Source organism: Caulobacter sp. CCNWLW153 (genome assembly GCF_036889365.1).
Taxonomy (GTDB): domain Bacteria; phylum Pseudomonadota; class Alphaproteobacteria; order Caulobacterales; family Caulobacteraceae; genus Caulobacter; species Caulobacter radicis.
The window spans coordinates 512,744-565,381 of the sequence record NZ_JBAKFV010000001.1 but is presented as its reverse complement, the minus strand read 5'-3'; the positions used below and the strand labels follow the sequence as shown (position 1 = coordinate 565,381).

General features: G+C 69.1%; 68 protein-coding genes (2 of these 68 only partly in view). 21 read left to right on the top strand and 47 right to left on the bottom strand.

Annotated features, from left to right (window positions below):
* Positions 1 to 243 carry the end of a hypothetical protein gene (locus V6S85_RS02540; RefSeq protein ID WP_334347935.1) on the top strand. Its footprint begins 603 nt before the window's first position, so 243 of the gene's 846 nt are visible here — the last part of the coding sequence; its start codon lies beyond the left edge, outside the window; its stop codon occupies positions 241 to 243.
* Between the two features lies 1 nt (position 244).
* On the top strand, positions 245 to 454 hold the full coding sequence (locus V6S85_RS02535; protein ID WP_334347934.1) for a YozE family protein: 210 nt from the start codon (positions 245 to 247) through the stop codon (positions 452 to 454).
* 521 nt (positions 455 to 975) lie between these two features.
* Here V6S85_RS02535 and V6S85_RS02530 read toward each other — a convergent pair.
* The 46 genes from V6S85_RS02530 to V6S85_RS02305 form a co-directional block, all read right to left on the bottom strand.
* Positions 976 to 1,287 carry a hypothetical protein gene (locus tag V6S85_RS02530; RefSeq protein ID WP_334347933.1) on the bottom strand — a complete coding sequence of 104 codons (312 nt, stop codon included), beginning with the start codon at positions 1,285 to 1,287 and terminating at the stop codon, positions 976 to 978.
* Positions 1,247 to 1,633: a hypothetical protein gene (locus tag V6S85_RS02525; RefSeq protein WP_334347932.1), complete on the bottom strand. Its 387-nt coding sequence runs from the start codon at positions 1,631 to 1,633 to the stop codon at positions 1,247 to 1,249. The genes V6S85_RS02530 and V6S85_RS02525 overlap by 41 nt, the downstream gene beginning before the upstream one ends.
* Positions 1,630 to 2,025, bottom strand: a complete 396-nt coding sequence (locus V6S85_RS02520) for a hypothetical protein (protein ID WP_334347930.1) — start codon at positions 2,023 to 2,025, stop codon at positions 1,630 to 1,632. Before V6S85_RS02520 ends, V6S85_RS02525 begins: the two co-directional genes overlap by 4 nt.
* Positions 2,022 to 2,714 carry an N-acetylmuramidase domain-containing protein gene (locus V6S85_RS02515; protein WP_334347929.1) on the bottom strand — a complete coding sequence of 231 codons (693 nt, stop codon included), beginning with the start codon at positions 2,712 to 2,714 and terminating at the stop codon, positions 2,022 to 2,024. Before V6S85_RS02515 ends, V6S85_RS02520 begins: the two co-directional genes overlap by 4 nt.
* 40 nt (positions 2,715 to 2,754) lie before the next feature.
* The gene (locus V6S85_RS02510) at positions 2,755 to 3,045 is read right to left on the bottom strand and encodes a hypothetical protein (protein ID WP_334347928.1); all 291 of its coding nucleotides are present in this window, start codon (positions 3,043 to 3,045) and stop codon (positions 2,755 to 2,757) included.
* The gene (locus tag V6S85_RS02505) at positions 3,042 to 3,401 is read right to left on the bottom strand and encodes a hypothetical protein (RefSeq protein WP_334347927.1); all 360 of its coding nucleotides are present in this window, start codon (positions 3,399 to 3,401) and stop codon (positions 3,042 to 3,044) included. Before V6S85_RS02505 ends, V6S85_RS02510 begins: the two co-directional genes overlap by 4 nt.
* Positions 3,402 to 3,497: 96 nt before the next feature.
* Entirely contained in the window at positions 3,498 to 6,068 is a 2,571-nt protein-coding gene (locus V6S85_RS02500) for a hypothetical protein (RefSeq protein WP_334347926.1), read from the bottom strand.
* A gap of 38 nt (positions 6,069 to 6,106) precedes the next feature.
* Positions 6,107 to 8,404, bottom strand: a complete 2,298-nt coding sequence (locus V6S85_RS02495; RefSeq protein ID WP_334347925.1) for a hypothetical protein — start codon at positions 8,402 to 8,404, stop codon at positions 6,107 to 6,109.
* On the bottom strand, positions 8,404 to 8,973 hold the full coding sequence (locus tag V6S85_RS02490) for a hypothetical protein (protein ID WP_334347924.1): 570 nt from the start codon (positions 8,971 to 8,973) through the stop codon (positions 8,404 to 8,406). The genes V6S85_RS02495 and V6S85_RS02490 overlap by 1 nt, the downstream gene beginning before the upstream one ends.
* Positions 8,973 to 9,380 carry a hypothetical protein gene (locus V6S85_RS02485; protein ID WP_334347923.1) on the bottom strand — a complete coding sequence of 136 codons (408 nt, stop codon included), beginning with the start codon at positions 9,378 to 9,380 and terminating at the stop codon, positions 8,973 to 8,975. Before V6S85_RS02485 ends, V6S85_RS02490 begins: the two co-directional genes overlap by 1 nt.
* Positions 9,377 to 13,261, bottom strand: a complete 3,885-nt coding sequence (gpJ, locus tag V6S85_RS02480) for a TipJ family phage tail tip protein (protein WP_334347922.1) — start codon at positions 13,259 to 13,261, stop codon at positions 9,377 to 9,379. The genes V6S85_RS02485 and gpJ overlap by 4 nt, the downstream gene beginning before the upstream one ends.
* Positions 13,251 to 13,652, bottom strand: coding sequence for a hypothetical protein (locus V6S85_RS02475; RefSeq protein WP_334347921.1), 402 nt, complete (start codon positions 13,650 to 13,652; stop codon positions 13,251 to 13,253). Before V6S85_RS02475 ends, gpJ begins: the two co-directional genes overlap by 11 nt.
* Complete coding sequence (locus V6S85_RS02470) at positions 13,649 to 14,125, bottom strand: hypothetical protein (RefSeq protein WP_334347920.1); 477 nt, start codon at positions 14,123 to 14,125, stop codon at positions 13,649 to 13,651. The genes V6S85_RS02475 and V6S85_RS02470 overlap by 4 nt, the downstream gene beginning before the upstream one ends.
* 1 nt (position 14,126) lies before the next feature.
* Positions 14,127 to 15,008 carry a hypothetical protein gene (locus tag V6S85_RS02465; protein WP_334347919.1) on the bottom strand — a complete coding sequence of 294 codons (882 nt, stop codon included), beginning with the start codon at positions 15,006 to 15,008 and terminating at the stop codon, positions 14,127 to 14,129.
* Positions 15,009 to 15,010: 2 nt separating this feature from the next.
* Positions 15,011 to 19,555 carry a tape measure protein gene (locus tag V6S85_RS02460; protein ID WP_334347918.1) on the bottom strand — a complete coding sequence of 1,515 codons (4,545 nt, stop codon included), beginning with the start codon at positions 19,553 to 19,555 and terminating at the stop codon, positions 15,011 to 15,013.
* Positions 19,556 to 19,630: 75 nt separating this feature from the next.
* Complete coding sequence (locus V6S85_RS02455) at positions 19,631 to 20,269, bottom strand: hypothetical protein (protein WP_334347917.1); 639 nt, start codon at positions 20,267 to 20,269, stop codon at positions 19,631 to 19,633.
* Positions 20,266 to 20,409, bottom strand: a complete 144-nt coding sequence (locus V6S85_RS02450) for a hypothetical protein (RefSeq protein ID WP_334347916.1) — start codon at positions 20,407 to 20,409, stop codon at positions 20,266 to 20,268. Before V6S85_RS02450 ends, V6S85_RS02455 begins: the two co-directional genes overlap by 4 nt.
* Positions 20,410 to 20,519: 110 nt before the next feature.
* Positions 20,520 to 21,098: a hypothetical protein gene (locus V6S85_RS02445; protein ID WP_334347915.1), complete on the bottom strand. Its 579-nt coding sequence runs from the start codon at positions 21,096 to 21,098 to the stop codon at positions 20,520 to 20,522.
* Complete coding sequence (locus V6S85_RS02440; RefSeq protein WP_334347914.1) at positions 21,098 to 22,054, bottom strand: phage tail tube protein; 957 nt, start codon at positions 22,052 to 22,054, stop codon at positions 21,098 to 21,100. Before V6S85_RS02440 ends, V6S85_RS02445 begins: the two co-directional genes overlap by 1 nt.
* 54 nt (positions 22,055 to 22,108) lie before the next feature.
* The gene (locus V6S85_RS02435; protein ID WP_334347913.1) at positions 22,109 to 22,321 is read right to left on the bottom strand and encodes a hypothetical protein; all 213 of its coding nucleotides are present in this window, start codon (positions 22,319 to 22,321) and stop codon (positions 22,109 to 22,111) included.
* Between the two features lie 17 nt (positions 22,322 to 22,338).
* Entirely contained in the window at positions 22,339 to 22,809 is a 471-nt protein-coding gene (locus V6S85_RS02430; protein WP_334347911.1) for a hypothetical protein, read from the bottom strand.
* 3 nt (positions 22,810 to 22,812) lie between these two features.
* Positions 22,813 to 23,142, bottom strand: coding sequence for a head-tail joining protein (locus V6S85_RS02425; protein WP_334347910.1), 330 nt, complete (start codon positions 23,140 to 23,142; stop codon positions 22,813 to 22,815).
* A 23-nt stretch (positions 23,143 to 23,165) separates the two neighbouring features.
* Positions 23,166 to 23,660 carry a DUF2190 family protein gene (locus V6S85_RS02420; RefSeq protein WP_334347909.1) on the bottom strand — a complete coding sequence of 165 codons (495 nt, stop codon included), beginning with the start codon at positions 23,658 to 23,660 and terminating at the stop codon, positions 23,166 to 23,168.
* A gap of 106 nt (positions 23,661 to 23,766) precedes the next feature.
* A complete protein-coding gene (locus V6S85_RS02415; RefSeq protein WP_334347908.1) occupies positions 23,767 to 26,007 on the bottom strand; it encodes a phage major capsid protein in 2,241 nt (746 codons plus the stop codon).
* Between the two features lie 10 nt (positions 26,008 to 26,017).
* Entirely contained in the window at positions 26,018 to 27,715 is a 1,698-nt protein-coding gene (locus V6S85_RS02410; protein ID WP_334347907.1) for a phage portal protein, read from the bottom strand.
* Positions 27,716 to 27,717: 2 nt separating this feature from the next.
* Positions 27,718 to 27,930, bottom strand: coding sequence for a phage head-tail joining protein (locus tag V6S85_RS02405; RefSeq protein ID WP_334347906.1), 213 nt, complete (start codon positions 27,928 to 27,930; stop codon positions 27,718 to 27,720).
* Positions 27,927 to 29,906 (bottom strand): terminase gpA endonuclease subunit, encoded by a 1,980-nt coding sequence (locus V6S85_RS02400; RefSeq protein WP_334347905.1) that lies wholly within the window; start codon positions 29,904 to 29,906, stop codon positions 27,927 to 27,929. Before V6S85_RS02400 ends, V6S85_RS02405 begins: the two co-directional genes overlap by 4 nt.
* The gene (locus V6S85_RS02395) at positions 29,854 to 30,597 is read right to left on the bottom strand and encodes a hypothetical protein (protein WP_334347904.1); all 744 of its coding nucleotides are present in this window, start codon (positions 30,595 to 30,597) and stop codon (positions 29,854 to 29,856) included. The genes V6S85_RS02400 and V6S85_RS02395 overlap by 53 nt, the downstream gene beginning before the upstream one ends.
* Before the next feature lie 159 nt (positions 30,598 to 30,756).
* Entirely contained in the window at positions 30,757 to 30,978 is a 222-nt protein-coding gene (locus tag V6S85_RS02390) for a hypothetical protein (RefSeq protein ID WP_334347903.1), read from the bottom strand.
* Entirely contained in the window at positions 30,975 to 31,883 is a 909-nt protein-coding gene (locus V6S85_RS02385) for a hypothetical protein (protein WP_334347902.1), read from the bottom strand. The genes V6S85_RS02390 and V6S85_RS02385 overlap by 4 nt, the downstream gene beginning before the upstream one ends.
* A complete protein-coding gene (locus V6S85_RS02380) occupies positions 31,880 to 32,173 on the bottom strand; it encodes a hypothetical protein (RefSeq protein ID WP_334347901.1) in 294 nt (97 codons plus the stop codon). The genes V6S85_RS02385 and V6S85_RS02380 overlap by 4 nt, the downstream gene beginning before the upstream one ends.
* Positions 32,170 to 33,399 carry a phosphoadenosine phosphosulfate reductase domain-containing protein gene (locus tag V6S85_RS02375; RefSeq protein ID WP_334347899.1) on the bottom strand — a complete coding sequence of 410 codons (1,230 nt, stop codon included), beginning with the start codon at positions 33,397 to 33,399 and terminating at the stop codon, positions 32,170 to 32,172. Before V6S85_RS02375 ends, V6S85_RS02380 begins: the two co-directional genes overlap by 4 nt.
* Positions 33,396 to 34,601, bottom strand: coding sequence for a hypothetical protein (locus V6S85_RS02370; protein ID WP_334347898.1), 1,206 nt, complete (start codon positions 34,599 to 34,601; stop codon positions 33,396 to 33,398). The genes V6S85_RS02375 and V6S85_RS02370 overlap by 4 nt, the downstream gene beginning before the upstream one ends.
* A 14-nt stretch (positions 34,602 to 34,615) precedes the next feature.
* Entirely contained in the window at positions 34,616 to 36,061 is a 1,446-nt protein-coding gene (locus V6S85_RS02365) for a replicative DNA helicase (protein WP_334348110.1), read from the bottom strand.
* An 89-nt stretch (positions 36,062 to 36,150) separates the two neighbouring features.
* Positions 36,151 to 36,627 carry a hypothetical protein gene (locus V6S85_RS02360; protein WP_334347897.1) on the bottom strand — a complete coding sequence of 159 codons (477 nt, stop codon included), beginning with the start codon at positions 36,625 to 36,627 and terminating at the stop codon, positions 36,151 to 36,153.
* Complete coding sequence (locus V6S85_RS02355) at positions 36,624 to 36,965, bottom strand: hypothetical protein (RefSeq protein WP_334347896.1); 342 nt, start codon at positions 36,963 to 36,965, stop codon at positions 36,624 to 36,626. The genes V6S85_RS02360 and V6S85_RS02355 overlap by 4 nt, the downstream gene beginning before the upstream one ends.
* On the bottom strand, positions 36,965 to 37,192 hold the full coding sequence (locus tag V6S85_RS02350; RefSeq protein ID WP_334347895.1) for a hypothetical protein: 228 nt from the start codon (positions 37,190 to 37,192) through the stop codon (positions 36,965 to 36,967). Before V6S85_RS02350 ends, V6S85_RS02355 begins: the two co-directional genes overlap by 1 nt.
* A complete protein-coding gene (locus V6S85_RS02345) occupies positions 37,183 to 37,425 on the bottom strand; it encodes a hypothetical protein (RefSeq protein WP_334347894.1) in 243 nt (80 codons plus the stop codon). The genes V6S85_RS02350 and V6S85_RS02345 overlap by 10 nt, the downstream gene beginning before the upstream one ends.
* Positions 37,425 to 38,198 (bottom strand): GcrA family cell cycle regulator, encoded by a 774-nt coding sequence (locus V6S85_RS02340; RefSeq protein WP_334347893.1) that lies wholly within the window; start codon positions 38,196 to 38,198, stop codon positions 37,425 to 37,427. Before V6S85_RS02340 ends, V6S85_RS02345 begins: the two co-directional genes overlap by 1 nt.
* 2 nt (positions 38,199 to 38,200) lie before the next feature.
* Positions 38,201 to 38,515, bottom strand: a complete 315-nt coding sequence (locus tag V6S85_RS02335; RefSeq protein ID WP_334347892.1) for a hypothetical protein — start codon at positions 38,513 to 38,515, stop codon at positions 38,201 to 38,203.
* Positions 38,516 to 38,517: 2 nt separating this feature from the next.
* Complete coding sequence (locus tag V6S85_RS02330) at positions 38,518 to 38,985, bottom strand: DUF1064 domain-containing protein (protein ID WP_334347891.1); 468 nt, start codon at positions 38,983 to 38,985, stop codon at positions 38,518 to 38,520.
* Positions 38,982 to 39,311: a hypothetical protein gene (locus V6S85_RS02325; RefSeq protein WP_334347889.1), complete on the bottom strand. Its 330-nt coding sequence runs from the start codon at positions 39,309 to 39,311 to the stop codon at positions 38,982 to 38,984. Before V6S85_RS02325 ends, V6S85_RS02330 begins: the two co-directional genes overlap by 4 nt.
* A 3-nt stretch (positions 39,312 to 39,314) precedes the next feature.
* Positions 39,315 to 40,253: an ATP-binding protein gene (locus V6S85_RS02320; protein WP_334347888.1), complete on the bottom strand. Its 939-nt coding sequence runs from the start codon at positions 40,251 to 40,253 to the stop codon at positions 39,315 to 39,317.
* Positions 40,250 to 40,846, bottom strand: a complete 597-nt coding sequence (locus tag V6S85_RS02315; RefSeq protein ID WP_334347887.1) for a DUF2312 domain-containing protein — start codon at positions 40,844 to 40,846, stop codon at positions 40,250 to 40,252. The genes V6S85_RS02320 and V6S85_RS02315 overlap by 4 nt, the downstream gene beginning before the upstream one ends.
* Positions 40,847 to 40,913: 67 nt before the next feature.
* Positions 40,914 to 41,078 carry a hypothetical protein gene (locus V6S85_RS02310; RefSeq protein ID WP_334347886.1) on the bottom strand — a complete coding sequence of 55 codons (165 nt, stop codon included), beginning with the start codon at positions 41,076 to 41,078 and terminating at the stop codon, positions 40,914 to 40,916.
* Positions 41,065 to 41,454 (bottom strand): hypothetical protein, encoded by a 390-nt coding sequence (locus V6S85_RS02305; RefSeq protein ID WP_334347885.1) that lies wholly within the window; start codon positions 41,452 to 41,454, stop codon positions 41,065 to 41,067. Before V6S85_RS02305 ends, V6S85_RS02310 begins: the two co-directional genes overlap by 14 nt.
* Before the next feature lie 44 nt (positions 41,455 to 41,498).
* Here V6S85_RS02305 and V6S85_RS02300 point away from each other — a divergent pair, with 44 nt between their 5' ends.
* The 3 genes from V6S85_RS02300 to V6S85_RS02290 all read left to right on the top strand — a co-directional run bounded on the left by V6S85_RS02300 (position 41,499) and on the right by V6S85_RS02290 (position 42,411).
* Complete coding sequence (locus V6S85_RS02300) at positions 41,499 to 41,705, top strand: hypothetical protein (protein WP_334347884.1); 207 nt, start codon at positions 41,499 to 41,501, stop codon at positions 41,703 to 41,705.
* Positions 41,706 to 41,835: 130 nt separating this feature from the next.
* Entirely contained in the window at positions 41,836 to 42,117 is a 282-nt protein-coding gene (locus tag V6S85_RS02295) for a hypothetical protein (protein ID WP_334347883.1), read from the top strand.
* A 159-nt stretch (positions 42,118 to 42,276) separates the two neighbouring features.
* Positions 42,277 to 42,411, top strand: coding sequence for a hypothetical protein (locus V6S85_RS02290; RefSeq protein ID WP_334347882.1), 135 nt, complete (start codon positions 42,277 to 42,279; stop codon positions 42,409 to 42,411).
* Between the two features lies 1 nt (position 42,412).
* Here the strand turns inward: V6S85_RS02290 and V6S85_RS02285 are convergent, their stop codons facing one another.
* A complete protein-coding gene (locus V6S85_RS02285; protein WP_334347881.1) occupies positions 42,413 to 42,667 on the bottom strand; it encodes a hypothetical protein in 255 nt (84 codons plus the stop codon).
* An 85-nt stretch (positions 42,668 to 42,752) separates the two neighbouring features.
* Between V6S85_RS02285 and V6S85_RS02280 the strand changes: the two genes are divergently transcribed.
* The 16 genes from V6S85_RS02280 to V6S85_RS02205 form a co-directional block, all read left to right on the top strand.
* Positions 42,753 to 43,421 (top strand): peptidase S24, encoded by a 669-nt coding sequence (locus tag V6S85_RS02280; protein ID WP_334347880.1) that lies wholly within the window; start codon positions 42,753 to 42,755, stop codon positions 43,419 to 43,421.
* 140 nt (positions 43,422 to 43,561) lie between these two features.
* The gene (locus V6S85_RS02275) at positions 43,562 to 43,804 is read left to right on the top strand and encodes a hypothetical protein (RefSeq protein ID WP_334347879.1); all 243 of its coding nucleotides are present in this window, start codon (positions 43,562 to 43,564) and stop codon (positions 43,802 to 43,804) included.
* Positions 43,805 to 44,288: 484 nt separating this feature from the next.
* On the top strand, positions 44,289 to 45,197 hold the full coding sequence (locus tag V6S85_RS02270; RefSeq protein WP_334347878.1) for a hypothetical protein: 909 nt from the start codon (positions 44,289 to 44,291) through the stop codon (positions 45,195 to 45,197).
* Positions 45,198 to 45,297: 100 nt separating this feature from the next.
* Positions 45,298 to 45,543: a hypothetical protein gene (locus V6S85_RS02265; protein WP_334347876.1), complete on the top strand. Its 246-nt coding sequence runs from the start codon at positions 45,298 to 45,300 to the stop codon at positions 45,541 to 45,543.
* A complete protein-coding gene (locus V6S85_RS02260; protein ID WP_334347875.1) occupies positions 45,543 to 47,867 on the top strand; it encodes a DNA cytosine methyltransferase in 2,325 nt (774 codons plus the stop codon). The genes V6S85_RS02265 and V6S85_RS02260 overlap by 1 nt, the downstream gene beginning before the upstream one ends.
* The gene (locus tag V6S85_RS02255) at positions 47,860 to 48,060 is read left to right on the top strand and encodes a hypothetical protein (protein ID WP_334347874.1); all 201 of its coding nucleotides are present in this window, start codon (positions 47,860 to 47,862) and stop codon (positions 48,058 to 48,060) included. Before V6S85_RS02260 ends, V6S85_RS02255 begins: the two co-directional genes overlap by 8 nt.
* A gap of 10 nt (positions 48,061 to 48,070) precedes the next feature.
* Complete coding sequence (locus V6S85_RS02250) at positions 48,071 to 48,787, top strand: exonuclease domain-containing protein (protein WP_334347872.1); 717 nt, start codon at positions 48,071 to 48,073, stop codon at positions 48,785 to 48,787.
* A 35-nt stretch (positions 48,788 to 48,822) separates the two neighbouring features.
* The gene (locus V6S85_RS02245; protein WP_334347871.1) at positions 48,823 to 49,263 is read left to right on the top strand and encodes a helix-turn-helix domain-containing protein; all 441 of its coding nucleotides are present in this window, start codon (positions 48,823 to 48,825) and stop codon (positions 49,261 to 49,263) included.
* A 2-nt stretch (positions 49,264 to 49,265) separates the two neighbouring features.
* The gene (locus V6S85_RS02240) at positions 49,266 to 49,508 is read left to right on the top strand and encodes a hypothetical protein (RefSeq protein WP_334347870.1); all 243 of its coding nucleotides are present in this window, start codon (positions 49,266 to 49,268) and stop codon (positions 49,506 to 49,508) included.
* A gap of 2 nt (positions 49,509 to 49,510) precedes the next feature.
* A complete protein-coding gene (locus V6S85_RS02235; RefSeq protein ID WP_334347869.1) occupies positions 49,511 to 49,756 on the top strand; it encodes a DUF1153 domain-containing protein in 246 nt (81 codons plus the stop codon).
* Positions 49,753 to 50,019 (top strand): hypothetical protein, encoded by a 267-nt coding sequence (locus V6S85_RS02230; protein ID WP_334347868.1) that lies wholly within the window; start codon positions 49,753 to 49,755, stop codon positions 50,017 to 50,019. The genes V6S85_RS02235 and V6S85_RS02230 overlap by 4 nt, the downstream gene beginning before the upstream one ends.
* Positions 50,020 to 50,021: 2 nt before the next feature.
* Complete coding sequence (locus V6S85_RS02225) at positions 50,022 to 50,375, top strand: helix-turn-helix domain-containing protein (protein ID WP_334347867.1); 354 nt, start codon at positions 50,022 to 50,024, stop codon at positions 50,373 to 50,375.
* 2 nt (positions 50,376 to 50,377) lie between these two features.
* The gene (locus V6S85_RS02220; RefSeq protein WP_334347866.1) at positions 50,378 to 50,701 is read left to right on the top strand and encodes a hypothetical protein; all 324 of its coding nucleotides are present in this window, start codon (positions 50,378 to 50,380) and stop codon (positions 50,699 to 50,701) included.
* A gap of 2 nt (positions 50,702 to 50,703) precedes the next feature.
* Positions 50,704 to 51,807, top strand: a complete 1,104-nt coding sequence (locus tag V6S85_RS02215; protein ID WP_334347865.1) for a DUF5131 family protein — start codon at positions 50,704 to 50,706, stop codon at positions 51,805 to 51,807.
* Entirely contained in the window at positions 51,800 to 52,468 is a 669-nt protein-coding gene (locus V6S85_RS02210; protein ID WP_334347864.1) for a hypothetical protein, read from the top strand. Before V6S85_RS02215 ends, V6S85_RS02210 begins: the two co-directional genes overlap by 8 nt.
* An 83-nt stretch (positions 52,469 to 52,551) precedes the next feature.
* On the top strand, positions 52,552 to 52,638 hold the 5' end (the start) of the coding sequence (locus tag V6S85_RS02205) for a hypothetical protein (protein WP_334347863.1). It continues 912 nt past the right edge of the window; only the first 87 of its 999 coding nucleotides appear in the window; its start codon is at positions 52,552 to 52,554; its stop codon lies off the right edge, out of view.

Genomic DNA, 52,638 nt, shown 5'->3' with positions numbered 1-52,638 from the left:
GGCGATCCGGGCTTCGAGGATGATGGCAAGGATCGCGTAGGCGTCCAGCTTAGGAAGGTTGTCGCTGCTCTCGAAGAAATCTGCCGCACGGCAATAACTGACGCGACGAAGGCGCAAGCGTTCTCAGCGATCGAGGCGCCGGAGCCAAAGCCGAAGCGGCGATGGTGGTGGCCTTTCGTCGCCGCGCCCCGTCGCGGTCCTCCGGCCATCTCCCCACCACCGGTCGCCCAACAACGGAAATGAAATGACCGCCGCAACTAAATTCACCGACTGGCTAGCCGCACAAAAGCATCGTGACGATCCGGTGGGCGATCTAGCTCGGGACGCGATATCCGATGCCAGCTTCCCTTGGAACGCCAGCGATACAAGGACGGTGAGCAGGTACTTGGCGCGTCGCGCCTCCTCCGCCGCGTTCGATGCTCTGGAAGACGCGGTTGCCGAATGGAGCCGTTGAGCAACGCGAGGCGGTGATTCGTCTCCGATTTCAGTGTCGCGGAGACTTTCTGGGCGCTTTGAGATCGTCTCGAGAGCGCGATGTTCACGGTGCGGGGCGAGTTATCCCTGATCTATCCACATGAACATGCGCCTTCGAAAGGATTAACCGCCGTCAACCTTCTCTCTCCCCTCGATTGCGGCATAATCCGCCTTGCCGGATTGCTACCGGCGGAAGGGAGGTGATCGAATGAAGATGACGGTAGAACTGCTGATTAGCTTGGCGCTGGCCCTGATGGCTGCGACCACGCTGGTCGCAGCCATCAAGTTGTAGCTTTGCACACTACCGGTTCCCCGAGGGGTAGGAGCCTCGGGGAATTTCCCGACGATAGACCGGACGCTATGGTCAAGCCAAGACGTGTCCGGTCACAAACGACAAAAGCGCCCCTCCGGCCGAAGCCAGAGGGGCGCTGATCGTTTGGAGCTCAAGCCCAGGGGCGAGCTGATGTCGTAGTTCGGCCCGCTACGCCGTGAACGTGCGGGCTAGGGCCGTTTTCGGTCTCGGGGTGAGAACGGCCACCAGGACCGCTTCTCCGGAGCCACGACGGCGTTGTGCGCATCCACCTTGGCCACCAGGCCGTCGGCCCTCTGCCCCTCGGCCTGCTTGGCGGCCTCCTGGGCCAGGCTGAAGACCAGAAGCGGCTTCACCACCGCCTCGAACAGATAGGCGCGCTCGGCGGTGGCCTCGGCCGAATAGGTCGGCGCCAGCGGCTGGGGCAGCGACGGCTTGGCCGGGTCCGGCGTGCGCGCCCGGTCAGCGGTCGTCAGCAGCAGGGTCGGCGACGCCGGCCGCACCTTCGTGGCGCACGCGCTCGAGGCCAGCGAGATAGCGGCGAAGAGCGTCATCGTGATCAGTCGACGTTGCGACCTCATAGCGGGCCTCCTGGGCGGTTTTCTGGATGTTGGCGACGTTGGTGGCGCGGCGGTCGTTGATGGCCGCTCCTGCCCCGTTGCTGGCGGCCTGCTGGCCGGCCACGACTGCGTTGGTCTGGGCGGTGTCGAGCCTGCGGGCCTTCGAACCCAGCGGGTCGGAGACGAAGTGCGCGGCCGTCATCAGGCCGGCGATGATCAGGCCGATGACGGCCACGGCGACACCCGCCCGGATCGCGCCCTTGGCGGTGTCGGAGAGCGGGCCAGTCACGGCGCGCCCTCCCCGTCTGGGACCGTGGGCGGCATCACCGACAGATCGATGTAGGTCCACGACTGGATCCAGAACGACCAGCAGAGCCGGCCATGGGGCTTGGGCGGAGTCGCCTCCGGCCCGATCTCCAGCCTGATGACGTAGAGGTCGCTCAGCACCTGGCGCAGCGAGTTGGCCAGGGCCTCGGGAGAGCACGCCCTGGCCGTCCACGGGATGGCCACGAGGTCAATATCCCGTTCCTGGCTCCCGTGGGCGGCCAGGGCGTAGCCCAGCGCCTTGGCCCGCTCGCGCAAGGGGCGCAGGACACGGCGGCCCAGAGCGCGAACCTGTTCGGGATCGGCCCCGTCGGTAGAGCACCCGCCGTCCTGGACGCAGAGAGGTTCCAGGCTCATCGCGCCGCCCGCCTGTTCCGGCTGTTGGTGATCTTCCGGGCGTACTCCTCGGCGTTGGCCTCGCCGTTGTAGACCTTCGTCACCTCCAAGATCCGGCCCGCCTGCAGGTCGTCCAGCACGCCCTTCGCCTTGCAGAACCGGAAGAAGCCCCGCAGCTGGTTGATCTCGTTCTCGTTCAGCCACCGGATCATCGACCAGGCGCTGCCGTGCTCAAGGAACTTGAAGTTGGCCCCCATCACCTGGAAGGCGCCCCAGCTGAACGACTGCAGCGCCGCCTCGGCGTCCAGCTTGATCATGTCCATCAGCTGTTCCCACCGGCCGGCCTGGTCGGCGGGCTGCGGGTAGTGGGCGCGCTGCTCGTAGGGGTGCGAATACTGCGGGTGGCTCTTGTCGAACTTCCCGTCGGACAGCCGTTTGAAGTAGTGGCTCTCCCGGCGGATCTTGAGCCGGCCTCGATCGAACCCCGCGCCCGACGACTCGACCTCGTGGAAGGCCGCCACCAGGTGGGGGTCGACGCTGAACTCGGCGCTGGTGGCGATGATGTCCGTCCAGTTCAGGGCCTGGGGCTCGTAGGTCTGCATGTAGACCTTGAAGCCGGTGCGGCTCTTGGGGCCGAAATCGCCGTCGATGTCGCCGGCGTAGAAGCCGCGCGCCGCCATCGCGCGCTGGATCTCGCGCACGTCCGTCATGTTGATGCTCCGTGGGAATGCGCCCCGTGGGCGCGAAAGGTCAGCGCTCGCGGCCTGGCCGCTGGCGCAACATGTTGAGGCAGAAGACCACCGCCAGGACGGCCACCGCGACCTGCACGACGGCCGCCACCCAGGCGGCGATCCTGCCGGTGGCCAGCTGCTGGGCCCCGGCCAGCAGAAGCACGACGGCCACCAGCTCCAGCGCCACGCGCACGTGCCAGGGGGCGGAGGGCCACCCCTTGGCGTGCCGGCCCAGAAGGTGGCCGCGGGTGGCCAGGGCGAAGCCGGCGATCACGCAGGCCACGCCTCCGATGATCGGCAGCACGCTCACGGGGTCACCTCCCCGGTCTTGCCGAAGACCGACTCCACCCGGCGCAGCAGCGACGGGCCGATCCGGGCGATGACCACCGCGATGACCAGCGCCGCGACGATCGGGCTGACGTTGGGGTTCACGCCCAGATGCTTCTCGACCAGCTGGTTGATGAAGGCGCCCGCCCAGTCGTAGCTCAGCCCGCCCACGATGACGGCCAGGGCTGACGAGATCCCCGTGTTGAACGTCTCGCGCAGGGCGCGCCGGCGCGTAGGCGGCGGCTCCGACAGCAGCACGGCAAGCAGCCGCTGGCCGTCCCATAGCGCCACGACGCACGCCGCCAGGACCCCGCTCAAGATGCGGTGTCGTTCCTCCATGGGAGGCCCCCTTTTCGATTGTGGAATGAGCGCGGCGATACAGGCTGCGCCGCTCAGCAAGACGGGCCCGGCGCCATGGCCGGGCCCGAATTGGGGTCAGGCCGCCAGCTTGGCCTTTTCCGACTGCGGGATAGCGGAGACTTCCCGCACCACCTCGGTCGGCTGTGGGTGCACGCCGTCGTTGGTCGGCGGGATCAGCACGGCCGAGCCGGCGGCCGCGACGACGGTGTTGGTGTTGCGGTCCAGGGTGGCCAGCCAGCCGCCGCCCGGGTTGGCCGCCACGTCGGTGACGATGCCGACGCCGGCGAACGCCCCGCCCCAGCGCACCACGTCGGAAACGTAGGGCATCTGGGTCAGCACGACCTGGCTGTACGTGGCCACTCCGTCAGTCCCCGCCGGCTGGGCCAGGCTGGTGACCGTCGCCGGCGCCCAGGCGCCCGGGTAGCTGGCGTCGTACCAGGCGGGCTTCGTCGAGATGTAGGCCGACAGCTCCCCGTCCAGCAGGGCCTCGCGCGCCGCCTCCAGCTGCCACTTGAAGCCGTTGCCCCAGGTGTCGGTGGGCGTCGCCCACTCGTTGCCGGAAGCCCGCGTCTGGTTGGCGCGGGTGGCGTAATAGTCGGTCGAGGTCGAGCGGGGCAGCACGCCCCAGGCCACCACCTTCACGCCCGGATACCGCGCCTTGACCCGGGTGACGGCGCCCTTGTGGTTGGCCAGCATGTTGGCGAACGTCGCGTTCAGGTCGTTCTGCGCCAGTTGGTCCAGGACCACGGTGAAGGGCGGCAGGCCGCCGTTCCAGGTGGTCAGCTGGTCCAGGTTGTCCCAGCGCTTCAGCGCGTTCGTCGTCAGCTCGCGCTGCGAGCCCGCCCCCGGCATCCCGATCATGTAGTGCGGGGTTCGATGGTGGGTCGCATCGTCCGCGTCCAACCAGCGGCGCAGGACGCCGAGGTTGCCGCGCGCGTCGGCCGAGCCGCTGTATTCCTGGCGGCTCTCGCCGATGCTGTCGGCCATGACCAAGGCGACGGGCTTGCCCTCCCATCCCTTGAACGCAGCGTTGTCTGGCCCGTAGAACTGGGGCTGGGTGACTAGGCCATAGGTGGTGTCCAGCGCCGCCGTGCTGGGGGCGGCCAGGTTGTCCAGCATCGCCTCGAGACTGACGCCGGCGGCCGCGCCCCAGATGCGCTCGCCGCGGTGCTTCTGGATCCTGGCGTTGGGGATCTGGTTCTGACCGGCCGCCGTCGAATACTCGGTGACGACGGCGACATGCCCTTCCTTGGGGACGTTTGACAGGAAGTTGGCCTCGTCGGTCCACGGTCCGTTGGCGCCGCTGGCGATCGTGACGCCGTTGGCGCCGCCGAACGTCAGTCGATACCGCACCCCGCCCAGCACCGCGCCGTTGACGATGGCCGCGCCGATAATCGCCCAGACGCCGTGGATGACGGTGTCGTTGCCCGGCAGCACCGTTTCCTGGGGCGAGTTGCCGCCTTCGGTCGACGCGAAGCCCGAGAAGTGGAAGCGATAGCGGTTCGTCATGAACTGGGGCGCGCCGTAGACGAACACGCTCATCTTGCGCTCGGTGCCGGCGGCCGCGACGAGGTTGTTGCCCGAGTTGGGCCGGATCCTGGTCAGGCCGACCATGTAGCGATCGGCGGCCATCGCCTGCAGCGCGAACACCGTGTCATGGTGCGGGCCATTGCGGGCGGCCGGGTTCGACACCCGCACCGTCACCGACTGCGCGCCTACGCTGGTGGCGCTCGGGCCCTTCAGCAGCCGATACCCGTCGATCGCGTTGCCGGTGATCTTGAACCGGCCGTCGTTGGGATAGACGCGCGGCACGCCGCCATCCATCACGTCCAGGACGTCGGAGATGAAGGTGTCGGCGGCCGCCGTGTAGACGTAGAGCAGGTTCGTCAGGCGCACCGCGCCGAGCACCGGCAGGCTGGCGACCAGGGCGTCATGCTCGGCCTTCAGCGCATCCAAGGCCTCCTGGGCCGTGGTGGCCGGCAGTCCGCTGGCCACAGGGTCATAGCTGATGTCCTGGGCCTTGTCGGGGCCGGGCGGCCCGACCAGCGGCAGGCCCTCGCTCCACCCCTCGTCCGTCTTCGGGCCGTAGAGCACCACGCCGGCCCGATCGAGGTAGCAGTCATCCACGGCGCCGAAGTCGGCCGCCGGCGCGCCCTCGCCTCCCAGGATCCTGGCGCCGCGATCGCCCTTCGGTCCCACGCCCGAAATCTCGAACTGGCCGGTCTCGGCGATGACGACGACGGTCCCGGCCTTGCCCAGCGTGTCGACCAGCGGCGAGACGTCCGGCACCAGCGACATGGCCCGCTTCAGCAGCACCCGCCCCTCGGCCAGCACGTCGACCTCGCCGGCCCCGTCGACCAGTTGCACCTCGAACCCGAACTGGCCGACGGCGAATGCGGCCGTCTGGGTCGTGCCGCAGCGGATCCCGATGCGGCCTTCCTCCGGCCACAGCACCACCGCCGCACCGTCCAGGGTGAAGCTCTCGTCGCGCCGGCGCGGGTCCACCGGCTTCAGCGCCAGGCGCGGGGTCTTCCCGGCCAGGTCCTGGCGCGGGGTCAGGTCCTGCAGCAGGAACACGAAATCCTGCTCCCAGCGCGCGCCGGTTCGCACGGCCGCCAGCGGCGCCGTGATCCTTACAGCAGACATTCAATTCTCCAGGGAGGAAGCGGCCCGACGGGGCCGCGTCAGGTCTTGAGCGTGGTGTACCAACCACCGGTCGGCACGATCAGGCCGGCCACCCGCTGCTCTTCGATGGGGCAGTCTTCGAAGGTGACGCCGGTAAAGTCGCCGCTGGTCGGGCGGTCGATGCGCAGGCCGACGCCGCACCGGCGGACGTGGATCCGGCGGGCCAGGACGTCGATGCGCGTGGGGCCGATCCCGGCGCCGCCGCCGATGCCCGACAGGGCCACGCCGCGGTTGCAGTCCTCGATCAGGATGTCTTCCCACAGGTGGTCGCGCACGTTGGCCGACTCCGTGATCCCGATCCCCCAGCTGTAGCTCTGCTGGTCGCCGTTGCGGATGACGCCCCGGCGCACCTGGGCCTTGCTGCAGTTGAGGCCGACGCCGAAGTTCAGGCCTCGGATGTCGAAGTCCTCGAGGACCAGGCTGGTGGCCTGTACGACGAGCGCGCCCTTGCCGCTGTCGGTTGCCTGGGTGCGCATGTTCATGACCGGCCGGCGGATGACCACCGCCTCGCACGTCGAGGCCTGCCAGCAGTCCGCCGCGCTGCCCAACGGCGTGTCGTAGTGCCCGTCCTCTTCGAGGACCAGGCCGCGAACGCTCTGGTTCCAGACGCAGTCGCCGTAGACGTTGTGGATGTAGTTGCGGGCCAGATAGACGTTACGCGTGTAGCGGATCGAAATGCCCTGGTAGTCTGGGCCCGCCGCCACGCCGATGTGGCTGATCTCGTTGTCGACGATCTGCCAGCCGCCGAACTGGTAAGTCGTCGTCCCTCCGAACAGGTTGACGCCCATCTTGGTCGCGCCATCCATGTGCAGGCCCTCGACGCGCACGGCCGAGGCGCTGTTCTCGTCGACCGCGAACTCGGCGCCCGCCCCGAACTTCGGCTTCGCGCCCGCGCCATAGGCGCTGTAGGTGCAATTCGACTTGACCAGCAAGCCGCCGGCCCACACGCCGCCGCGCTTCAGCAGCACGTGACCACCGCCAGGGACCGTGCTGTCCGCGCCCTTCGCCAGGCTGGCCCAGGCCGTCGCCGGCGTCTTGCCGTCGTTGGCATCGTTCCCGGCCGGGTCGATGTACCGGAAGATGTCCAGCGCCACGCCGTCGGGCGCGGGCAGCGTGCGGGCCCGCAGCTGGTCGTCGTCGAGATCGCCCAGGATTCGCAGGCTGCGAAGCCACAGGGCGCTCTTTTCAGCGCCGCCCGCGCTCTGCCCCACCCAGATCGACTTCATGCGCTCCACGGGCAGCGGAAACGGGTCGTGGGCCAGGGCCTGGCCAAAGCCGAGGGTCCGGCCGCGCCGGCGCACCCGCAGGGCCATGCGCACCGAGCCCGGTCCGAAGCATCGGGGGATGAAGGGCGATAGAGCCCCGTTGGTCTGAACCGTGGTCAGGGCGTTGTTCGCCGTCCGGGTGATCGCCACCTCGGCGCCGCCGTCTCCGGCCACGGTCAGCATCCGGCGCACGGCCGCGTCGGCCCGGTCGATGTGCACGTCCATCAGCGCCGTGAAGGGCGGCGTCAGCGCGTCGGCGAATCCCAGGCGCAGCGCATCGGCCGATCGCGTCACCGCCGCGCCTGCCGTGATGATCGGGCTGGTGATGACCGGCACGTCCTGGAAGTCGGGCAGGATCACGTAGACTTCGGAGTTGGCGTAGGCCGCCACGGTCAGGCGTGAGGCGCCCGTTGTGATGTTCAGGTTCGACCTGACGGTGCGGCGCCAGTGCGTGCCGCTGAAGGCCTCGGCCGTCGCCACGCTGAACACCCGGATATCACCCTGGCCGCTAATGCAGCGCACATAGGCCGCGATCGAGTGGGGGCCGGTGGCGCTCGCCGTGCCGGGCACGCTGACGTACCAGGGCTCGGAGGTGGGGTTGTAGAACCGATAGACCTTGCCGTTCATCAGGCCGGCGTCCATCAGGCCCCGGAAGATGTATTCCCCCGACACCGGATCCTGGGCCGCATAGAGCGCGGCCGTGTCGTCCACCACCGTGATAGTGACGGTCGACGGCGCCGTGGTCGACTTGGTCCAGCCGCTGGCGTTGACCGGCGCTGCGCCCATGGCGGTGCACTTGTTCCGCGCCGCCGGTTCCAGCGCCAGGCCCTCGCCCGCCACCAGCTTGGGCGCGCCGTCCGCGAACGGCACGAGGCGCCCGCGCGGAGTCAGGGCCACGCCGCCGCTGCTCTGCAGCTGCAGGCCCCGCACCGCCATCAGCGACGCGAACGATCGGTCACCGCGCGAGAAGACGCCGCCGGCGCAGTCCAGGACCGCGCGCGGCCCCGCGCGTTTGGCGTTGACCGTCAGCATCAGAGGGCGTTCACGCCTACGGCCATGACCTTCAGGCCCTTGGCGGCGGTGCCCTCGGTCAGCACGTCGACCGTCAGCTCGTCGTCGACGGCGATGGCGGTGTCGATGATGACGGGCTGTGTCGCCCCGCCCTGCAGGCTGGACCGGAAACCCGGAAGGATCGTGATCTTGGTCGACAGGATCGACACGCCGTTCTTGCGGATGTCGATCACCACCTGGCCGGCGGTGCTGGCCGCCGACAGGCTGGCGCGCACGGCCAGCAGGTCGAACGCCACGTGCGACCGGGCGAACGCCTGGCTCGCCCCGTAGGACAGCACCTCGTAGTCGCCCACCACCGCCATGCAGATGGCCTGGCCCACCTGGGTCTCGGCGTTGATGCGCGCCAGGCACGGCATGTTCACCGTGCTGCCGTCGTCCAGCGTCACCGGGTAGTAGCCGTCGCCGCCGGGCCCGCCCGTGGCCGAACCGGTCATCAGCGTCCGAAACTGGGTCACCGAGGTGCGCCAGTCGGCCACGGCCTGGTTCAGGGCCGTGACCATCGCCGGGAAGTCGGCGGGGATATCGACCATCACAGAAACTCCGGCTTCGTCGGCGGGGTGGGATTGAGCGGATCTGTCTCGGCCGCCGGCCAATCCAGCAGCGCCTGGCGGTAAGCCACGACCTGGCTTTGCTGGTCGGGCCACAGCGCCGACCACCGCAGGGGGTTCATGACCAGCGGATCCACCTGCTCGCGCAGAAGCGCGTCTCGGCCGACACGCAGGCGCGACATGGCCGGGCGCACCTTCTCGGCCTGGATGACGGCCGGGTCGCGCGGAACCGGATCGTCGTTTTCATCCATCTCGTGGGTGACGTCCCAATCCGGGCGGTCCTCGAACACCTCGCGCCAGGGCTGTTCAAGGCGCATGGCGTCGGCTTCGGGCAGCACGCGGCATTCCGTGATCCGGCGTGTCTGCCGGTCGAAAAGGATGACGATCATCGGTAGGCCCGGAAGGTCACGAGGGTGCGGCTGGTGTAGTAGTCGTCCGGCTTGCACATAGACCGGAGCTGGACGGTGTGCGTGCCCGCCGGCAGCCGACGGGAGGTCAGCACGGGAAGCGCGGTGACCGCGTTGTTCTTGCCCTGCGAGTTCTGGTCCAGCAGCTCGCCGTTCAGGTAAATCCGCGTCGCCGAGCTGTGATAGCTCTCCGAATTGCCGCCGCCGTCCTGGAAGTTGATCTGCGCCAGGAACAGGACGTCGGCGTCGTCCTCCAGGGTCAGAATGTGGGTCGAATGGCCGACCTCGGAGTTGGAACCGTAGGTCGTCGACGACGCCGACGAGACCTGCATGGCGGTCCAGGCATTGTCTGCTGCCGCGGCGGTCTGCACCGTGCCGGCCACGTGCAGGTTGCCGTCGATCTCGACGTCGGCCCGGAACGCCACCTTGTTGGTGACGGTGTTCACGTAGAACACCTTCTTGGGGTTGTTCGGGTCTGTGCCGACGATCCCGAAGATGTCCTCAGCGAAGTAAATCTCGCCCAGCGTGCCGTCGTTGGTCTGCACGATGCCGGCGATATGGTTGTTGACGTTCGTGGCCAGCACCCACTTGGCCGCGCCAGTCGCGGCGTCGACCTGCCGCATGAAGGTGATGTAGGCGGTGTTCTGCGCGGTCTGCGCCGCCAGCTGCTCGATAGACGTGCCCTGGGAGCCCTGCACCTCGTCGGTCTGCGACTTCCACACCGCAGTGCGCGTGTCGGTAGCCGCTTGGTTGATCAGCGTCTGGCTCAGGTCGTCCAGGATGTCCTCGACCGGGCGGCCGCCGGCCTTGACCGTGTCGGACGCGACGAGCGAGTTCGCCGGGATGGCGACCGGCGGGTGCTCGACCCAGTCCGACAGCCAGCCGTCATAGGTCCGCCAGGCCGCGCGCGGCACGTAGACGGCCCCGCCCCTCACGCCCGTCATGTCTCCGGTCGGGTTCGACGCCGGCAGCGCCTGGCCGGCCGAGACATAGGCGTCATCGCCCGCCCCTTCCGGCTTGACCTGCACCACCAGCTCGGTGACCAGGCCCGCCGTCACCGCGCTGCAGGTGACCGCCAGCACCGGATACGACGAGCCGTCATCGGCGATGCGCTTGACGCCGGCGGCCAAGAAGTCGTCGGGCGGAAACACCGCCCGGCCGATCTGGATCCCCTCGATGATCAGCGCATCCGAGACGTCGCCCGAGCGCAGCTTGCACCGGATCTCGACGTCGACCTTGTAGCTGCTGTCCTCGTCGCCGTTGACGGCGGTGGCCTCGGTGATCGCCGGCGTGACGGCCATGCGCTGGGTGCTGGGCAGCGGCGTCAGCGCCGTCCACTGGTTCTCCGGCTCGGCATGGCGGCGCCAGCGCACCGGGAAGCTTTCGACCAGGCCGCCGCGCACGGCGTCGACGTCGAAGGCCACCTTCACCCCTTCCGGGGTCGCCTGGGTTACGCCCAGCAGGCGCGGGCGCGGCGCCTTGGGAACGATCGAAAGCTTGGTCCCCAGGTCGGGGATCGGCCCGGTCTCCGAGCCCTCCAGCTGCTCGGCCAGATACCGGCGCGCCGTGATCTGGAAGGTGTCGTCCTCCTGGGGCTCGAAGTCGACGATCTCCAGGTCTTCGGTAATCGCACCCAGTTCGCCAAAGGCGATCAGGTCTTCGGCCTCCGGCGCCAGCTCGGGCGACAGCGCGGCCGGGAACATCACGTCGCGCGACTTGCCCGGCACGTTCAGCACCGGCATTCCCGGGATCACCCCGTCGGCGCGCCGCACGTCCATGCCATAGGCCTTGCCCGCCTCCATGGTGACGGGGACGTTCAGGCGAACGCCCGACACCAGCGCCCCGGCCATGTGCCGGAACAGCACCCGCCCCTCCCCGGCGCCGTACAGGGCCTCGGGGTGGCGCACCCGGATCCGATGGCCATAGCCGACATTGGCCACCGCGTCGGGCCCGGCCGTGAACTTGTGGACCTCGACCTGCAGCTTGCGCGCGGCCAGCCACACGCGCCCTTCCTTGAAGGCGCGAGCCTTGGTCACCTGGTAGTCGAGCGAGAACGACTCGACCAACGTGGCCTTCTTGGTCATCACGCCGTCGACCAGGCCGCCGGTGCGGCTGTAGCCGTCGGCCGGCACGAAGACCTCGTCGTCCTCGCCGCCCACGTCGAAGTTGGGGAACTCGACGATGACGCCGTGACATTCGTCCGGGAACGATCGGGTGTAGCTGTAGTCCTTGGCGTTCTCGCCCGTGAACAGGCTACCGCTGACCGGCTTTTCCCAGTTGGGCACGATGATCATGCCGTCGCCCGGGTCGTAGGCCGACCACCGCCCGATCGACCCCAGCACCTTCAGGGCGTCTTCCTGGGTGACGTCCCGGTTGAGGGTGTAGTGGCCCTTCCAGTTCATGGCCTCGACCAGCTCGTACTGGTCTTCCCACGACGGATCCGACAGTTCCTCGGCCGTGTACGGCTTGGCCGCCGCCGGCCCCATCAGCATCATTCGGGCATGGGCGATGCCGTTGTCGCTCGCCTCCCACTGGCTGATGTCGTCCAGCCAGGCGGTGCCGGTCCACTTTGGGGCGTGCGGCGTGACGATGCCCGTCACCGTCGGCAGCGTGCCGCCCAGGTCGTCGGACGACTTGATGCGCATCGCCATGCACGACAGGTTCTCGTCGGCGACCGGCTTTTCGAACACCACCGAGCGGATGGCCGACAGATAGGTGGTCTGCACCGCCTTCTCGGCATCGTCGCCGTCGGGATCCCAGGCCCGGGTGCGGAACTTGATCTGGCTGTCGTCGTCCTTCGTCCAGGCGAAGGTGCGGCGCACCGGATCCTGGGTTCGGGCGATCACGTCGACCGTGCCGGTGGGCAGCACGCCGCCGAAGCGGTTGTAGTACGGCCCGCCCTCCAGCGGCGCGGCCTGCCATTCCTCGGTGCCGACCGGCGCCCATTCGATCTGGACCCGCACTTCCTGCTGGACGATCGAGCCGCTGGCCTTGTTGAAGCGCAGGCCCGACGGCCAGGTGTAGTCGATCTCGATGCGGTCGCAGACGGCGGCCGTGGTGTGGGTTTCCCAGTCGCCGCCGATCTCCAGCTCGTCCGACAGGTTCTCCTGGAACACGCTGTTGGCGTAGAAGGTGAAGTCGCGCGGGCCGGGCGTCAGGAAGGTCTGGATCTGAACGTCGCCCGCGCCGTAGTCCGACAGCAGCGTCTCGCCGATCTTCACGTCCGACAGCGAGCACGGGCCGTAGTGCAGGCCGAAGATCACCACCAGCCACACCTGGCCGTTGACCACCTCGGTGTAGGCGTTGGCCGCCACGTCGAAGGCGTCGCGCCCAGCCCCGAACCGCAGCGGCATCATGCCCCGCCGGCGGATCTGGTTGCTCTGGCTGTTCATCGCGCCGTTGTCGTTGGCGCTTGGCAGGGTGTCGGGCTTGCGGATCGGGAACAGCACGCGCGGCACCACCGCCGCCGCCAGCTGCCACATGGCCGCGGTGAACGGGCCCACCGTGAACGACGAGACGATGGCCACCGCCGTCAGCAGCACCGTCAGGAAGGTGCGCGCCGAGTTGTTCGACCCGCCGGCCGGCTCCAGCTGCAGGTTCACGATCGACCCGGCCGCCGGCACGTAGTCCAGGGCGGCTAGGCGCTCTTCCGGCGTCGCGAACGGGATGGCCTCGCCGTCGACGTAGACCCGCACGAGGTCCAGCGTCTCCTCGTCCTCGTCCAGCGCGCCGATGTTGATCGCGTGGACGATCAGGTCGCCGATGGCCGCGCCGGCCTGCACCTCCTCGGTGCGCTGGCCTTCAGGCGTGGGGTCGCGGGCGATGCACAGCGCCAGCGCCGTGTCGCAACGATCAGAACGCATCCATGAACCTCGGTTGGCGCCGGAGCCAGATGCCGGCGAGCCTGGTGATCTGCGTCCCTGCGGCCGGGGTTTCGGCGTGCAGGAACCATCGGGCGTCGAGCATCAGCCCAACGTGGTAGAAGAGGCCGCAGCGGCTGAAGAGCACCGCCCTGCCCGGGCCGGCGGTCGTCTCCCGCCAGCGTGGCAGCTGAGCGGCGAACAGCGCGTGCTTGCGCTCGGGATCGTCGCCGTCGGTGGGGGCGTAGAAGTCCGCGCCATAGGGGAAGTCCTTGGCGAACAGGATCTGGCCGGCGACCTTCAGGCAGCCCAAGCAGTCCCAGCCCTCCAGCGAGTGGCCGTGGCGGACATAGGGCACCGACAGGTAGTCGGCGGCCCGCTGCAGGGGCGTCATTTGTAGAGGCCAGGAACCCGGCTGTCGGTGTAGCGGGCCGAGCAAGCCGGCTCGGACAGGTCCCGCCCGCCCAGCGTCACCTTGACCATGCCGCCCGCCACCTCGGCTTCGGCGACGTGGGCGCCGCGGATCGACCGTTCAGCGATGTCGGGCGCAGCCACCCGCACCCGCTCGATGCGGCACGAGGGCTGGGTGTTCTCGATGGCGCGGATCATGGTCACGATCTCGCCCGTGGCGCCGACCTGCAGCTGAGCCTGTCGGCTGGCTTCGCCCACGCCGCCGCCCTTCCACGCCACCTTGAATGCGGCGGGGTGATAGGTCTGCACCACCCCGTCCTCGCTACGGGTCAGCGCCTTGCTCCAGTTGGTCAGGCGGATCGGCTCGTCCAGCGACGGATCGTCCAGGATCAAGAGCACGGCGCCGGGCTTGGCGCCCCGCGCATAGACCTCCCTGAGATAGGCCACGCTGGCCATGTCAGAGGATCTCCATCTCGAGAACGAAGCTGGTCAGGTAGCCGCCCACGCCGTTCGGCTTGCCGACCGGGTCGCCGCCGTCGACGAACATGGCCTTGCACAGCTCCTGGGTGTCGGGCTTGACGAACAGGAACCGCGCCTCGCTCTCCTTGGCGAAGGCCTTCAGCTCGGTCAGCTGCTCCATGTCCAGGCGCAACTGGGCTTCCAACCGCTCGGCCGAATCCTCCGCCAGCCGCCGGGTGAACGTGCGGCCGCTGTCTCCTTTCACGCCGCCTCGCAGCGGGGTGACGTCGGGGCTGTAGCCGTCCAGCAGGATCGGAGGCATGGACGGGGGCCAGCGGCGCAGACCCGACAGGTCGGCGTTCAGATGCGCGCCAGGATCCCAGACATAGGACGGGCGCGGCTCCCAGGCGCCGTCGAGGTAGGGCTTGGTCAGCCACGCCTCCAGCGCGCCCGCGCCGCCGGCCGTTCCCACCACCTCGAGCCTCGCCTGGCCGGCGGCCGGGGCCACCATCAGGCTGTAGGCCGCGTGCAGGCGCTCCGACGCGCCGAAGCGGCAACCGCCCGCCCCGTCCCGGCTACGCGGGATGATCGTGCGGCTGACCAGCGTGGCGCCGGAATAGATGGCTAGGGCCAGCTCGGCGACGTTCGACGATGCGCCATACATCCCGGCCACCTCGACCAAGGCGCCGGCGGCCACGGCCACCGAGCCGCTGTAGGCGCCCACCGTCTGGCCGGCGCCCGTGGCGGTGCGGCCGGCCCAGATGACGGCCCGACCGGGGGCTCCGCGCACAGACTCGTCGATCGCCACCGCGCCGTTGATCCCGGTCCAGCCGGTGGGGCCGTCCAGGCCGCTGGCGTTGGTCAGGTCGTTACCGGCCATGGTCAGCCTCTCCTCTTCGGGGGCGGTTCTTCGTTCAGGCCGCGGCGCACGTCGCCCGAGCGCGCGGCGTCGCGGACGCCGGCGCGGAAGGCCGGCCGCAGGTCGATGTGGGTGTTGCCCTTGTCGTCGCGGCGCTTGGTGGCCCGCAGGCCTTCGCCGCTGTAGTCGTTCAGGATCACGTCGCCTTCGCGCACCCTGGCGCTGGCTGGCATGGGCAAGGCGCCCATGCCGCGCGGCACGTAGCCGTCGGCATGGCGCGAGATCAGGTTGTCGTAGAGTCGCTGATCCAGGCGGTCGGTGTTGATCAGGTGCAGCAGGTCGCCGTACTTGGCCGTGGACCGGGCGTTGATTACCCCCTCGCCGTCGCTTAGCCAGGCCAGGTTCTCGTCGCCCCGAGGTCCGCCGCGACCACGCAGAACGTAGCCGTTGCGCAGGCTCATGCGGCCGTCGCGGTAACCTGGGATCCTGCCATCCGCGAACAGGTTCGGATTGGCTGCGATCGACGTGGCCACCGTCTTGTCCAGGTTCCCCTTGCCGAAGAAGCCGAGCCCGGTGTTCACCAGCGTGGACCAAAGCCCACCACCGCCGCTGCGCGTCTTGAAGATGTCGTCCAGGGCGGTCTTGATCAGGTCCTTGATCGGGTTGCCCAGAAGCTCGTCATAGGCCGCAGACAGGATGTCGTTGACCAGCTGCTTGCCGATGTCCCGACCGTCGCCGCCGAAGATCGCGTCCTTGATCGCGCCCCCGATCATTTCGGCCGACTCTTCGGCCTGGCGGCGCTGTGCCTCGGTGCTTTCCTGAAGCCGCTGGCGTCGGATCTCCAGCAGGCGGTCCTGCGTCTGGATCTCGACGGCGACCTCGTAGGCCGCCTTCATGTCGGCGCGACGCTGGGCCTCGTTGGTGTCGTCGACCTCGCCTTCGCGCCGCAGGCGGGCGATGGCGTCGTTGATCACCCGCTCCTTGTCCAGGATCACCGCCTGGCGGGCGTTCATCAACTGCTCGACGGCGCGCTGCTCGTCCACAACGCCGCGGCTGTCGGTCGGCGTGACCGTGCCGGCCATCGCCAGATCGAACCGCTGCTGCACGAAGCCGCCGGCCGACTGCAGACCGCGCTGCAGCTTCTCGCGCTTCTCGCGGGCCGCCACATAGGCCAGGTACGCGGCGGCCGCCTCGTCCGTGATCGTGGCGCCGTCTTCGCGCAGGTCGTTCAGTTCGCGCTGGGCCTTGATCTCCGACCGGGTCTGGCCGTCCATCTCCGCCTTGATGTCGGCCCACTTGTCGTCGGCCTGGGCGGCGCGGCTGGTGGCCAGTTCACGCGCCAGAACGGCGCCGGCGGCTTGCTTCAACTCTTCGCGCGAACGCGTTGAAACGCCTAGCTCTTCCGACTTCTTCTTGATCTGCGCGTCGGTGGCGTCGTTCAGGCTCTCGACGATCCGGACGTACTTGGCCAGCGCCGTCGCCTCGTCCTCGGAACGGGCGAAAAGCTCTTTGCCGTCCTTGAAGACCGAGCCGTCCTTGGCGCTGAAGGCCTGGCCGCCGTCCAGACGCAGGAAGCCGGATTTCAGCAGGTCGCCGTAGGCCGCCGAGACGCCGCCGGGTACGGCGACCTTTGGCTGCTTGGGCGGGGTTGGGGTGAAATTCCCCGTCGAACTGCCGGCGAGAGCACCGGCCGAGGCCGCGTCGCGGGCCGTGCCGAGATTGGCGCGCAGGGCGCCCAGCCCCGCCTTCTCCGCTTCGGTCGCCGACTGGCCGCGCGGACGCGGCTTGTTGGCGGCGGCGATGCGCTTGTCGATGATCGCGATATCAGCGTCGAGCTTGTCGACGACGCCCACCAGGTACTTGTCCAAGGCGCCGACGCGAGCCGTCAGGCGGTCTCGGGCGGCCTCGTCCAGCTTCCGGCCCGCGCCGTCCGTCCCACGCGCAAGTTGGGCCTGCGCATCGCCCTTCTCCGCGGCGGCGGCCTGGATACGCTCCATGAAGGCTTGCTGATTACGGGCGGCTTCCCGCTGGTTGGCCCCGCCGATGATCCCGCCGAGGGCCTTGATCTCTTTCTCAAGACCGGCCAGCTCGAAGACGAGCCCCTGCGCCGCTGACGCGTAGGCCGGGTCCTTCAGTTGGCCCTGGATCTCGGCGTACCGGGCCTGCTTGCCCTGCAACTGCTTTGCCAGCACGGCCTCTTGGGCCGCCGCCTGATCCCGCAGCGCCTTGGTCTTGGCCATGATCCCGGGGATTTCCGCCCAGGTCGCTGCGGCCATGGCGTCGGTCGACGCCTTCAGCCGGTCGGTGATGTCCACCGAAGAGCGCATGGCCTCGTAGCGGGCCCGCTCGGCCTTCTCGGCCTCGATCACCGCATAGATCAGGCCGGCGATGGCGATCGTCGCGATGCCGATCGCGCCGCCCAGCAGGTTGTAGAGACCAAGGCCGGCCCGCATCGCCGCGTTCATGGCCAGGTTCGAGCGAGTGACGTTGGCGGTGGCCAGGGCTTCGGCTTCCTTGGCCGCCGCGTGCCGGGTCGCCGCCGCCGCCGACGCGTTCGTGGCGGCCGTCGTCGCGGTCTTCGACTGAGCTTCGGCGCGCTCGGCGGCCGTCACCAGCGCCGTGGCCTCGGCCTCCCGGGCCTGCGCGGCGACCGACAGGTTGCGGGCCTGGGCGATCTCGGTCTCGGCGGCCGTGATCACCGCCGCCTTGCGCTGCTCGGCCGCCTGCACGGTGGCTGCGGCGCGGGCCTCGGCCACCTCGATTTCAGCTAGGCGCGCCAGCTGCTGGCGGCGCTGCTCGTCGGTGAACAGCATGGCCTGCTTGGCGTCGCCCTGGGCGAGCCGCGCATAATAGGTCCCGGCCGTGCCGATGCCGGCCGAGGACAGGCCCGAGGACGCGGCGGCGGCGTCACGCGACTTGGCGGCGGCGGCCGACCGGCGAGCGGCGTCTTCCTCGAGCGCGGCGCGGATCTGGGCGGCCTCGCCTCGCAGGCGCTGGGCGGCTGCGACCTCGCGGCCTGTCTGGCGCTCCACCGAAGCCAGGGCTTCCTCGGCCCGCGCGCCGGCCTGGGTGGCGGCCAGTCGCACCCGGGTGGCGTCGGCGACGGCCTTTTCGGCGGCCGACCGCACCGCAGCCGCGCGAGCGGCGGCCAGGTCGGCGGCGCTGCGCTTGTCGACGGCGTTGAAGTCCTGGGCCGTGGCGGCCGCGCGCAGGGCCTGGGCGGCCTGGACGGCGGCTGGGTTCTGCTTGGCGGCCACCTGCAGCGCCGCCTCGGCGCGGAACTTCTGCACGTCGGCCACGGCGGCCTGGGCGCCCCTGGCGGCCGCGGCGAACCATTCGGCCAGCACCGAGCCCAGTTTCAGCGCCAGGATCGCCTGGCCGCCCGCCACGATCAGGTCGAAGTGCTTGACCGCCTGGGCGCCCAGGTCCCCGATCGTGCCGATGGCGTCGCCAAGGAACGAGGCCGTCTGCTGCAACGGGTCGAAGGCGTCGGGATCCAGCAGCATCTTCTGCCGGAACTGGTCGGCTTTGTTCGTCAGGTCCCCCAGCCACTTCACCAGGCCCTGCTGGGCCCCAGTGGCGATGCTGATCTGGCCGATCGTGCGGGTGATCTCGTCCTTCAGGACGATCCAACCCTGCTGGGCGGTCTTCGGCGCGTTGATGAAGTCGCGCTCGATCGCCGGCTGCGCCTTCAGCAGGGCCGCGATGATCTTGTCGGTGGCCAGCGAGCCTTCCTCGCCCAGCTTGCGCAGCTGGCTGAAGGCGATGCCGGTCTTGCCATTGATCTCCAGGTTCTGCGCGATGTAGCGCAGCAGCTGGGGCGAGCTTTCCATGAGGCTGCGCAGTTCGTCGCCGCGCAGCACGCCAGACGCGATCGCCTGGCTAAACTGCACGGTGGCGGCCGCCTGCTCGCGCACGTCGGCGCCCTGGATGGCCAGCGCCTTGCTGGTCAGCTGGGTGATGACCAGGGCGTCTTCCTGGCTGCGGCCGTAGTCCTTCACCGCCGGGGCCAGGCGCGTATAGAGGGTGGTCAGGTCCGCGACGCTGGTCCGGGCGTCCTTGGCGGCGGCGTAGATGGCGCGCTCGTTCTGGGCGGCCTTGGCCTGCCCCTCCGAGAAGGTGACGATCCGGGCGTGCAGCGAGGCATAGCTGTCGCCGGCCCGGATGATGTCGTCGGCATAGGCCGCCAGCGCGATGCCGCCGGTGGCCGCGACACCCACGCCGGCCAGCATCGTCGTGTTGACCATCCGCTGCATCAGGCCCAGGCGCTCCTGGGCCGCAGCCACCCGCCAGATACCCTGGGCGGCCGGCGCGGCGGCGCGGCTGATGGCGCCAAGGCCCGCGCCCAGCGGGCCGATGCTGTTGGTCAGCGACGTGATCTTGGCCGACGCCGACTGCGACACCGACGAGAGCACGTCCGTGGCGATGCTCTGCTGGCGCAGGACCGCCGGCATGGCCGCCGTGCGCTGCTGAAGGCGGCGCTGGGCGTCCTCGATACGGATGATGCGCGACTCCGCCGCCTCGGCCCCGGGGGTCGAGAACGCCAGGCGCGCTTCGCGCGTCGTCATGAAGTTGTCCTGCTGCCAAGCAGCATCGAGCGCCCCGGCAAGGCGGGGGCGCGCGGTGCTGTGAAGTTGAGAGGGCTAGAGCTTCTTGCGGGCCCGCTTGGAGGTGCGGGCGTCCAGTTCATCGCCCCAGAGGGCGTCGATCTGCGCGGCGTGCCGCGCGTGCAGGCTGTTGAGGTCCAGCGCCTTCTTGGCCCGGTAAGGCGGGATCCACAGCCACATGGCCCGCCACGGATCGAACCGGTTCAGGCGTCCGAAGATCACCTTGAACCGCTTGCCCATGACGTTGGCGATCTCCAGCTGGTAGCCGGCCTTGTCCGCCTCGCTGGGCCACATGTAGCGGCGACCCGTCCGATGGATCGGCGCCGCGCCCTGGATCGGCACCGCCGTCCAGCCCTTCTTGCCCGAGATCACCGGGGCGTTGTCGAACACCCAGGCCAGGCCCACCCGCATCGTCCGACCGCGCGTGTACGTGGCCTTGTCGGCGACGTGGAACTCGCGGTCGCTCATCTTGTCGACGCGAATGGCCTTGGCCCAGCCTGGCGCGGCATAGACCCGGCCGTTGGTCGAGAACCGCTTCTTGATCAGCGCGCGCAGTTCCCGCGCCGCCCGGAAGGCCGTTCGGCGCGGAGCGGCCGTATTGGCCGCCGCCGTGTCCTCGCGCAGCCCCTTCAGGTAGGCCGCAAGGTCGTCCCCCTCCAGCCGCTGGCGGATCAAAGGGGGTTGTCCTTGCGGTGCTGCTCGAGCGTGGCCCGGTCCTTGGCGGCCTTGACCGCCCCGGCGAGCATTCCGCTCTCCCAGCTGGCCAGCGCCGCCTCTAGCCGCGCCGTGTTGGCGCTGGGAGGGGCCAGGGCCATGGCCGCCTCCCAGTTCAGTCCGACGATTTCGCCGGTCTGGCCGGCCCTCAGCCACAGACCAGGGCGTCCGCCCAGGTCCGAGGCGATCTTTCCCTCCGCCGTGAGCGGGCTCAGCTCGACGCGGGGGCAGTATCGGCCGCCCCGTCCGGGAAGGCCTCGGGAACAGGGAGTGTCGAGCTCGACGCACCCTCCGCAAGCGGCGCCGCCTCCTCCGAACTCGTGTTCAGCGAGGCGGCGGATCCGTTTCCCTCGTCGCGCTCCAGCCCCGTGGCGTTGGCCCAGTGCGCCATCCAGGCCGCCCGGATGTCCGGGTCGGCCAGCACCTGGCCGATATTCTCGGCGGTCAGGGGCTGGATCCGAAACTCGCCGTCAGCTTCCTGGACGGCGTAGTTCCAGCGCTTCCACGACAGGATCGCCGACTCCACCGCCAGGGCCAGGCGGGTCAGGCCCGGCAGATCCTCGGCCTGCAGGCCTGTCGCGTAGCCGTAGCGCGCCAGGCCCTGGCGCGAGGCGCGGATGTGGTGCAGGGCCTCGCCCGCCTTGGCCTCGGCCTTGGCGGGCGTGACGCCGTCCGACGGCGCCTCGAACTCGACGGCGAGCGGCGGATCGCCGTCCTGAAGCACCGCGATCTCGAGCCGGCCAGGCTCGCGCGCTCGATACTTGGCCGGCTGGCTGAGGAAATCGGTCATCAGCCGAACGCCGCGGTAGCCGAGCCGTTGAGCACGCGGCTGGTCATGGCCGCGTCGGCGGTCGTCTGCCAGGCGCGGAAGTCGAACGACAGCTCCAGGCCGCCAGGGCCGTCGACCGACAGCGGCTGGCGCGACAGCCGCTGATGCGGCAGGTCCCACTTGATGCCGCGCGTGGCCGAGTTCATCAGCTGCAGCGACAGGGCGCGCTCGGTCTTGGCGACGGCGTCGTCGACGAAGTTGTCGTTCTCGAAGCGCGTGCGCACCGAGCCGGTCAGGGTGCTGATGCCGTCCAGCACCACCGCATAGGGAAGGCCCGTGCCGTCGGCGCTGCGCAGGCGCTTCAGCTTGCGGGTGTACGTGAACTTGCCGCCCATCAGATCGCCGCCGGCCACGGCGTTGTAGAGGATGTTGATCAGCTTCTGCGCCGGGCGCAGCAGCGCGGGCGCGGCGGTGACGGCGCCGGTAAGCGGCTCGTTGGCGCGCGTTTCCTTCAGGCCCACGAAGGTCATCTCGAACTGGCCGAAGCCTTCGCGCTCGGTGTCCAGGTCGACCGTCACCGACTCGCCGACCAGGCCATGGTGGCGCCGCAGCAGACCCGACTTCACCTGGTGCTCCAGGAAGATGATCGGCAACGCCTGGCCCGTCTTCCAAAGGTGGGTGTAGTCCGACGCCGAGCCCGACGGGGTCTCGTCGCCGAAGAAGGCGGCGTTCCACCAGGCGAACTGGTTGATGCAGAGCGGACCCTTGACGGTGATCTTGTGGTCGTCGAGGCCCGGGGCCGGCGCCACGGGGTCGCTGCTGTTCTGCAGGCCGCCGCCCAGGATCTCGTCGTCGGTGTCGGCTTCGGTCTGGCCGCCGCTGATCGAGTAGAGCTGCAGCGACTGGCGCGCCAGGGTGGTCGGGTCGGCGAAGGTCGCCTGCTTGCCGACGGAGACGATGGTTTCAAGGCCGAGCATTGATGGCTCCAGGGATTAGGCCGCGACGGCGGCGTTGAACGGAAAAGGGGACGATCAGCGGCGGCGGCGCTGCAGCTGGTCGCTCGTGGCGAGGACGAAGAGGCCTTCGGGCGCGCCCGCCAGTTCCTCTTCGGTCAGGTCGGAAAAGCCGCCCTCCGGGCCCCAGGCGTCGTCGTGCCGGGTGCGCAGGTACGCCTTGCGCACCGGTTCGGCGGCGCGCGCGGTCTCGCCGGCGGCCTGGGCCGCCGGTTCGGGCTTCTTGGTCATGGGCTTGATCCTCGGGGTTAGCCGGCCTTGGTGGCGCCGGTGAAAAGGATGCGGATGCCCAGCATCAGCCCGCCGGCCATCCAGGCGTCGGCGCTGCCGGCTTCGGCGGGCATCTGGTTGTCGATCTCGGCGTAAGCCGCCGCGCCGCCCAGAAAGCGATCGGCCTTCAGGGCGTCAGAAAGCACGTCGCGGTAGGCCCGGGCGGCCTTGAGCCGGTCGTCGCGCTTCCCGCCCGAGAAGCACAGCACCACGTTGGGCGTGCAGGCCAGGTCAAAGGTCGTGTCGCCGTCCCCGATGACAGTTCCCAGCACATCGGGGTCGCTATCGTCCTCGAGGGCGACATAGGCGGCCAGGCCGTCGGCCGTGTCCTGCTTGCGCCGTGGCTCGACGTAGCGATCGGGGTTTCGGACGATGCCGGCGGCGTCGGTGAAAAGACCGTTCAGCAGCGCCTCGAGCGCGTCGTGGACGGCGTCGTTCTGGTTGGCCATGCCCTACCCTCGCGGCGAGACGCGGCAGCGCCACTCTAGGCCCTCGGCATCGTGCTCGATGGCGTCGGCCACCGACCACTCCGCGCCGCTCTCCAGGATGAAGGCGCCGCCGCTTTCGGGACGCTCGACCTCGCTGGCGCGAACCAGGATCATCCGGCCATGCTCCGCCAGCCGGAAACCGGCCACCTCCAGCCCGGCCCTGTCGATGTCCTGCAGCGGCTGGTGCCAGCAGAACAGGATATCGTCGATGCGGACGCCGTCCGGCCCCACGTAGGACGCCGGACGGCCATGGGCGCGATAGGTCGCGTCGAGCATCATGTCGTCGAGCCCCATCGCATCCACTCCGATTGATCGACTTAGGCGGTGACGATGCCGTGGGCGCGCAGGGCGGCCAGGATCGCATTCTGGCTGGCGATCAGCGCCGTGGCCTGGGCCTGGCTGAACCCATAGGGCGTGCTGTTGGTCGGTGCCGTGGTCGCCACGTCGGGGATCGCGGCCGACGGGGCCACACCCAGCGGCCAGAGGCGCAGCGTGACCTCGTCGTCCGTCGAGACCTTCACCTTGGTGGCCGCGCCGATCAGCTGGTTGCCCGTCGGCGTCGAGGTGGCGCAGTGGTTGGCGGCGTCCCAGAAGACGGGGTCGCCCAGGCCGATGGCCTGGTTCGACGCGTGGACGGCGGCCGGCAGCGTCCAGACCTCGTCGATGGCTCCAGCGAAGGTGTCGCCCTCGGCAGCGGTGACCAGGGCGATGACGAAGAAGCCGCCAATCCTGTAGCCCAGGCCGGAGACGACGCCGCCGGCCGGGGCGATGAGGTCGAGCACCGACCCCTTCTGCACATGGTTCTTGGCCATGGTGGTGTTCCTTGTTCGGGCCGTGCGTGGCCCTCAAAACGGCGAAGGCCGCCCCGGACGAACCGTAGGCGGCCTTCGCAGGCTAGCGGGGTTTAGGGGGGGCTTCTTAGCCCGGGGTCTTGGTGCCGAAGCGGTAGTCGATCACGCCGACCGCGAAGTCATGGATCACGCCGAAAGCCACGCCGTCGTAGTTGAACGGCTTGTCCTGGCGCACCTCCGGCGCGGTCTTGTCGCCGAGATAGCCGTAGATGAAGTTGGCTTCCCCCGTCGCCGGATCGGCGAAGTTGTACCAATCCTCGTTCTCGATGGCCGCGTCGGTGACCACGCGGCGCTTGCCGGCGAACACGTTGACGTCGCCCGTCACGGTGGCCAGCACCGAGGTGATGGCCTTTTCAGCGTCGGTCTCCAGATCGGCGCCGCAGAGGATGATCGGCAGGTCGACGTTCAGCGGCTTCTTGTCGATGTTCTTCTGCTTGCGTCCGGCCTTGCGCGACTCCGAAAGGCTGTCGCTGTCGATCCCGGCGGTCGGCAGCAGGTTGGCGTGCTCGTCATGGAACACCGGATTGCCGTCGGCCAGCCTCGGGTTCGACAGCAGCAGGTCGTAGGCCATGGCGTTCTCGACCCGGATGGCGGCGCGAGCCGCGCCGGCGGCGAAGTCGCCGAAAGCGCCCAGATCGTCGTTCACGATCATCTGCCGGGTCATGCTGACCAGGCGACCCAGGGTCTGCAGCGAGGCAGTCTCGCGGCCTTCGTTCCAGCTGCCGGCCTTGATCTCGCCGCCCTCGCCCAGCGGCAGCAGGTCGGGGAAGTCGCCGATGCGCAGGAATTTCTGCGCCTTGAAGTCGTTGAAGGCCTTCTTCAGCATCCAGGCCCGATAGGTCGGGACCATGACGTTGTAGGCGGCCAGCAGGTTCTTGTTGGCGGCCGCTTCCAGCAGCAACGGGAAGTCGCTGGTGGTGTTCATGGCCGCACGGGCCAGCTGATCGTAGATGAAGTTCGGATCGCGGCTATTGATGCCGGCGCGCAGGGCGAAGAGGTCGAGCAGGCGATAGCCCATGAACTGCCGGGCGCGCTCGCTGGGAGCCGAGCCGGCCATCCGCGAAGCGATGGCCTCGATCATCGACTCGCGCTGTTGCTCGGCGGCCTCGACGCCCGTGCGAGCCGCGCCGCCGGCCGGGATGGGGGCGACGGCGCCGCGCTGCGTGTCGGCCGCCAGCTCCAGGATCCGCTCGCTGGCGCTGGCCCGGGTCTGGCCCGGCGCGGCCAGAAGCTCGTCGATAGCAGCTTCCGCCAGACCGCTGCGGAGACCGGCGGCGCGCAGCTCCAGCACCTGAGCCGGCGTCAGCGCCGTAGTGGTCTCCAGCGCCTGACGCTGCTCGCCGCCTTCACCACCCGAGATCGGGGCGGCCGGAGCCGCCCCGCGCGCGGCGAGGGCGGCGCTCACGGCCGCGGCGACCAGATCGCGCTGCTGGCTGGCGGTCGTTTCGGCCGCACGAGCGGCCAGGGCTTCTCGCACGGCGCGCTCGACTTCGCCGTCGGTCAGCGGCTCGTGGGTGATGGCCGGGTTGGCGCGGGCGTGGGCTTCGATGGCGCCAGTCACGGCGGCCACCAAAACCGGGACGGCCGGCGTCTGGCCAGCGGGCGCCGAGCGGGTGTGCTCGGCCAGAGCCGCGGAGACCGCGACGGTCAGGTGACGACGCATGTCATCTTCCTCTTGCGATAGACCGGCGACAACGCCGGCCAGGGGGTGAGAAGGCGGCGTTGCCGCCGGTTCAGCGGCGCGAACGCCAGCTTGGGGGTCGGCCGGCACAGGCACCAGGGAGAGCTCCAGCAGCTCCCAGCGCGTGGCCCGCCATTCGTCGATCGAAGCGTCGTCGGTGCTGATCCGCGTCCACTGGTGGACGTTGTAGCCGACGCTGACGCCGGTCAGCTCGCCGCGCTCAACCATCCCGGCGTACTTGTCGCCTTCGGGCGTTTCGGCGAACCGGACGCGGCCAACGACCATGCCGTTACGGATCTCGGCGATCTCGACGGTGCCAATCGGCTGGTCGCTGCGGTGATTGAAGAGGAACCGAACCTGGTTCAGCGCAACGCGCGTAAGGTCCACGGCCTCGGTGTCGATCTGCAGCTGCTCGCTGTACCAGCTACGACGAACCACGTAGCCGGTGGCCATGGTGACTTCGCAAGTGCGGGTCGCCGGATCGTAGGACTGGCCAGTGAAAGCGGCGTAGCGCTCGCCTCGCGCCGGCGGCGGCTGACCTCGCATGACGGTCTCGCCGTCGTCTTGCTCGCGCGTCATCAGCGCCAGCGCCGCAAGCGCGGCGCCAGCCAGGATCTTGGCTTTCATGGGAAACCTCTTAGTTGTCCGTGAGCGCCGTCAGCACGGCCATTCTCGTGGCCGCCATCGGATCGCGACGCGCCATAGACCGCGTCACCTCGGCGACCAGCGCGGCCATAGCCACGGTGTCTCCCATGGCGTGGGCCCGCACGGCCTGGGTCGCGAAGCCAGCCAGGGACTGGGCGCCCATGTCGCCGCCATCAGGATCGTTCTGATCAGCGCCGACCGTCGAGGCCGCGTCCTTGGAGGAACCCTGGAGCCCGCCGCTCCCGTTCAGCACGCGCGCGTCACCCTGGTAGACCACCTCCAGGCGATCAGCCTCAGCGTTGACTTCAGCTTGCTTGGCCATGCCCTCGCGCCAGTCCTGGCCGCGCTGGGCCATAACCTCGGGAAGTTGCCCGGGCAGCAAGCGCATCAGGGCTTCCAGCGCCGCGATGTCCTTGAGCGGGTCGACCCACTCGCGCGGAGGAATAGCGATCTCCCCCGTGGCCTCCCGCAGGCGCCTATCGCCACCAGCCATCGCCTCAAGCTCCATGCAGATGGCGAACAACGGCTCGAACAGGCTCGGGCCCGTGACCGTCCAGATCCAATCGTCCAGCCGCGCCCGGTAAGGCACGATATCCGCACGGATCGCCGTGTAGTTGGCACCGGATACATCGCCGCTGGTCATGTGGAAGGGCACGCCCTTGCCAGCGGACGAGCGCATCATCTCCGAGCGAAGGAAGGTGTCTGCGCCCCCCGATGACGAAGGGTTGATCACGTCGACTTTGTCGCCCGCCTGGCCATAGACCATCATGCCAGGCGCGATTTTCTCGATGCGACGACCGCTGCCGTCGTTGCCATCCTGGCCCAACTGGTCACCCTCGCGACCAGCTTCGCCCGGTGTTACGTGCACTGTCAGGCAGGCTTCGATCCGTCGTTTGACCCGCAGGGCCTGACGCAGTTGATCGATCTCATCGTCGGTCAACATGCTGGCGTAGAACCACGGCACGCCGCGTGCCTGGTCGGGCCACAGTTGCTCGAAGATATGCAGCACGTGGCGCGCATCGACGCGCTTGGAGGTCCACTGCTGGCCCGGCAGAATGTCGCCAGGGTGCTCCGGGTAGATCCAGTAGGCGACCCGATCGCCTTCGGCGTCGAACTCCACGCCCATGACGACGCGGTTGCCGTTGCCGAGAATTTCCGTCTTGCTCGCGTCGAGCTGCTCGCCGGGCAGAACCTGGATCCGCTGGTTGGGCAGCTTGTCGCGCGGCCGCAGCAGCACGATCGCTTCCCCGCCGATGATCAGCTCTCGCAAGATCACCTTCTCCAGGACCGTGAGGCCCAGGAGCTTGCGATATGCCTTCCAGGCCTTCTGCGCCTTACGGGAAACCCGCGGGTTGTCATGCTCGGCGCGGACGTCGACGCCGGAAAGGTCGACAACCAGATTGCGCACCGCCGAGGCGATCTCGGGGTTGTCGCGCTCCATTTGGCGCGAGCGCTTGCGAAGCCAGGAAAGATCGTAGGCCAGATTGGCGTTGCCGCTGGCGCCGTTCCCAACCCAGTCGCTGCTCAGGCGCTCGCGACGAGCCGCCTGGTAGCGACGGCGTCCCGACTGCTGTTCGTCGAACTGGCGCTGGACGGCAAGAGCAGCGCGCGCCTGGCGACGTCGAAGGGCGGTCTGGGGGGCGAAAGGCTCGATGACGCCGTCAACCAAACGCGAGAGAGCGAAGGCCATGATCAGTCTCGCCCGAACGAGGCATAGGCGGTGCGCGACTTGGCCTTGCCAGTGGGGTTGGCCTGCAGGTTCCGCAGGTAGTTGATCCGGCGCTCAAGGTCCTCGACCGTCGCGAAGGTCAATTCCTTCCCGTCGGCCTGGCGCGACTTCAGCACGCCCGAGGCCAGCATCGCGCGCAGAGCCGCGATCTCGCCGTCCCAATTGGTCGTCGTCATCCCAGCCAGTTCCGATCGGTTTTGAGCCAGTCGCCGCCACGCCCTTGCGGGCGCGGTTGGGCTTCCTGCGGTTTCTGCGGCGCCGGGGGCGGCGTCCGGGTGTTCACCAGCGCCTCGCGGCGCTTCCAGTCTTCTTCTTTCCAGCGGTGCGTCTTCAGCTGCCACCGGGCGCCCTCGCCCATGATGGCGCAGTCCAGCGGCTCGTTGCGCTCGACGACCTTGTCCCACTTCAGCTTGCCGCGGGTGGACTTGCGCAGTTCCTCGGAGACGAAGCCGGCCAGCAGGCCCTCCTCTTCGTCGACCCAGGTCGGCAGGTGCACGTAGCGTTCCGACGGCCCCTCTGCGGCCATCGGCCTGCGCAGGTCGTCGTACCAGGCGCGCTTGGCCTCGGCCGTGTAGATGCTCATCTGCAGGCGGCCGGTCTTGACCACCTTGCCGTCGCGGTGGACGTCGATGATCTTCGGCGCCGAGAAGTGGATCTGCTTGCCCCAGCCTTCGAAACCCTTCGAAGCGCAGTTGCGGCTGGCCGGCAGAAACTCCAGCACATCGTACACGTCCGACGGCCTGTCGCCGGCGTCGTGAATGGCGAACTCGACCCGCAGGTTGCCACCCAGCTCGTGCGGCCAGGCCCGGTCAAGGGCCATCGCCTTGAGGTCGTTGGCGATCGCCTCGGCGGCGCGCATCTTGCCTTCGGCGTCCAGCCTGGGCACGACCACCTTGTCGACCAGCCAACGCTCGCGCTTGCGCGCCCACGCCCAGACGAACACCTCGAGGCGGTTCTTCTGGTAGTCGACGCCCGCCGTCAGCACGAGGCCACCGGCCGGGACGACGCCCTTTTCCATGCTGTCGTCGAGACGCTGGCGCAGCTCGTCTACGGCGACGGTCTCTTCGCTCACCTTCCAGGGCAGTCCCAGGATGGTGTTGACGAACACCTGCATCCGCGATGACAGGCCCGACGCCACCACCGCTTCGAACTGCTGGGCGAGCTGGGCCCAGCTGCGTTGACCCAGCCGCGCGTAGAGCGTCGACAGGTGAAAGCCGGCCGTGTCCTTCCGCAGCGGATTGGCGACCGTGGCGCGCCAGGCGCCGTCACCCCAGATCGACTTCCAGGCCGCCTCGGTCGACTCGGTTTCGCAGGCCACGCACCGCAGCTTCGTGGTTTCCGGCGAACCGGCCTCCCAGCGCATGTTCTCCCACAGCCATTGCTGCAGTACGCCGCAGCTCGGGCACGGGCACTCGAAGATCCGCTGGTCGGACTGAAGCCATTCGCGCCAGACGATCGAGGCGCCTTCCACCGTCGGCGACGACGGCAGGAACATCTTGCCGAGAAAGCCGTACTCGGCGATCCGGTTCTCAAGGAGGTCGACCGGGTCGCCCTCCTTCTTCAGCTCCTCGGACCAGCGGTCGACCTCGTCGCCCATGGCGCGAGCCACGGTGATCGAGGCGAAGTTCGACGGGCTGTTCGAGCCCGCGAACATCAGGTCGAGAGCGTCGTTGCTGAAGTGCAGCGACGTGTCGACCGACCGGCCCGGGAACGCCCCCGTCAAGACCGTGGTGGTCTTGAGCATCGGGCGGAACTTGGTCTTGACCACCCGCTTGGCGATCGCCTCGGTGGGCAGGATCATCAGCAGAGACTGGCTCTGCATGATCCCCTGACCGGCCCAGATCAGGCCAAGCTCGGTGAAGCCGAGCTGCGTCCCCTTCGGCGCCACGATGCGGCGAAAAGGGCTGTCCTCGTCCAGCGTCTCAAGGATCTCAGCGGCCCAAGGCGTATCCTCGGGCCGCCAGCGGTCTTCCTTGCCTTCCTTGGTGTAGGTGCGGTGCTCGGTGCCGAACTGCAGCGGCGTCAGCCGCTCTTTCGGTTCGATGATCTCGGCTTCTGCGCATAGCAGATCGACAGCGCCGAGCAGGTGTTCCCAGTCGCTACTTCCTGGCTCGCCGGGCGGCCTCGGCGGAGCTTCGGGCGTCGCGAGCAAGGGTCTGTCTCATCCGGGTTGCCACCACGTCCTTCAGCGCCTGGAAGACGTCGTGTTCGGTCACTCCCAGCCTCGCGGCGACAAGCGCAGCGCACGAGCTGGGCATACGGTCGATGGCGATGCCGACGCGCGTGACGAAGGCCTTGTGGGCGCCGACGGCGGCCTCACGGTCGAGCAGCTTCCCCTGCGTTTGCAGCATCCGCAGCCGCTTGTTCTCGGCGTCGGATTCGACGCCCAGGGCTTTGGCCTCGGCGATGCGGATCTGCATCGCCTGGAAAGGATCGGTAGAACCGGCGGAGGAAGCGGCCGGTAATGCGCCGCTTCCCCTCGCCTTCCCCGCCGGAGGCGACACGCCCTTCGCCTCCGGCAGCGGTGCGGGCTCTGGCTGTGCCCCCGAAGGTTCGGAGGCCATTTCCAGGCCGCGCAGCCTGCCAGATGAATCCGCCCGCACCTCGGTGTTGGCCATGCGCCAGGCGTCCGCCTGCGCAAGCCGCACCAGCTTGCAGATCCGTCCGTGTTCGTCTTTCCCGTCGACGTAGGGCATCCCCTGGCCAAACCAGGCGGACATGCGGCTTTTGACGACCCCGACCCGCCGCGCGTACTCGGCGGCGGGTACGAGATCGCCGCCCGCCACTGGCAGGTCGGTTCGCTTCGTCGATGGGCGCTTCTTGGGGTTCCGCCGCGGGGCCAACTCATGCCCTCCCGGCTCGCACGCCCCAGGGGGCGCAGCTCCGAACCACTAATTCGCGAATCAGGCGTTTTGGGCGGTTCGTCAATCTAATAGTTTTTCGGACCCCGTTTCTTGGGTTTGCGGCGTCGCGCCGACGACCGCCCCCCTCTTTCGCGGCGCTCACCCGCCGCCGCCATCGGCCAGGCGCTCAGCCCACAGCCTCTCCAGCCTGCGCTTGCACTCGGCCAGCTTCCCGGGCGTGGCATCGTGCTCCAGCGCGCTCGACACGCTGTACCAGGTCTTCCCGTCGCCGAGATCCTGGAAGACCACCGCACCGCCACGCACGCCGTCGACCATGTAGTGCCAGTCGCCGGTCGCCAGCTTCTTCCATTCGGTCTTCACGTCGCCGTCTCCACGCTGATGTCCTCGCCATCATGGGTGATGATCACCCGGGTGCGCACCTCGACGGTCACGCTTTCCAGCGTCTCCATCCGCCAGGCCGCGCCCAGCTCCTCGGCCTTGCCCATGATCGTCGCGTCCATGGTGAATGGGTCGACGCGGTGCCAGCCGCCCCGCACGTGGTCGCCGGCGTGCGCGCCCTTCACCAGATCCAGGATGGACCGCGCCGTCGCCCGATCCGACGCCCAGACCGCGAAGGCGTCGACGATCGGAACGAGGTTCTTGGCCCGCAGGTCGTAGAGCGTCTGCTTGGCGTCGGCGCTGGCGCCGATCCAGGTGTGGGCCACGCCCTCCAGCATGACCGCCACCGCCACCACCGCGTGCTCGGTGGGCGCTGCGAAGATCAAGCCGGCTCGCTTGGCGGCCTGGGTCATGGCCCGGCGGTAGGCGTCGCGGGCCCAGGTGTCGCTGCGGCCGAAGGCGTCGCCCAGCGCCGTCCAGGACGCGCCGCCCCGGAAGAAGTCGTCGCTGGCCTTGTAGCGGAGCAGCTGGAAATACTCGACGCGGAAGCCCTCGAGGAGCGCCAGCGCCGGCAGCATGTCGTCGATGTCGCCGCCGGTCGGCTTGAAATACGGGCGCGGCTCGTCGACCGCCTCTTTCTCAGCCTCGATCCGGTCGGCCAGCTCGGTGACGTAGGAGGGCCAGAAAGTGCCGTTCGAGTACCACGACGGGCCGTCGCCGGCCTGGAACGTCAGGGTCAGCATGGCGCGCTGGATCCGCTGCTCCAGGGCCTCGAACGCGCCTTCCTCGGGCACGGCCTGGCCGCGCCCGGGAAAGTAGCCCACCCGCTCGTCCCGCTCGCCCTCGTAGCCCGCCTTGAACAGCGGAACGCGCCCCGAACCCTTCACGCCTCACTCCTGGAACTCTCGGCGTCCTTCACGCCGCACCGCTGCCGCAGATCCCTGACCAGATCCCACCAGGCCGAATGCTCGGCCATTTCCGCCCGCTGGCGGTCATGCAGCATGGCGCTGGGCCGCAGCCGCCGGACCCGCGCCGCGGCGGCGGCCAGCGCCGCCCGCTGGGGCTTGCCGGCCGCCTTCATGTGCTGGTCGCAGACGAATGACCGCCCCTCGGTGGCTGGACGTCCGGTGCGCCGGCAGTCCAGCACCATGCACTCGCCAAAGCCTGGGCGGATCACGCGAACACTCCACTCAGCAGCGGCTGCACGGCCCCATCCGGATAAACGGCGTCCATCGGGGTATCGGCCGTCGGCTCATCCCCGTCCCAACCGTTTGGCCAGGTTTCATCGGCCACCAGTTCGCGGATCCTGGCTACCTCCTCGGAGTTGAGGAAATCGACGCCCGGTCGACCAAGCGCGGCCGCCGCGGTGTTTACCTCTTCCTGGATGGCCAGCAGCTCGCCCAGCGCCCAGGTGCGCGCGTCGAGTGTCAGCGGGCCCATGCGCTGCTTGTTCTTGGCCGTGGCCACCGCGCCATCAGCCGTGAAGCCGGTCTTCTTCAGCCGGCGGTGTGGCTGGCGCAGTTCGCGGTAGATCGGCCGGATCCGCAGCAGCGGGCGCATGTGCTCCCAGCCCGGCATGTCGACGATCGCCGACAACGCCTTGTCCTGGCTGGCCAGCGGGCAACCGATACAGCCGGTGCGGGCGTTGACCTCCTCGGCCTCGTCGCCGCCGTAGGCATCGGCCAGGATCCGCGTCGGCCAGGCGCCGTATTCGGCCATCGGCGCGAAGATTTTCAGCCAGTCCCACACCCCGCAGACGCGCCAGTGCAGCAGCGGCGCCAAGGTCGCGATCCGGCCGCGAACGCCCTTGGCGCTGGGCAGCACCTGCTGATACCAGCCCTGGCCGCATTCGCCCCCGTCCTTGGAGCACGACAGGGCGATCCTGGCGTCGCGAACGGCGCTCTCGCCCTGCCGCACGCCGGTCAGCATCAGCACGTTGCCCTCGATCTGGGCGACCCGCGCGCCGATCGCCTCGGCCATCGGGTCGACCTTGATCTGACGGGTGCACCAGCGAAGCGTGTTGTTGTTGGGCGGCGGCACGCCTCGGCCCAGCATGTAGACCAGGAAGCGCTTGTCCATCGGGGCCATGACGACCTCGACGACAACGCCCAGCTCCCGAAGCCGCGCGATGATCAGCAGCGCGGCCGCCTGCAGCGGCGGCAGCTCCATCCGGGTGTCGGCGTAGAACACCGTCAGCGACGTAGGCCGCTGCAGCTGGCCGGTCTCGAGGAAGTGGATCAGCAGCGTCAGCAGGGCCGTGCTGTCCTTGCCGCCCGACCAGGCCACCGCCCAGTGGTCGTGCTCGGGGCCGTACTGCTGCAGCGATGCGAGGGTCATGGTGGCGGCGTCGCCGACGGGCATCCTGGGCCCGCCGGCGAGGAGATCGGCTTGCCGGACGCTCATGCCGCCTCAGACGTAGTCAGCAGCAGCTGAACGCCACGCTCGCGCAGCAGCTGGCCGATGATCGGCGACAGCCGCTTCTCGACGGCGCCCGAACGGCACACGATCGCCTTGGGGACCTCGCTCCAGCTGGTGGCCGCATCGATCCAGGTTCGGGCCCAGGCCTCGGCGTCGACGCGGCCGCGCCGCTCGGCCTGCTTGGCGATGATCGCCTCGCGCAGATCAGCCGGGCCCGCCCATCCCGACGGCGGGGCCGCGGGGCTGGCCAGCCAGTTTCGCCACTTGCCCGACGCCAGCCAGCGCTGGAACGCCGGCACCCGGGCGCCGCCACTGTGGCGGGCGTACTCGCTGGCGGCGTACTTGCGGATGATCTCGACCAGGGCCGCCTCGCCCGCCTCGCCGGCGGCCGCGTCCCAGGCCTTCCGCGCCTTGGCGAGGTCGGCAGAGGCTCGCCCGCTCTCGGGGTAGAGCGCCCATCCCTCCTCGAAACGAGACGCTTCGCGATCGCCCCCCTCCAAGGGGGGTAGGGGGGATATATCTTCTCTTCTCTTCTCTTGCGTTCGCAATGCGTCGGCATTGGGTGACGCAGTCTCGACGCTATGCGTGACGCAATGCGTCACCGGATCGGACGCAATGCGTTCACCATCCGTTCCTGGGGCGACCTTCAGGGCGTCGAAATCGGCCATGGCCTCGGCCACCGCTTCCTTGGCCAGGATCTCGGCCTGGGGGTTCAGCGCCCGCAGGCAGGCGGCCGCCTCGCCCAGATCCTGATGAACGGCCGCGAAGCCCAGGGCGACGGCCTTGCCCTGGCTGTTGTTGCCGCGCGCGCCGGCGCGGCGGCGCATCAGCTTGCTGATCCAGACCTCCAGGCCTTTCTCGGCGACGACCGGGTGATAAAGCCGGCCGTCGTCGCAACGAACGAAGGCCTTCAGCACCTCGTCGCGCACGGCCAGCCACGCCGCCCGCCCTCCCCGGCCGAACCCGGCCAGCTTGGCCAGCTCCGCGTCGTCGTCCTTCAGCGACGCCACCGGCGTCTGATGCCACGAGGCGCACCACAGCATGAACGAGGTGCGGAAGACCTCGGGGTCTTCGTGGCTGGCGATGCCGCTGTCGCGCAGGCGGGCGACGTCGACCAGCATGGACGGCCAGTCCTTGATGTTGCTGCCGGCGGGCGTGAGGGGCGGTGGATACTGGGTAAGCGTCATGGTCAGGTTCCCCGTTACGGGCGTCGATCCCGGGAAAGGTTGGAAAAGGTGGTGGTGTCGCCGTCGAACGACAGCTGCACGGTCCCGGTCGGGCCGTGGCGCTGCTTGGCGATGATGACGTCGGCCAGGCCGGCGATGCGTTCCAGCTCGGCCAGCCATTCCAGGTGCTCGGCCGTGCCTTCGCGCGGCTCGCGGGCGGCGTGGTAGTATTCGGGCCGGAAGACGAACCACACCTGGTCGGCGTCCTGCTCGATCGATCCGGACTCCCGCAGGTCGGCCAGCTGGGGGCGCTTGTCCTCCCGTTCCTCGACCTTCCGCGACAGCTGCGACAGGGCGATGATCGGGCAGTCCAGCTCCTTGGCCAGGGCCTTCAGGCCCACGGTGATCACCGTCAGCTCCTGGACGCGGTTGGCGCCCGACGACAGACCAGCGTCGATCAGTTGCAGATAGTCCACGACGATCAGGTCCAGGCCCTGGCGGCGCTTCATGCGCCGGGCCCTGGCGACCAGCTTGGCCAGGCTCAGCCCGCCAGTGGCGTCGATCGACAGCGGGATCTCTTGCAGCTCGACCGCAGCGTCCCGAACCCTGCCGAACGCCGAGGGGTCGATCTCGCCCTTGCGCAACTTGTCGCCCGAGACCCTGGCGGCGGACGCCAGGATCCGCAGCGCCAGCTGCTCGCCGCTCATTTCCAGCGAGTAGAACAGCACCCGGCCGCCATCGACGGTCTTGTGCGCGCCGTCCGGCTGGCGCTCATAGGCGTAGCGGCGGGCGATGTTGAAGGCGATGTTCGTCGCCAGCGCCGTCTTGCCCATGGCCGGACGACCGGCAAGCACGATCAGATCGGACGGGATCAGGCCGCCGACCTTGGCGTCGAGATCGGTCAGGCACGTGGCGATGCCGGCCAGGCCGCCGTCGCGGGCCATGGCCTCGGCCGCCCGCTCCAGCGCGCCGGTGAGGTAGTGGCCAAAGCCCTGGGCGCCGCCCTGCTCCACCCCGCGCTCGGCGATGGCGTAGAGGCGCTGTTCGGCATGGGCCAGTTGATCGGCCGCCGAGCCGGGAGCGTCAGGGTCGCCCGCCTCGAAAGCGATCTCGCCCGCGGCCCGGATCAGCATCCGCTTCAGGCCAAGGTCCATGACCACGGCGGCATAGTCGCGGATGTTCGCCGCCGGGGGCGCGCGGTCGACGAGGTCAGCCAGGTAGCGCAGGCCGCTCAGTTCGGCATAGGCAAGGTCGCCGCCGAACTTGGTGTCCATCAGGATCGGGTCGGCCATGCCGCCCTTGACGATGGCGGCCGCGATCGCGTCGAACAGCCGGCCGTGGAATGGCTCGTAGAAGTGCGCGCCCTGCAGCCCGCCCACATATTCGAACGCGGCGTTGTCGTAGAGCAGCACGCCCAGCAGCGCCTGTTCGGCGTCCAGGCTATGGGGCGCGGCGCGGATCGGCGTGTCCTGACCGCTCATCGGCTGGCCCAGGCCGTGGCCGTCGGTCAGATCCAGGGCCGGCACGATGCCGCGCGCGTCGCCGCGACGAGCATGGGGGTCGTGGAAGGTCATGCCGCCGCCCCGCGAACGGGAGCGAGCCCCGGGGCCAGCTGTTCCGCGCGGGCCCGGCCAGCCGCAGTCAGGTCGTAGAGCGCCGCGAACCCCGGACCGGCGTCCGCGTCGGCGCGGCAAGCCAGGCCTCGCCGGATCAGTTCGTGGGCCCGAAGGTTGATCTGCCGCGCCGTGACGTCGCCACCGATCGCGCGGCGCAGGCCCCGGTTCGTCATCGCGCCGTCCCGCAGCGCCACCGTGATTTTCGATGCGAGGGACAGGCCCACGCGATCGGCCGGGACGACCGCGCTGCGCTGACCAAGGGCGGCGTCCACGACGCCGGCCGGATCCAGATCCGCCAACAGACCCCACGCCTTGGCGCGCATGTAGGACCCGGCCACCGTGGCCGTCACGGTCTGGCCGCCCTCGCCCACCAGCGTGATCAGCACGCGGTCGTTGGCCAGCAGACGATGTGACAGCACAGCCAGGGTCACGCCCAGCTCTCCACGGTCATCCGACCTTTCGGGGTGGCCGAGAAGAACTTGCTGGCCGCCTGGGGCCCCTCGCCGTTGATGAAGGTCAGCGCGCCTTCGTCGGTCAGCGCCTTTGCGTGATCTCGCGCGTCGCCGTAGCCCAGCCCGATCTCGTCGCAGATATCGGTCAGCGTCACCGGTACGGCCGACGCGACCACGTGGGCCAGCAGGCGCCGGCGGCGTTCCGCTGGCGGATCTTGGCGAATGCCGCGCTTGTCCAGGATGGCTAGGCGGCGGGCCTCGGCGCGCTCGAGGCGGTTGGGCGCGGGATCGCCCAGAAGGATAGCGGTCAGGGTCATCAGCTGGCCTTGCCGCCGACGACCATGCCGTCGGCGATTTGATAGAGGTGTTCAGAGGCGGTGTCGGGGCCGCGCAGCATCGCCAGCGAGCCGGCGAAGGCGTTCAGCCACACCACGATGATGGTCTCGGCCTGGGCCAGGCCGTTGGCGGCGGCCAGGGTCACGCAGAGTTCGTTGGTGACCTTGTCCGCGGCCGCCTGGGCTTCGTGCGTGGGGATCAGGTGCACGGGGCGACCTCTTCCCAGTCGTAGGCGAAGCGGCCGCGCAGCGATGACGCCGTGGCCTTGAGGTTCCACAGCTTCTTGCCGCTGGTGACCGTGGCCAGGACCCCTCTCAGATCCTGGCGCCCCAGGCCGTCGACCACCTTGCGGGCGGCCTCGCGCGCCTTGACCAGGGTCGGCGCCTCGCCGCTCAGGGACCGCCCCTTCAGGAAGTCCTCGACCTTCCAGGTGGCCGCCATCAGACGAAGCCTCCGAAGCTGTTCTTCGGGTGCTTGGGTGCCTCGGCCTTCTTGTAGGCGGCCGCGGCCTCGCGCATCAGCCGGCCCAACAGCGAGTTGCGCCTGTCCGACGACGGGGGCTTCACATAGGCGATGCCGGCGTGCGTGGCGCAGTAGGGCTTGGCGTCGTCCATCTTGGGCCTGCAGCAGAACTTGAACCCCGCCTTGCCCGGGTCGCCGATCGGCCACCGGCAATGGCTGCGCTCCAGCGTCAGCACAGCGCCGGCCGTGTCGCCGCCCTGGTCGCGACCGGTCACCACGTCGTCGACCTCCACCTCGGCCACCGGCTTGGTGCGGATAACCTGCACGATCTCCAGCGGATCGGCCGGCGCGGCCGCGTCGGGCCGGTCGTTGTGCACAACCAGGCGCGGCTTGGGCGCGGGGGCCTTGGCCGCCTTCGGCGCCCGCTTGGGCGACCGCGCTGCCGGGCTTTCGCCGTCGCGCAAATGCCCGCCCTTGCCCCAGCGCGGTTGCGGCAGCTCCGGCATTGGCCGCGACAGGGCGGCGATCTGGCGTGGCGCCGAGACGGCGATCGGCAGCGCGTCGGCCTGTTCGATCGGGGCCACCGCCCGGCTCGCCGACGTCGGGTCGCGAGCCAGGCCGGCGCGATGGATCACGCCGATCACCTGGTTGCGGGTAACGCCGCGGCCGATCGCGGCGGCGCACTGATTGGCCGAGTATCCGGCAAGCCACAGCGTTTTGGCCTTGGCCTTTTGCTCTTCGGACAGAGCCATGATCAGAAGTTCTCCAGGGCGGCGCAGGCCGCTTCGAAACCTTGGGCGCCGAACACCGGCCACCAGCTGCCCTTCTCGGCGCCGGCCAGCCGCGGGGATGCGTTGCTGTCGACGCCGAGGTACGAGCCCAGGCGGTTCAGGGAGACGGCGGCGTAGTAGATTTTCAGGGCCTTCAGCACCGGCCAGGTCAGGCGCGGGCGCAGAACCCCGGGGCCAATCGCCAAGGGGTCTTCCTTGGTGACCTTGGCCACGGCGACCACCGCCGCGGCGATCGCGTCGGCAGTCGGGATCTCTTCAGGCGGTAGCTTCAGCGCCATCTTCAGACCTCGCGAATGGTGATGTTGTGGAGCGCGAGCATCAGGTCGCGCTTGATCTCGTACTCACGCAGACGGAAATCGCCGTCGGGCTTCACGTCCTCGACGACCTGCACCCAGGCCCCGCCCGACCGCTCCTCGTAGACGTGGTCGGCCACGTAGGCGGCGATGTGCTTGCCGTTGACGACGAGGTCGAACCGCACCTGCCGGCGCAGCTCGCGGATCTCGCCCAGGCGCTGGCGCATCGACAGGGCGTTCCACCGCTTGAACTCGCGGCGGCTGGCGAAATGCACGCCGTCCACCTTCAGCGGCCGGTTCCGGTACTTCGACGGCTTTGGTGAGCCCTCCTCGAGCCCGGCCAGCGTCGTGAACGCGCGCCGGCCCTTGTCCCCCGTGCTGGCGGCCATCAGCTGGGCCACCGCGTTCTTGGCCAGGCGCGAGCTGGCGGCGACGCGAAGCGGAGCCTTGCTCATTGGACCACCGCCATCCAGACGATGGCCTTGCGGCCGCCCATGGCGTCGGCGCGGGCCTGGCTGTCCCTGATTAGGCCCTGACGCGCCAACTCGCTGCAGCGCGGGCGCACGTTCATCAGCGGCTCGCCGATCCGATGGGCGATCTGTTCTGGCGTGCCGGGGCGAACCTTGATGGCGTCCAGCACGCGCTCGCGCAGGCTCTTCACCCGCGGCGCGATGCCCCGCGCGGCCTCGGCGCTGGTCGCACGGGCCTTGTGGCCGGGCTGGGCCGGATAGGCGCCAGCGCCCATCAGGTCCAGCAGGTTAGGTTGACGCCCCCGAGCCATGGCCTACCCGGCCTTCTTGGTCAGGACCGGCGGCCAAGAAAGGGCTTCCAGCTCGGCTAGGGTTCGATCCGTTCGCGACCATAGTGGCGGCGATGGCATGTCTTCCGCCGGCTGGCACGACACGATGACCCGGCCCAGGATCGACGGCAGGTCCGCAGCAGCTTGTGTGCGGGGAGCTAGGACCAGCTCGCGCTTGACCTGCTCGATCACGTTCTTGATCAACGCCGGCGCAGCGCCTTCCAAGGCGGCGGCTAGCGCCGCAACGTCCTCATCGGGCAGGTCGAACGGATGGAGGTAGCGCTTGACGATGGCGAAGCGCTCGGCCGTCCCAGGAAGACCGACCGTGATCTGCATTTCGAACCGCCGCCAGATTGCAGCATCGATCGCCTCGGGTCGGTTCGTCGCGGCGAACAGCATGGCGTCATACCGATCCAGCATCTGGATCAGCGAGATCACCGTGTTGTTCCGCTCCTGCCCCGCCGACGAGCCATCGCTATTTCGTGCGGCGCCGATCGAGTCGATCTCGTCGAAGAAGAGCGCAACGTTGCCTTCCAGCTTACGAGCAGCAGAAAACACCGCGCCGATGTTGTTACCGGTCGAGCCGACGATGCCGGTGATCAGGCTGGAAATCTCGATGATCACCAGCGGGATGCCCAGGCGCGCGGCGATGTGGTGCGCAAGCGTCGTCTTGCCTGTGCCTGGCGGCCCCTCCAGCATCGCGCGCATACGCGGCTTCACACCGACAGCCTCGAGCTCCCGGCTGTAGTTCAGCTCCATCATCCACACGGCGAGCGCCGCACGCGTCGCCGGCGTGAGGATCGGCGGTTCGCTTTCGTCCGGCATTTTCACGACGCCGTACTTCTCGAACGTCTTGTACGGATCATCGGCGCCGGCGCGGCCCTGGGCCGCTCGGCTAGCATCGGGGCGAGCCGGCTGTCTCATTCTTCGCCGCCCGCTTCGCCGTCATCTTCCTTGCCCTTCTTGGGCTTGGGGTTCGGACGCCACGCGGCCGGCAGGTCCATCCCGTCGCTACCCAGGGCTTGGCACCAGGCCTCATCCCAGCCGGCGCGCTGCGGCGTCCGCGGCGGATAGGGGTTCCCGGTCACCGGGATACCGGCCTTGGCCGCGTCGGCGCCCTTCTGCCGGGCCACCTCGACAGTGTCGTCCAGATGGCCTTCCGCGCCCCCGCCAGCGGCAGGCGCGCCAGCGGGCTCGGGCTCGAACATGTCCGGCGTATCGTCGTCCGCGCGTTCAGCTCGTTGCTGCGACAGACGGCGCAATGCAGCCTCGCCGAGCGGAGTACCGCCCAACATGCCCAGCGCGCCCTCGTAGATTTGCAACAGCGCGTCCTCTTCGGACCGCTGTTCCTCGGTCATCTTCCGGCGCTTGAGCACCCGGTTGATCATCTTCAGCGAGAAGCCGTCCTGCTTGGCTTGCTTCTTGCGTTCGCGGATCTGTTCATCGATCTGGGCCTTCTCAGCTTCCAGGTCTTCGATGTCGGCAATCACCGCCTCAAGCGGATTACGGTTGGCCACCGCGTGCCCCCTTCCCTTTCAACCCCGACCGCGCTTCCCGGAGGCGGTCTCGTCCGTCAGGCGGCGCCTATTCGGCGCCGTTCAGTTTTCGATCCAGGCGCTTGGCCGTCTCGACCCAGCGGTCGTTCGACCAGTCGACCAGGGCGTCCCAGCCGATGGCCTCGCCGACGGCGTCCAGCGCCTCCAGCATCAGCGCCCAGGCCGTCAGGGCCGCGTGTTCAAGCTTTCCCAAGGAACTGCCTCCGGTTCTGGCGCGCGGCCGCCAGGTGGGCCTCGCGCTCGGCCAGGCGCCGCCGCTCAGTGGCGAGGGCCCGGGCTTCCAATTCGATTGCGTCGAGCACGCTGGGCCCGAAGACGGCGTCCGCCAGGTCGGCGCCATAGGCGCGCAGCAGGGCCTCAAGGTGCGAGGGCCAGGTGGGCCACTTCTCGCCGCCCACCCAGTTCTTGACGGTGTCGGCGCCTACGTGCTCGCCGACGGCGGCCAGGGCGCTCATCACGGCCTTGACGGTGTGGTGCGGATGCTGGGCGCGCAGGAACTCGGCCAGGCGCGCCGGCAGACCGGTTTCGGGGCGATCCAGGGGCCTGACTTTGGTCAGGGCGCTGTTCATCCTGCCCTCCTGACCGGCCCACGGGGGGCCGCGGGGAGAAGCCGATGAAGACGACCACCCGCGAGACGAGCGTGATCCGCCTGGCGCGCGCCAACGCCCGCGCGGCCGGCGTGCCGCTCTACAGCGCCCAGGGCCTGAAACTGACCGTCAGCCTGCTGATCGAAATCGAGGTGTCGGGGGCGGCCAACGCACGCGCCGCCCCCGACTTCGCGCGCGGCGGGGGGGATAATCGCCCCGCGCGAGACCGATGACCCTACGTCGACCGAGACGGGAATTTCCCCCATCAACGTGCTGAAAACGTAGGGATATCCGTGATATTTCGCCGCAGATTGACCCTGCGTTGTAACGCTATCGCGTTGCGTGCTGTTACGCGGGGCGGGCATGAGCGCCCCACCGAAGCCGACGCCGCTGACGCGCGCCGACCTCTTGATCGAGGCGATGCTGACCGTGGGCGAACTGCGCAAGCCCGGGTACGTCAACAAGGTGCTCGACCAGCTGATGGTCCTGGAAACCGAGATCGACGAGGGCCGCGTGCACGTGCTGCGGCCGGCATGGACCGACGAGGAACGCGAGCAGGTCAGGCAGGACGCCGAGGACTGGCTGCGCGAGGCGAGCGTAAGGGTGCGGGCGCGCGCATCTGCGCGAAAACGACGCAGCGAGTAAAACAACCCAAGCTCGACCTTGCGGTCGGCGGGGTTGAGTGCATAGGTAAGACCCCTCAAGTGGGGGTTTACTGTGTTTGTCTCTCGTTCCAGCGGCGCGCGTACTGCGCCGCCGATCCAGCTCGCGCCTGCGAAGCCGGAGAAGTGTCGCCGCAAGACCATGAAGCGGCTCAAGCAGCTGAAGCCGCCCAAGCGGCGCGAAGGCGAGTTCTTCCTGACGCCCGACGAGATCGAGCGGCGCTGGATCGAAGCCAAGTGCGACAATTGCCGAGCGTGCGCGGTGCTGGCGGCGTAGGTCATGCTGCCACCTGGGCAGCAGCCCGCTCTGCGGCCAGCGCTGGGAATTTGCGCGCTTCAGCGGCGTGCGCCAACTCTTCAAGCGTGGCGATTTCGGCCGCGACAATCCTGGGCCAGTACGCGGGCGGGATGCTCTCCTCGCGCTTCCATGCAGCCACGAGCCCGGCGTCAACCACCGCAGCGGTCGTGCTTATCGATCTGGCCAGGCGCGTTGGGCCACCAGCGTCAGCGATGATGTCTGTATGGGTGCGCATCGAGCACGATCTGTATCTTTCCTACAGATGCGCCACAAGCAAAATCTGTAGGATTTCTACAGATGCAAAATCGTAGGTTTCCTACATGAGCGAAGCCCACGACAGACTGCGCAAAGCGCGCATCGCCGCCAACTTCAAGTCAGCGGCCGCGGCGGCCCGCGCGCACGCTCACCTGGATTGGAGCGTCAACACCTACTCGTCGAACGAAAACGGTAACGCACCCTTCTCCTACGCCATGGCCCAGGAGTACGCGGCCGCTTTCAAGGTTCGTGCTGAATGGTTGTATGCAGGCACCGGACCAATGCGGGACGAGCAGCCGGCTGAGGCGCAAGGCATTCGGATCATTGGCAGCGTCGGCGCATCAAGCGACGGCCTGGTGATCATGGAGACCGCTCACGACCGATACGATTACGCGCCAGTCCCTCCCGGTGGCACGCTGAAAGCCAATGCGCTCGAAGTTCGTGGCGGGTCGATGCCCGGCATCGCGGATGAAGGCGCTCTGCTCTACTTCGAGGAACAGGTCACCAAGCCGACAAAGGATATGATGGGAAGGGTCGTCATCGTCGAGACTATGGACGGCCGGGTGTTGGTGAAACGCCTGCTCCGAGGAACAGACAAGGGCCTGTTCGATCTGGAGTCTGTGGTGGGCCCCACGCTTGAGGATGTGAAGATCCGCTGGGCGGCTCACATCACCGCCATCATTCCCCCGATCCATGCTCAGAAGATCATCCGCCGCTGGGCGCACGCTGCATGATACTCCGGGCCTTCTGCACCACCGCCGCTTTGGCCATTGCTACATCGGCCTTAGCACAGCCTGCCGCCGCTCCATCTGACTATGAGAGCTACGTTCGCCTGTACCTTCGGACGACGCTAAAGGACCCCGGCAGCGTTCAAATGGACCTGCTGCGGCCACCGGTTTGGGGCGACTTCACTCCAACCAAGACGCCCTGGTCCAAACCAGAAGCAGGATGGAAGGTCTGCTACTCTATCAACGCCAAGAACTCGATGGGCGGCTACACCGGCTACCAGACCGTGCTGTTTGTGCTTCATTCGAGTGGACCGGTTAAGCAAGCCTTCTTCGCCAAGGACTACGACTACCCCAGCGGCAACCGCGTTCTGCGGGAATGCGCCGCCTGACATGCCACGTCGGCGGCAACACGGCGAACAGTACGACCCCCACCCCACCGCTTACCCGATCGCCAGGCGGCGATCCTCCGTCGCGCCATCGGCCGAGGAACGTGTGCCGCCGATGCCGGGTCAGTTCCACGATCAGCCGCTCGATCCTGATTTCGGCGGCAGCTTGGGAGCTTGGGTTTCTAAACCGCCTACCGAAGCCGCCACAATCATCTGCGCTCGGGTCGCGGACCTCGGGAGGCACGGCTTTCCCACGTTGCTGATCGAACGGTGGGAGACCGAAAACGGCGCCTCTCTAGCCCCACACTTTGCCGCTTGTGGTCTCGGCCCGAGCCTGACGCCAAAGCCGGTGGCTGACGAATCCTCCAACGACGGCTGATCGGCGCGAAGCCAGCCAGCTACAGAATATGTATGTTTTCTACAGATTTTGATTGACTGTCATTCTGTAGGTTTTCTACAGTCTCCTCACAACTCGGGGGAGACAGAAATGTCCGACACCACCGCCACCAACGAGATTTTCACGACCGACGCGGGGCTCAACGCCCTGCTGTGCGGCGAGAGCCTGACCGCGGCCCGCTTCGAGGTCGCCCGGAGCGTTTTCGGCCCCAACGACCAGCCGGTCCTGTTCGGTCACCTGGCGATCGAGACCGCCTACGTCCCCGGCGCCGAGAGCGACATCCTCAAGCTGGATCCCGCGCAAATCTACGGAGTGCGGCCCAGCCGCGTCGATCGCATCTGGTTCGCCGAGCAGGTCCTGCAAGGTCCGATGGCGGGCCTGGCCAACACCGTGACCGTGGCGTTCGACCCTGTCACCGGCGCGGTCACGGCGATGTTCCTGCATATCGAGGAGCACGACGGCGAGGACGATAGCGGGCCGTGCTTCACCGGCGGGCCCGCTCGCGAAGAGCCGATCGCCCCCATCCACTGGGCCCCGGTGGCGACGATGACGCCGTCTCTGCTCTGGCCCGAGGGGTTCCGTCCCACCCAACCGGCCCGCCTCGACGCGCCGGTTCAGCCGCCCATCCAGGATGCCGCGCTCGCCGCCGCCCATCGGCAATGCCCCACCTTCTCACGTAGGGGTCTCATGCCGGGCGAAGCAGCTGCGCTGCAGGACTGGAAAGGCCTGGAAGCCTGGGCGGAAGGCGAAGGCGTCATCGGCGCCTGTCCCTGCCAGACGTTCGCCAAGCGCTCGACCCTCTACGACATTTCCAAGGGCATCGTGGATCGCATCGCCGGCCGCGACGCCGCCGACGAGACCGGTCGCCCCGACCACGGCGGCGCGCCCAGGCAACGCCTGAGCCGCTGGGACGTGGTCTGGATGGTCGGGGCCTGCCTGGCCGCCATCTATGTCATCGCCCGGCTGAGCTGGGCCATCCCCCGGATTCTCACGCCGTGAAGCCGCTCCTCCCCTGGAGCGCCCCAGGCGCGCTGCCCGTCGTGATCGCCGCCATCGCCGCCGTGATCTGCCACGCCCTCCTCTGGATCCAAGGCTACCTGTGAAAAGCCCCCTCATCCCCATCGCCGCCACGCCCGCGCCCGGTTCCCGCCCCTGGGTCGGAGAGCGCTCCGCGCGCCGGTCGGGCCCCTTCCTGCCGGGCACCCTGTCGATCAACGGCGTCGTCCTCGAAATCCAGCGGATCGACGTGACCTTCCAGAGCCCCGACTGCGCCCACTTCACCTCGCCCCACGTGATCGAAGGCGAAGTGATCTCGGTGCGCGACGCAGACAAGGCGGCAGGCTGATGGCCCAGATCGTAGAGCGCCGCCGCGTAAAGCACTTCCACCTGGCCTGCGGCTCGGGATCCGGCGCGGCTGGCTTCAACGACGGCCAGGCGCGCGTCGGCAAGCTCGAGGCGCAGATGGTGTGCTTGGGCGGCATCGACGTCGACCCCGCCGCCATCGCCGATTTCGAGTACCTGACCGGGGCCAAGGGCACCGTCCGCGACCTCTTCAGCCGCGACCAGTATATCCGCTTCTGGGACCGCGAGCCGCCGGAAGGCTGGACCGAGGCCCTGCCCGTCGACCTGCGCATCGCCGCCGGCAACGAGCGGCCCAACATCATCTTCATCAGCGCGCCCTGCAAAGGCTTCTCGGGTCTGCTGCCCGAACAGGCCAGCAAGTCGGTCAAGTACCAGGCGCTGAACGAGCTGACCCTGCGCTGCCTGTTCCTGGCGCTGGAAGCCTGGGCCGACGACCCGCCCGAGTTCTTCGTCTTCGAGAACGTGCCGCGCATCGCCACGCGCGGCCGCTCGCTCCTGGACGAGATCAACAAGATGCTGCGGGCCTACGGCTACGCGGTCGCCGAGACCACTCACGACTGCGGCGTGCTCGGCAACCTGGCGCAGAGCCGCAAGCGCTTCCTGCTGGTGGCGCGCCACATCGCCAAGGTGCCGCCGTTCCTCTACGAACCGCCCCAGCAGCCCCTGCGCGGCGTCGGCGAGATCCTGGACCTGATGCCTCTGCCGGGTGACGAGCGCGCCGGGCCCATGCACCGGATGCCGGCCCTGCAATGGCAGACCTGGGTCCGCCTGGCCTTCGTCGAAGCCGGCAGCGACTGGCGCAGCCTCAACAAGCTGGAGGTCGAAGGCGGCAAGCTGCGCGACTACGGCATCGTGCCCGACCTCGGCGGCGGCCTCGCCGTCCAGGATCCGCGCCCGACCGGGGCGGACTGGAACGGCGACGTCCTGGGCGTCCGGAGCTGGAACACCACCACCGGCACGGTGGCCGGGCGCTCCTCGCCCACCAACGGGGCATTCAGCGTCGCCGACCCGCGCGTCGACGGCCACGACAAGTCGGTGCAGCTGGGCATCCGCCACTGGGACCAGCCGTCGGCGGTCATCAAGGGTGACGTGTCGGTGGGCACCGGGCCCTATGCCGTGCCCGATCCGCGCATCGGCGAGAACGGCCCGCGGTTCAACAACGTCTTCCGCATCGTCGCCTGGGACCAGGCCGCCCAGGCCGTCACGGCCGGCGGCGGCAACTCGGCCGCCATGGTCGCCGACCCGCGCCACCCGTCCAAGGCCGGCTACGAGCACACCAAGTACCAGGTGACCGACTACGCCGACGCCACCCGCACGGTGATCTCGGCCAGCACCACCGGCGACGGCGCCTTCGCGGTGGCCGATCCCCGCCGCGAGCACTGGGGCAACGGCCAGTCGGGCGTCTGCAGCTGGGACCAGCACGCGCCGACGGTCACGTCGCAGCGCGCTCCCGGGCAAGGCACCTTCTCCGTGGCCGACCCGCGCCCGACCCACGGCCCGGCCGCCCACACCAATAAGCACGCGGTCATCGCCTACGACGGCGCCAGCAAGGCCGTCACCGGCAGCGACCGCGTCGGTTCGGGCGCGCTGAGCGTCGCCGACCCGCGCCCCGTCGGCCTCAACGGCCGCGAGATCGCCCGGCCCGACCACTACGGCGTCCAGACCTGGGAAGGCACCTCCGGCGCCGTGATCGGCAACGGCCATCCCTGGGACAACGGCCGCTGGTCGGTCGCGGACCCGCGCCCCGACTGCCTGCAGGGCCGTGACCGCGACACCCACGCCAACCAGGGCCACTACGGCGTCGTGCCGTGGGCCGAAGCCTCCAAGGCCGTCCCGGGCGCCGCCAAGAACAACAACGGCTCCTGGTCGGTGGCCGACCCGCGCAAGGTCGAGCCGACGCCCCTGTTCGCCCTGCCCGACGCCAAGGATCGCCTTGTCTGCGTCATCCGTGCGCTGGACGGCACCTGGCACCGCCCCTTCACCACGCTGGAGCTGGCGGGCCTGCAGTCGTTCTTCAACCCCGAGGTGGCCTTCGCGTGGTTGCGGGATCCATCCGCGCCCCTGCCCGACAAGGCCACCATGCGCCGCCTGGGGATGTTGCTGGACGGCAAGTCCGACAGCGCCTGGCGCGAGCGCATCGGCAACGCCGTGCCCCGGGCCAGCGCCAAGGCGATCGGCTCGGTGTTCGCCCAGACCCTGCTGCTGGCCTGGTCGGGCGAGAGCTTCATGCTCTCGGCCGCGCCGATCTGGGTCCAGCCGCTGGCCATCGCCCTGGCCGTCCAGACCGAGAACCAGCCCCATGAATAGCCCCGACGCCACCGCCCTGGCCGTGGCCGCACGCGCCCTGATCAACGCCGTCGACGCCTTCTTCATCAGCCCGCACGACGCGGCCGCCGAGGCGGCCGAGGACGTGATGATCGACGCGCTGGGCGACGCCCGCCGCCAGGTCGCCGCCTTCGAGCGCGCCGACCTCCCCACTCCCTCTCCGGCCCAGTCCTGAAAGCCTGACCATGTCTTTTGACCAAATCCTCGTCGTCGACCTCGAAGGCACCGACTTCCCGCCGGACGCCGGCGTCGTCGAGATCGGAACCTGCAGGACCTTGATCCTGGACGACGGTCCGATCGCCCTGCCCTGCCATACCAGCATCTTCGTCAACCCCGGCCGGCCAATCCCGCCCGAGGCCAGCGCTGTGCACCACATCATCGACAGCGACGTGGCGCCCTACGACAGCTTCGAGAAGTCGTGGCCGCTTTTCCTGGCGCCGGAAGACCGGGCGCTCGCCGCCCACCAGGCCGACTACGAGCGGGCTTTCATCAAGCCGGACATGACCGGCGACCGCCCCTGGATCTGCACGTGGAAGAGCGCCCTGCGCCTCTGGCCCGAAGCTCCCAGCCATGGCCTGCAGGCCCTGCGCTACTACCTCGGCCTCGCCGGCGTCGAGCGCGCCCAGGCCGCCCCGCCCCACCGCGCGGGCCCCGACGCCTACGTCTGCGCCCACCTGCTGGCGCACATGCTGACCGTGGCCACCGTCGGGCAGCTGATCGCCTGGTCGGCCGAACCGGCCCTGCAGGTCAAGGTGCCGTTCGGCCAGCACCGCGGCCAGCGCTGGACCGCCATGGACGACGGCTTCCTCGTCTGGGTGCTCGAACGCGACTTCGACGAGCACGTGCACTTCACCGCCCGCCACGAGCAGAGCCGCCGCGCGCAGCTCGCCGCGGCCGCCTGACCCCTTCACCCACCGCAGAAAGAGGACGCCCCCTCATGCTCGCTACCGCCACCACCAACGCCACGGCCACCGACGAAGCTTCGGAAGGCCGCAACCCCAACCCCGTCGACATCCACGTCGGCGGCCAGATCCGGCTGCGCCGCAAGATCCTCGGCATGAGCCAGGAACAGCTGGCCGACGCCCTGGGCCTCACCTTCCAGCAGGTCCAGAAGTACGAGCGCGGCGCCAACCGCGTCAGCGCCAGCAAGCTCTACGCCACCGCCAAGATCCTGGGGGTGACGGTGCAGTCGTTTTTCGACGGCCTGGCCGAGTACGAGACCAACGACGAGATCGACAACCCGATCGTCCACCTCGCCGGCGTCAACGGCGGCGTCGAGATCGCCGAGGCCTTCCAGGCCGTCGACAATCAGGGCCGCGCCGCCATCCTGCAGATGAGCCGCGCCCTGCTTTCGGCCGCTGCGCGCAAGGCGGCCTGACCATGGCCAAGGCCTTCAGCGTCCTTTTTCAGCAGTACGTGACGGTCACCATCGAGCGCGACCGCCTGGGCGAAGCATTCCTGGAGACGGTGGCCGCCGCAGAAGGCGTCGACGTGCTGTCGGACGAGCTTCTGGCGCAGCTGGTGGTGCAGGACATCGCCAGCGGCTCGGGCCGCTTCGACACCAGGGCGCTGGGGATCGACCTCAAGCCGGGCGCCGTCCAAGTCGAACTCGCGGGGGGCTGACCATGGGACGCCGCCCCAACCCTGCCACGCCGCCCAGCTCGGCCCAGCTGCTGGCGCCCGTCCGCCGCTGGACGGGCGCTCGCAAGGAAGCCGTCGTGCTGGCCGTGCGCCGCCGGCAGCTGACGCTCGGCCAGGTCATGCAGGCCCACGGCCTGTCGCTGGATGAGTACCAAGCCTGGCAGCGCGACTTCCTGCGCCACGGCCGCATCGGCCTCGCCGTCACCCACATGCAGGCGCTGCCGCGATGACCGCCTCGTCCAGGACCTTCGTCACCCGCGCCGACGTCGAGGCCCAGGCCCGTGCGGCGGCCGAGAAGGCCGCCAAGCAGGTTCAGAGCGAACGCTACGTGCTGAACCTCTTCGCCGACTGCGTCCGCGACACCAAGGGCCTGGGCGTCGTGCTCGGCTGGTCCTGCGACGAACAGGGCGACCCGCAGCCCGTCTTCACCATGCGCCTGCGTGACCAGGCCGCCGCCACCCTTCTCAAAGAACTGATTTACGGGGGTTACTGACCATGTCGCCTATCTCCAACCGCGCCCAGGCGGCCGCCGCCACGCGCGAGCGCGTGCTGACCGCCGCCGGCAAGCTGTTCTCGGCCCGCGGCTACGAGCGCGTGACCATCCGAGATATCGCCGAGCGCGCCACCCTGACCGTCGGCGCCGTCTACGGCCACTTCACCGACAAGGAACGCCTGTTCGACGCGTGCTTCCCCAGCGACAGCCGCCAGCGCCGCGTCGCCGAGGCCATGCTGAACGCCTTCAAGGCCGATCCCGACGCCTGGCGTCTGGCGACGGCCGCCGTCCGTGACCGCTGGCTCGCCGCGGCCGATCGCGGCCTCGACGCTCCCTCCATCCAGCAGGCGGCGTAACCATGGCCCAGCAAGCCCCCCAGACCCCGCAGACGCCCCTCGAGGCGCGCGACCGCATCCTGCAGGCGCTGTCGGCCGCCGGCGCGGCCGTCTCCGGCCTGTCGGAGTTCCTGCGCCCCCACGAAGGCCAGGATCCCGACCGCAGCCTGCAGGCCCTCCTGGACCTCGCGGCCGCCGGCGGCTCGCCCACCTTCGAACCGCTCGGCGAAGAGGCCATCGAGCCCCTGTCGGCCGCCCTGGCCCTCGCGATCGAGGCCGGCGGCGTCGATCACCGCCACGGCCAGCTCTACGCGGCCCTCACCCGCTATCGCGACGGGGACGCCTGACCATGGCCCAGCAATCCGCCATCGAATGGACAGACGCGACCTGGAACCCGATCGCCGGTTGCTCGGTCGTCAGCCCCGGCTGCACCAACTGCTACGCCATGAAAATGGCGGCCCGCGTCGAGGCCATGGCGGCCGCCAACGGGCGCACCAGCCCCTATGACGGCCTCACGGCTCCGTCGAAGGCCGGCGCGGTATGGAACGGCCAGCTGCGCCTGGTCGAAGGCGCGCTGTCTGCGCCGATCGGCTGGCGAAAGCCGCGCCGGATCTTCGTCAACAGCATGTCGGACCTGTTCCACGACGACGTCCCCGACGCCTGGATCGACAAGATCGTGGCGGTCATGCACCTGACGCCGCAACACACCTATCAGGTGCTGACCAAGCGCGCCGCGCGGCAGCGGACCTACTTCGAAGGGCTGGTCGCCGACCTCGAGGAGCGCCTGTGGGCCACGGGCATGTACGAGTTCATGAACCGGCCGGCCTTGCCATTGCCCAACGTGCACCTGGGCGTCAGCGTCGAGGATCAGGTTCGCGCCGACGAGCGGATCCCCGAGCTGCTGGCCACGCCGGCGGCCGTGCGGTGGATTTCCGCCGAGCCGCTGCTGGGGCCGATCGACCTCACCCGGATCCAGGCCCCGCGCCATGTGCCCGAGGACCACGATCTGGACTGGAAGTTCAACGCGCTGGTGGCCGGCGATTACTACGAGTTCCAGGACAGCCAGGGCATCTGGGAAGGCGGCGACGGCCCCTATCGCGTCGCATTGGACGGCGTGGTCGTGGGCGGCGAAAGCGGCCCCAAGGCCCGCCCAATCCACCCGGACTGGGTGCGGATCATCCGCGACGACTGCGCGAACTCCGAAGCCGCCTTCTTCTTCAAGCGGTGGGGCGAATGGGCCCCAGGCGAGGCCAACTCCCTGCGCAAGACCCTGGCGGTCGACGGCGCACACTGGTTCGACGACCGGTGGGACTTCGTGCGTATCACCGAGGCCGAAGGCCGCGAGCTGCACGCCGACGACGAACCCGTCGTCTGGCGGGTCGGAAAGCGCCACTCCGGCCGCCTCCTGGACGGCTTCGAACACAACGACCTGCCGGCGGTGGCCCATGCGTGAGCGGCCCATCCTCTTCAGCGCGCCGATGGTGCGGGCGCTGCTGACCGGCGAGAAGACCCAGACGCGACGAACCATGAAGGTGCAGCCGGTGCTGCGCAGCGGCGTCTGGGAGTTGTTCGGAACCGGCTGGAGCGAGAGCATCGAGACGGTCCCGGCAGTCACCGACGGCGCCGTCGCTCTGAACTGCCCATACGGCCGGCTGGGCGACCGGCTCTGGGTGCGCGAGGCCATCGTGGCCGAGGAGTTGGCCGGCGGAGACGACGGGGTCCGCTATCTCGCCGACGACAATTGGTCGGCGATCCCCAACACGCCGGAGGCGGCAGACCGCTGGCTGACGCTGTTCCACTACGGGCAAAGCGAAGGCTCACGGCCGAGCGGCCTCCGCGGCAAGGGCGTGCCGTCCATCCACATGCCGCGCTGGGCCTGCCGCCTAGTCCTGGAGATCACCAGCATTCGGGCCGAGCGCCTGAACGCGTGCAGCGAAGCTGACGCGATCGCTGAAGGCTCCCGCGAGCCAAGCCTGGTCCCGATCATCGGCGGGGGCTGGTCGGAACGCGACGTCTACGCCCGGCTCTGGGAGCACATCAACGGCAAGGGCTCCTGGGCCGCCAATCCGTGGGTCTGGGTGGTCGAGTTCAAGAAGATCGACGCCGATGGCTAGACGCCTGCGCCCCTTCGCCCTCGTGGTCGCCGTCCTGGCGGCCTTCTGGATCCTGCTCGGCAAGAGCTGCTGGGAGCACTTCAATGGTTAAGCACGACGCCGAGGCTGCGACCTCTCGCGCCAAGCGCGACGCCCGGCGCTGGATAGCGGGGCACGAATGCAACGAGCGG

Excerpts from the sequence above, each read along its gene's own strand:
- V6S85_RS02515 (WP_334347929.1), bottom strand. The coding sequence starts at position 2,714 with ATGACGGACGTGCGCGAGATCCAGCGCGCGATGGCGGCGCGCGGCTTC.
- V6S85_RS02290 (WP_334347882.1), top strand. The coding sequence starts at position 42,277 with ATGAAGCGGCTCAAGCAGCTGAAGCCGCCCAAGCGGCGCGAAGGCGAG.
- V6S85_RS02465 (WP_334347919.1), bottom strand. The coding sequence starts at position 15,008 with ATGGCCGGTAACGACCTGACCAACGCCAGCGGCCTGGACGGCCCCACC.
- V6S85_RS02440 (WP_334347914.1), bottom strand. The coding sequence starts at position 22,054 with ATGCTCGGCCTTGAAACCATCGTCTCCGTCGGCAAGCAGGCGACCTTC.
- V6S85_RS02470 (WP_334347920.1), bottom strand. The coding sequence starts at position 14,125 with ATGGCCAGCGTGGCCTATCTCAGGGAGGTCTATGCGCGGGGCGCCAAG.
- V6S85_RS02260 (WP_334347875.1), top strand. The coding sequence starts at position 45,543 with ATGGCCCAGATCGTAGAGCGCCGCCGCGTAAAGCACTTCCACCTGGCC.
- V6S85_RS02495 (WP_334347925.1), bottom strand. The coding sequence starts at position 8,404 with ATGCTGACGGTCAACGCCAAACGCGCGGGGCCGCGCGCGGTCCTGGAC.
- V6S85_RS02460 (WP_334347918.1), bottom strand. The coding sequence starts at position 19,555 with ATGACGACGCGCGAAGCGCGCCTGGCGTTCTCGACCCCCGGGGCCGAG.
- V6S85_RS02340 (WP_334347893.1), bottom strand. The coding sequence starts at position 38,198 with ATGGCTCTGTCCGAAGAGCAAAAGGCCAAGGCCAAAACGCTGTGGCTT.
- V6S85_RS02255 (WP_334347874.1), top strand. The coding sequence starts at position 47,860 with ATGAATAGCCCCGACGCCACCGCCCTGGCCGTGGCCGCACGCGCCCTG.
- V6S85_RS02475 (WP_334347921.1), bottom strand. The coding sequence starts at position 13,652 with ATGACGCCCCTGCAGCGGGCCGCCGACTACCTGTCGGTGCCCTATGTC.
- V6S85_RS02410 (WP_334347907.1), bottom strand. The coding sequence starts at position 27,715 with ATGGCCTTCGCTCTCTCGCGTTTGGTTGACGGCGTCATCGAGCCTTTC.
- V6S85_RS02250 (WP_334347872.1), top strand. The coding sequence starts at position 48,071 with ATGTCTTTTGACCAAATCCTCGTCGTCGACCTCGAAGGCACCGACTTC.
- V6S85_RS02485 (WP_334347923.1), bottom strand. The coding sequence starts at position 9,380 with ATGATCGTCATCCTTTTCGACCGGCAGACACGCCGGATCACGGAATGC.
- V6S85_RS02300 (WP_334347884.1), top strand. The coding sequence starts at position 41,499 with ATGAAGACGACCACCCGCGAGACGAGCGTGATCCGCCTGGCGCGCGCC.
- V6S85_RS02370 (WP_334347898.1), bottom strand. The coding sequence starts at position 34,601 with ATGACGCTTACCCAGTATCCACCGCCCCTCACGCCCGCCGGCAGCAAC.
- V6S85_RS02245 (WP_334347871.1), top strand. The coding sequence starts at position 48,823 with ATGCTCGCTACCGCCACCACCAACGCCACGGCCACCGACGAAGCTTCG.
- V6S85_RS02445 (WP_334347915.1), bottom strand. The coding sequence starts at position 21,098 with ATGACCGATTTCCTCAGCCAGCCGGCCAAGTATCGAGCGCGCGAGCCT.
- V6S85_RS02420 (WP_334347909.1), bottom strand. The coding sequence starts at position 23,660 with ATGGCCAAGAACCATGTGCAGAAGGGGTCGGTGCTCGACCTCATCGCC.
- V6S85_RS02450 (WP_334347916.1), bottom strand. The coding sequence starts at position 20,409 with ATGGCCCTGGCCCCTCCCAGCGCCAACACGGCGCGGCTAGAGGCGGCG.
- V6S85_RS02210 (WP_334347864.1), top strand. The coding sequence starts at position 51,800 with ATGCGTGAGCGGCCCATCCTCTTCAGCGCGCCGATGGTGCGGGCGCTG.
- V6S85_RS02345 (WP_334347894.1), bottom strand. The coding sequence starts at position 37,425 with ATGGCGGCCACCTGGAAGGTCGAGGACTTCCTGAAGGGGCGGTCCCTG.
- V6S85_RS02405 (WP_334347906.1), bottom strand. The coding sequence starts at position 27,930 with ATGACGACGACCAATTGGGACGGCGAGATCGCGGCTCTGCGCGCGATG.
- V6S85_RS02330 (WP_334347891.1), bottom strand. The coding sequence starts at position 38,985 with ATGAGCAAGGCTCCGCTTCGCGTCGCCGCCAGCTCGCGCCTGGCCAAG.
- V6S85_RS02435 (WP_334347913.1), bottom strand. The coding sequence starts at position 22,321 with ATGACCAAGAAGCCCGAACCGGCGGCCCAGGCCGCCGGCGAGACCGCG.
- V6S85_RS02235 (WP_334347869.1), top strand. The coding sequence starts at position 49,511 with ATGGGACGCCGCCCCAACCCTGCCACGCCGCCCAGCTCGGCCCAGCTG.
- V6S85_RS02490 (WP_334347924.1), bottom strand. The coding sequence starts at position 8,973 with ATGGTCGATATCCCCGCCGACTTCCCGGCGATGGTCACGGCCCTGAAC.
- V6S85_RS02535 (WP_334347934.1), top strand. The coding sequence starts at position 245 with ATGACCGCCGCAACTAAATTCACCGACTGGCTAGCCGCACAAAAGCAT.
- V6S85_RS02325 (WP_334347889.1), bottom strand. The coding sequence starts at position 39,311 with ATGGCTCGGGGGCGTCAACCTAACCTGCTGGACCTGATGGGCGCTGGC.
- V6S85_RS02285 (WP_334347881.1), bottom strand. The coding sequence starts at position 42,667 with ATGCGCACCCATACAGACATCATCGCTGACGCTGGTGGCCCAACGCGC.
- V6S85_RS02280 (WP_334347880.1), top strand. The coding sequence starts at position 42,753 with ATGAGCGAAGCCCACGACAGACTGCGCAAAGCGCGCATCGCCGCCAAC.
- V6S85_RS02240 (WP_334347870.1), top strand. The coding sequence starts at position 49,266 with ATGGCCAAGGCCTTCAGCGTCCTTTTTCAGCAGTACGTGACGGTCACC.
- V6S85_RS02375 (WP_334347899.1), bottom strand. The coding sequence starts at position 33,399 with ATGAGCGTCCGGCAAGCCGATCTCCTCGCCGGCGGGCCCAGGATGCCC.
- V6S85_RS02365 (WP_334348110.1), bottom strand. The coding sequence starts at position 36,061 with ATGAGCGGTCAGGACACGCCGATCCGCGCCGCGCCCCATAGCCTGGAC.
- V6S85_RS02355 (WP_334347896.1), bottom strand. The coding sequence starts at position 36,965 with ATGACCCTGACCGCTATCCTTCTGGGCGATCCCGCGCCCAACCGCCTC.
- V6S85_RS02295 (WP_334347883.1), top strand. The coding sequence starts at position 41,836 with ATGAGCGCCCCACCGAAGCCGACGCCGCTGACGCGCGCCGACCTCTTG.
- V6S85_RS02335 (WP_334347892.1), bottom strand. The coding sequence starts at position 38,515 with ATGGCGCTGAAGCTACCGCCTGAAGAGATCCCGACTGCCGACGCGATC.
- V6S85_RS02270 (WP_334347878.1), top strand. The coding sequence starts at position 44,289 with ATGTCCGACACCACCGCCACCAACGAGATTTTCACGACCGACGCGGGG.
- V6S85_RS02425 (WP_334347910.1), bottom strand. The coding sequence starts at position 23,142 with ATGGGGCTCGACGACATGATGCTCGACGCGACCTATCGCGCCCATGGC.
- gpJ (WP_334347922.1), bottom strand. The coding sequence starts at position 13,261 with ATGCGTTCTGATCGTTGCGACACGGCGCTGGCGCTGTGCATCGCCCGC.
- V6S85_RS02275 (WP_334347879.1), top strand. The coding sequence starts at position 43,562 with ATGGACCTGCTGCGGCCACCGGTTTGGGGCGACTTCACTCCAACCAAG.
- V6S85_RS02215 (WP_334347865.1), top strand. The coding sequence starts at position 50,704 with ATGGCCCAGCAATCCGCCATCGAATGGACAGACGCGACCTGGAACCCG.
- V6S85_RS02320 (WP_334347888.1), bottom strand. The coding sequence starts at position 40,253 with ATGAGACAGCCGGCTCGCCCCGATGCTAGCCGAGCGGCCCAGGGCCGC.
- V6S85_RS02520 (WP_334347930.1), bottom strand. The coding sequence starts at position 2,025 with ATGAGCCTGGAACCTCTCTGCGTCCAGGACGGCGGGTGCTCTACCGAC.
- V6S85_RS02220 (WP_334347866.1), top strand. The coding sequence starts at position 50,378 with ATGGCCCAGCAAGCCCCCCAGACCCCGCAGACGCCCCTCGAGGCGCGC.
- V6S85_RS02305 (WP_334347885.1), bottom strand. The coding sequence starts at position 41,454 with ATGAACAGCGCCCTGACCAAAGTCAGGCCCCTGGATCGCCCCGAAACC.
- V6S85_RS02505 (WP_334347927.1), bottom strand. The coding sequence starts at position 3,401 with ATGGAGGAACGACACCGCATCTTGAGCGGGGTCCTGGCGGCGTGCGTC.
- V6S85_RS02500 (WP_334347926.1), bottom strand. The coding sequence starts at position 6,068 with ATGTCTGCTGTAAGGATCACGGCGCCGCTGGCGGCCGTGCGAACCGGC.
- V6S85_RS02230 (WP_334347868.1), top strand. The coding sequence starts at position 49,753 with ATGACCGCCTCGTCCAGGACCTTCGTCACCCGCGCCGACGTCGAGGCC.
- V6S85_RS02415 (WP_334347908.1), bottom strand. The coding sequence starts at position 26,007 with ATGAAAGCCAAGATCCTGGCTGGCGCCGCGCTTGCGGCGCTGGCGCTG.
- V6S85_RS02225 (WP_334347867.1), top strand. The coding sequence starts at position 50,022 with ATGTCGCCTATCTCCAACCGCGCCCAGGCGGCCGCCGCCACGCGCGAG.
- V6S85_RS02430 (WP_334347911.1), bottom strand. The coding sequence starts at position 22,809 with ATGGCCAACCAGAACGACGCCGTCCACGACGCGCTCGAGGCGCTGCTG.